The 50,633-nt window shown below is 63.5% G+C and carries 45 protein-coding genes (1 of these 45 only partly in view); 24 read left to right on the plus strand and 21 right to left on the minus strand.

Annotated elements, in window-relative coordinates; translation table 11 throughout:
• The 6 genes in view from L2A60_RS07675 to L2A60_RS07700 are tightly spaced (at most 39 nt apart) and all read right to left on the minus strand, a layout consistent with a single transcriptional unit that may run on beyond the window.
• Nucleotides 1-729, minus strand: partial view of an L-iditol 2-dehydrogenase gene (locus L2A60_RS07675; protein WP_235703789.1) — the 5' portion only. Its footprint begins 45 nt before the window's first position; the window shows 729 of its 774 coding nt (coding positions 1-729); its start codon is at nucleotides 727-729; its stop codon lies off the left edge, out of view.
• 10 nt (nucleotides 730-739) lie between these two features.
• Nucleotides 740-1,513, minus strand: a complete 774-nt coding sequence (locus L2A60_RS07680; protein WP_235703790.1) for an SDR family NAD(P)-dependent oxidoreductase — start codon at nucleotides 1,511-1,513, stop codon at nucleotides 740-742.
• Between the two features lie 39 nt (nucleotides 1,514-1,552).
• Entirely contained in the window at nucleotides 1,553-2,650 is a 1,098-nt protein-coding gene (locus tag L2A60_RS07685; protein WP_235703791.1) for an ABC transporter ATP-binding protein, read from the minus strand.
• Nucleotides 2,651-2,659: 9 nt separating this feature from the next.
• Complete coding sequence (locus L2A60_RS07690) at nucleotides 2,660-3,481, minus strand: carbohydrate ABC transporter permease (RefSeq protein WP_235703792.1); 822 nt, start codon at nucleotides 3,479-3,481, stop codon at nucleotides 2,660-2,662.
• A gap of 9 nt (nucleotides 3,482-3,490) precedes the next feature.
• Nucleotides 3,491-4,405 (minus strand): carbohydrate ABC transporter permease, encoded by a 915-nt coding sequence (locus L2A60_RS07695; RefSeq protein WP_235703793.1) that lies wholly within the window; start codon nucleotides 4,403-4,405, stop codon nucleotides 3,491-3,493.
• Between the two features lie 29 nt (nucleotides 4,406-4,434).
• Nucleotides 4,435-5,742, minus strand: coding sequence for an ABC transporter substrate-binding protein (locus L2A60_RS07700; RefSeq protein WP_235703794.1), 1,308 nt, complete (start codon nucleotides 5,740-5,742; stop codon nucleotides 4,435-4,437).
• Between the two features lie 424 nt (nucleotides 5,743-6,166).
• On the opposite strand from L2A60_RS07700, the gene L2A60_RS07705 reads away from it, so the two are divergent.
• The 4 genes from L2A60_RS07705 to L2A60_RS07720 are packed head-to-tail and all read left to right on the plus strand — an operon-like array spanning nucleotide 6,167 to nucleotide 10,370.
• On the plus strand, nucleotides 6,167-7,018 hold the full coding sequence (locus L2A60_RS07705; RefSeq protein WP_235703795.1) for a DeoR/GlpR family DNA-binding transcription regulator: 852 nt from the start codon (nucleotides 6,167-6,169) through the stop codon (nucleotides 7,016-7,018).
• Nucleotides 7,019-7,045: 27 nt separating this feature from the next.
• Complete coding sequence (locus L2A60_RS07710) at nucleotides 7,046-7,984, plus strand: sugar kinase (RefSeq protein WP_235703796.1); 939 nt, start codon at nucleotides 7,046-7,048, stop codon at nucleotides 7,982-7,984.
• 27 nt (nucleotides 7,985-8,011) lie between these two features.
• Nucleotides 8,012-9,658 carry an FGGY-family carbohydrate kinase gene (locus tag L2A60_RS07715; RefSeq protein WP_235703797.1) on the plus strand — a complete coding sequence of 549 codons (1,647 nt, stop codon included), beginning with the start codon at nucleotides 8,012-8,014 and terminating at the stop codon, nucleotides 9,656-9,658.
• Between the two features lie 55 nt (nucleotides 9,659-9,713).
• On the plus strand, nucleotides 9,714-10,370 hold the full coding sequence (locus tag L2A60_RS07720; protein ID WP_235703798.1) for a DUF1345 domain-containing protein: 657 nt from the start codon (nucleotides 9,714-9,716) through the stop codon (nucleotides 10,368-10,370).
• A gap of 71 nt (nucleotides 10,371-10,441) precedes the next feature.
• Here the strand turns inward: L2A60_RS07720 and L2A60_RS07725 are convergent, their stop codons facing one another.
• Both L2A60_RS07725 and L2A60_RS07730 read right to left on the minus strand, forming a co-directional pair.
• Nucleotides 10,442-11,083, minus strand: coding sequence for a hypothetical protein (locus L2A60_RS07725; RefSeq protein WP_235703799.1), 642 nt, complete (start codon nucleotides 11,081-11,083; stop codon nucleotides 10,442-10,444).
• A 260-nt stretch (nucleotides 11,084-11,343) separates the two neighbouring features.
• Nucleotides 11,344-11,970, minus strand: coding sequence for a helix-turn-helix domain-containing protein (locus tag L2A60_RS07730; RefSeq protein WP_329603560.1), 627 nt, complete (start codon nucleotides 11,968-11,970; stop codon nucleotides 11,344-11,346).
• A gap of 207 nt (nucleotides 11,971-12,177) precedes the next feature.
• Between L2A60_RS07730 and L2A60_RS07735 the strand changes: the two genes are divergently transcribed.
• Nucleotides 12,178-13,269, plus strand: a complete 1,092-nt coding sequence (locus L2A60_RS07735; protein WP_235703800.1) for an ABC transporter substrate-binding protein — start codon at nucleotides 12,178-12,180, stop codon at nucleotides 13,267-13,269.
• Nucleotides 13,270-13,332: 63 nt separating this feature from the next.
• Nucleotides 13,333-14,616 (plus strand): NAD(P)/FAD-dependent oxidoreductase, encoded by a 1,284-nt coding sequence (locus L2A60_RS07740; RefSeq protein ID WP_235703801.1) that lies wholly within the window; start codon nucleotides 13,333-13,335, stop codon nucleotides 14,614-14,616.
• A gap of 215 nt (nucleotides 14,617-14,831) precedes the next feature.
• On the opposite strand, the gene L2A60_RS07745 is transcribed toward L2A60_RS07740, so the two are convergent.
• The gene (locus L2A60_RS07745; RefSeq protein WP_235703802.1) at nucleotides 14,832-15,203 is read right to left on the minus strand and encodes a hypothetical protein; all 372 of its coding nucleotides are present in this window, start codon (nucleotides 15,201-15,203) and stop codon (nucleotides 14,832-14,834) included.
• 435 nt (nucleotides 15,204-15,638) lie between these two features.
• Nucleotides 15,639-16,367, minus strand: coding sequence for an orotate phosphoribosyltransferase (locus tag L2A60_RS07750; protein ID WP_235703803.1), 729 nt, complete (start codon nucleotides 16,365-16,367; stop codon nucleotides 15,639-15,641).
• A gap of 116 nt (nucleotides 16,368-16,483) precedes the next feature.
• Here L2A60_RS07750 and L2A60_RS07755 point away from each other — a divergent pair, with 116 nt between their 5' ends.
• Complete coding sequence (locus L2A60_RS07755) at nucleotides 16,484-17,713, plus strand: NADP-dependent isocitrate dehydrogenase (protein ID WP_235703804.1); 1,230 nt, start codon at nucleotides 16,484-16,486, stop codon at nucleotides 17,711-17,713.
• 54 nt (nucleotides 17,714-17,767) lie between these two features.
• Complete coding sequence (locus tag L2A60_RS07760) at nucleotides 17,768-18,778, plus strand: LLM class flavin-dependent oxidoreductase (protein WP_235703805.1); 1,011 nt, start codon at nucleotides 17,768-17,770, stop codon at nucleotides 18,776-18,778.
• Here L2A60_RS07760 and L2A60_RS07765 read toward each other — a convergent pair.
• Complete coding sequence (locus L2A60_RS07765; protein ID WP_235703806.1) at nucleotides 18,763-20,205, minus strand: mannose-1-phosphate guanylyltransferase/mannose-6-phosphate isomerase; 1,443 nt, start codon at nucleotides 20,203-20,205, stop codon at nucleotides 18,763-18,765. The two genes, L2A60_RS07760 and L2A60_RS07765, sit on opposite strands and share 16 nt — an antisense overlap.
• 78 nt (nucleotides 20,206-20,283) lie before the next feature.
• Between L2A60_RS07765 and L2A60_RS07770 the strand changes: the two genes are divergently transcribed.
• Both L2A60_RS07770 and L2A60_RS07775 read left to right on the plus strand, forming a co-directional pair.
• Complete coding sequence (locus L2A60_RS07770; RefSeq protein WP_235703807.1) at nucleotides 20,284-21,084, plus strand: creatininase family protein; 801 nt, start codon at nucleotides 20,284-20,286, stop codon at nucleotides 21,082-21,084.
• Entirely contained in the window at nucleotides 21,081-22,004 is a 924-nt protein-coding gene (locus L2A60_RS07775) for an EamA family transporter (protein WP_235703808.1), read from the plus strand. The genes L2A60_RS07770 and L2A60_RS07775 overlap by 4 nt, the downstream gene beginning before the upstream one ends.
• 102 nt (nucleotides 22,005-22,106) lie before the next feature.
• Here L2A60_RS07775 and L2A60_RS07780 read toward each other — a convergent pair whose 3' ends face one another.
• Entirely contained in the window at nucleotides 22,107-22,379 is a 273-nt protein-coding gene (locus L2A60_RS07780; RefSeq protein WP_235703809.1) for a hypothetical protein, read from the minus strand.
• Between the two features lie 436 nt (nucleotides 22,380-22,815).
• Here L2A60_RS07780 and L2A60_RS20735 point away from each other — a divergent pair, with 436 nt between their 5' ends.
• The 3 genes from L2A60_RS20735 to lpxC all read left to right on the plus strand — a co-directional run bounded on the left by L2A60_RS20735 (nucleotide 22,816) and on the right by lpxC (nucleotide 27,371).
• Nucleotides 22,816-24,126, plus strand: a complete 1,311-nt coding sequence (locus L2A60_RS20735) for an HlyD family secretion protein (RefSeq protein ID WP_235703810.1) — start codon at nucleotides 22,816-22,818, stop codon at nucleotides 24,124-24,126.
• Complete coding sequence (locus L2A60_RS07790) at nucleotides 24,123-26,318, plus strand: peptidase domain-containing ABC transporter (protein WP_235703811.1); 2,196 nt, start codon at nucleotides 24,123-24,125, stop codon at nucleotides 26,316-26,318. The genes L2A60_RS20735 and L2A60_RS07790 overlap by 4 nt, the downstream gene beginning before the upstream one ends.
• A 144-nt stretch (nucleotides 26,319-26,462) precedes the next feature.
• Nucleotides 26,463-27,371: a UDP-3-O-acyl-N-acetylglucosamine deacetylase gene (gene lpxC / locus L2A60_RS07795; protein WP_235703812.1), complete on the plus strand. Its 909-nt coding sequence runs from the start codon at nucleotides 26,463-26,465 to the stop codon at nucleotides 27,369-27,371.
• A 9-nt stretch (nucleotides 27,372-27,380) separates the two neighbouring features.
• Here the strand turns inward: lpxC and cydC are convergent, their stop codons facing one another.
• Nucleotides 27,381-29,018, minus strand: a complete 1,638-nt coding sequence (gene cydC / locus L2A60_RS07800) for a thiol reductant ABC exporter subunit CydC (protein WP_235703813.1) — start codon at nucleotides 29,016-29,018, stop codon at nucleotides 27,381-27,383.
• A complete protein-coding gene (cydD, locus tag L2A60_RS07805; protein WP_235703832.1) occupies nucleotides 29,018-30,700 on the minus strand; it encodes a thiol reductant ABC exporter subunit CydD in 1,683 nt (560 codons plus the stop codon). The genes cydC and cydD overlap by 1 nt, the downstream gene beginning before the upstream one ends.
• Nucleotides 30,701-30,963: 263 nt before the next feature.
• Between cydD and panC the strand changes: the two genes are divergently transcribed.
• From panC to L2A60_RS07840, 7 genes are all read left to right on the plus strand, one after another.
• Entirely contained in the window at nucleotides 30,964-31,788 is an 825-nt protein-coding gene (gene panC / locus L2A60_RS07810; RefSeq protein ID WP_235703814.1) for a pantoate--beta-alanine ligase, read from the plus strand.
• A gap of 112 nt (nucleotides 31,789-31,900) precedes the next feature.
• A complete protein-coding gene (locus L2A60_RS07815) occupies nucleotides 31,901-32,794 on the plus strand; it encodes an EAL domain-containing protein (protein ID WP_235703833.1) in 894 nt (297 codons plus the stop codon).
• 66 nt (nucleotides 32,795-32,860) lie between these two features.
• Nucleotides 32,861-33,175, plus strand: coding sequence for a DUF3253 domain-containing protein (locus L2A60_RS07820; RefSeq protein WP_235703815.1), 315 nt, complete (start codon nucleotides 32,861-32,863; stop codon nucleotides 33,173-33,175).
• Entirely contained in the window at nucleotides 33,172-33,657 is a 486-nt protein-coding gene (locus L2A60_RS07825; protein ID WP_235703816.1) for a DUF1499 domain-containing protein, read from the plus strand. The genes L2A60_RS07820 and L2A60_RS07825 overlap by 4 nt, the downstream gene beginning before the upstream one ends.
• On the plus strand, nucleotides 33,654-35,441 hold the full coding sequence (locus tag L2A60_RS07830) for an ABC transporter ATP-binding protein/permease (RefSeq protein ID WP_235703817.1): 1,788 nt from the start codon (nucleotides 33,654-33,656) through the stop codon (nucleotides 35,439-35,441). The genes L2A60_RS07825 and L2A60_RS07830 overlap by 4 nt, the downstream gene beginning before the upstream one ends.
• Nucleotides 35,438-36,352, plus strand: coding sequence for a glycerophosphodiester phosphodiesterase family protein (locus tag L2A60_RS07835; RefSeq protein ID WP_235703818.1), 915 nt, complete (start codon nucleotides 35,438-35,440; stop codon nucleotides 36,350-36,352). Before L2A60_RS07830 ends, L2A60_RS07835 begins: the two co-directional genes overlap by 4 nt.
• A gap of 175 nt (nucleotides 36,353-36,527) precedes the next feature.
• Complete coding sequence (locus L2A60_RS07840) at nucleotides 36,528-36,680, plus strand: hypothetical protein (RefSeq protein WP_235703819.1); 153 nt, start codon at nucleotides 36,528-36,530, stop codon at nucleotides 36,678-36,680.
• Nucleotides 36,681-37,274: 594 nt separating this feature from the next.
• On the opposite strand, the gene L2A60_RS07845 is transcribed toward L2A60_RS07840, so the two are convergent.
• Nucleotides 37,275-37,928 carry a TetR/AcrR family transcriptional regulator gene (locus L2A60_RS07845; RefSeq protein WP_329603561.1) on the minus strand — a complete coding sequence of 218 codons (654 nt, stop codon included), beginning with the start codon at nucleotides 37,926-37,928 and terminating at the stop codon, nucleotides 37,275-37,277.
• 104 nt (nucleotides 37,929-38,032) lie between these two features.
• On the opposite strand from L2A60_RS07845, the gene L2A60_RS07850 reads away from it, so the two are divergent.
• The 4 genes from L2A60_RS07850 to L2A60_RS07865 all read left to right on the plus strand — a co-directional run bounded on the left by L2A60_RS07850 (nucleotide 38,033) and on the right by L2A60_RS07865 (nucleotide 43,444).
• Nucleotides 38,033-39,124 (plus strand): HlyD family secretion protein, encoded by a 1,092-nt coding sequence (locus tag L2A60_RS07850; RefSeq protein ID WP_235703821.1) that lies wholly within the window; start codon nucleotides 38,033-38,035, stop codon nucleotides 39,122-39,124.
• Complete coding sequence (locus L2A60_RS07855) at nucleotides 39,121-40,668, plus strand: DHA2 family efflux MFS transporter permease subunit (protein WP_235703822.1); 1,548 nt, start codon at nucleotides 39,121-39,123, stop codon at nucleotides 40,666-40,668. The genes L2A60_RS07850 and L2A60_RS07855 overlap by 4 nt, the downstream gene beginning before the upstream one ends.
• Entirely contained in the window at nucleotides 40,658-42,247 is a 1,590-nt protein-coding gene (locus L2A60_RS07860; protein ID WP_235703823.1) for an efflux transporter outer membrane subunit, read from the plus strand. The genes L2A60_RS07855 and L2A60_RS07860 overlap by 11 nt, the downstream gene beginning before the upstream one ends.
• A 105-nt stretch (nucleotides 42,248-42,352) precedes the next feature.
• Complete coding sequence (locus L2A60_RS07865; RefSeq protein WP_235703834.1) at nucleotides 42,353-43,444, plus strand: PA0069 family radical SAM protein; 1,092 nt, start codon at nucleotides 42,353-42,355, stop codon at nucleotides 43,442-43,444.
• 1 nt (nucleotide 43,445) lies between these two features.
• Here L2A60_RS07865 and L2A60_RS07870 read toward each other — a convergent pair whose 3' ends face one another.
• From L2A60_RS07870 to L2A60_RS07895, 6 genes are all read right to left on the minus strand, one after another.
• The gene (locus tag L2A60_RS07870) at nucleotides 43,446-44,825 is read right to left on the minus strand and encodes an APC family permease (protein ID WP_235703824.1); all 1,380 of its coding nucleotides are present in this window, start codon (nucleotides 44,823-44,825) and stop codon (nucleotides 43,446-43,448) included.
• Nucleotides 44,826-44,901: 76 nt separating this feature from the next.
• Nucleotides 44,902-45,993: an agmatine deiminase gene (gene aguA, locus L2A60_RS07875; protein ID WP_235703825.1), complete on the minus strand. Its 1,092-nt coding sequence runs from the start codon at nucleotides 45,991-45,993 to the stop codon at nucleotides 44,902-44,904.
• The gene (aguB, locus tag L2A60_RS07880; protein ID WP_235703826.1) at nucleotides 45,990-46,892 is read right to left on the minus strand and encodes an N-carbamoylputrescine amidase; all 903 of its coding nucleotides are present in this window, start codon (nucleotides 46,890-46,892) and stop codon (nucleotides 45,990-45,992) included. The genes aguA and aguB overlap by 4 nt, the downstream gene beginning before the upstream one ends.
• A gap of 1 nt (nucleotide 46,893) precedes the next feature.
• Nucleotides 46,894-48,255 carry a glutamine synthetase family protein gene (locus L2A60_RS07885; RefSeq protein ID WP_235703827.1) on the minus strand — a complete coding sequence of 454 codons (1,362 nt, stop codon included), beginning with the start codon at nucleotides 48,253-48,255 and terminating at the stop codon, nucleotides 46,894-46,896.
• 10 nt (nucleotides 48,256-48,265) lie between these two features.
• On the minus strand, nucleotides 48,266-49,639 hold the full coding sequence (locus L2A60_RS07890; protein WP_235703828.1) for an aspartate aminotransferase family protein: 1,374 nt from the start codon (nucleotides 49,637-49,639) through the stop codon (nucleotides 48,266-48,268).
• 280 nt (nucleotides 49,640-49,919) lie between these two features.
• A complete protein-coding gene (locus L2A60_RS07895) occupies nucleotides 49,920-50,501 on the minus strand; it encodes a cupin domain-containing protein (protein WP_235703829.1) in 582 nt (193 codons plus the stop codon).
• Between the last annotated feature and the right edge of the window lie 132 nt (nucleotides 50,502-50,633).

Below are 50,633 nucleotides of genomic sequence, written 5' to 3' on the forward strand. Positions count from 1 at the left end.
GACATATTCCGCTTCGTCGGAGGCGAGGAACACCGCCGCCCCCACCAGATCGTCCGGCCTGCCCATCCGCCCATACGGCACCGCGAGCCCGACAAGGCGTTTTTTCTCGCCGACCGGCAAATTCTCGTAGCGTGCGAACAGCGCATCGACCTCGGCCCACATCGGCGTATCGACCACGCCGGGGGCGATACCGTTCACCCGAATGCCGTGACGAATCAGATCGAGTCCCGCCGATTGGGTGATGCTGATCACCGCAGCCTTGCTCGCGCAATAAACACCAACCAGCGCCTCGCCCCGACGCCCCGCCTGCGAGGCCATGTTGATGATGCGCCCGCGCTTGCCGCGCGCCATCATCTGTTTCGCGATCGCCTGGAGCGTGAACAGCAGGCCCTTCACGTTGATCACGAAAATACGGTCATAGCTCGCTTCGGTGATATCGGCGATCGGCGCGAGATCGAATACGGCTGCATTGTTCACCAGAATATCCAGACCGCCGCGATCGGCAGTGAAGGCTGCGAAATCGGCAATCGACCCCATATCCGCGACATCCAGCGCGCAGGCGTGCGCCTTTGGGCCAAGCGCCTGCGCGGCATCTTCCGCCGCTTCAAGGCTGCGGTCGGCGATGCACACCGTCGCACCTTCGGCAATGTAACCCGCCGCCATGGTGCGGCCGATGCCGCCGGCGCCGCCGGTGATCGTGGCGTATTTGCCCGTTAATCTTCCGCTCATCGAATGGGCCTCACCACACACAATAGCCGCCATCGGCGAGCACGATTGAACCTGTCATCAGGCTCGATGCGTCGGAGGCGAGAAACAGAACGACGGAGGCGATTTCATGGGTCTGGCCGACTCGGTGCATCGGCGTCATATCCAGCCAGATACGGTTGAGTTCTTCGTCTTCCATACCGAACCGCGTCAGGGGCGTATCGATATAGGTGGGGGCGACGGCATTGACCCGCACGCCACGATCGGCCCATTCGCCGGCGAGCGAGCGGGTCAGATGATGCACGGCTGCCTTGGAAGCGTTGTAATAGCTCTGCTTCTGCGGCTTGTTGGAAATGAAACCGGACATCGAGCCGATATTCACCACCACACCACGCTTGCGCGCGAGCATCGCCTTGCCGAAGGCGCGGGCGCAGTAGAATACACCGTTGAGATTGACGTTGACGACGTCGAGCCAATGCTCGTCGGTCACATCCTCGGCGGCGGTGCCGGAGCGGGCGATGCCGGCATTGTTCACGAGAATGTCGATCGCACCGAATTTTTCTTCAAGCGATCTAGCCGCCGCATTTACGGCCGCGCTGTCGGTTACGTCGAGCACCACGCTGTCCGCCGAATGGCCGAGCTTTGCCAATGTCACCTTGCCTTCCTCGCAGACATTGGCGTCACGGTCGGCGATGATCACATGCGCGCCAGCTTCGGCCAGAGCTGTCGAACAGGCCAGGCCGATCGCGCGGCCGCCCCCCGTCACCACCGCATTACGGCCCTTGAGATCGTATTTTTCGAGATACATTTTTGCTCCTGTCGTTCGTCAGGTATCGCGGATACGGGTTCAATGCAGATGAAATGTCCGCCTTATCAACGCCCTGCCGTCCGGGCCGAACAAAGATGCCCGATCGGTCCGCGGCGCCATGGTCACCGGATCGCCCATGCGAATGCCAGCCAGTTCATCGGCCTTGACAATCATCATCCCGCCATTCGGTCGCTTCACATAGACGAGGGTTTCGTTGCCGAGATGTTCGACGAAATCCGCGACGCCCCCAATCGGCCCGGATTCCGCGAGCATCGTATGCTCGGGCCGCATTCCAACGGTCACGCGGGTTCCCGGCCCCGCTTCGATGCCATCGGCCGCGATCGTCACCACTCCCGCATCCGCGAGCGCGACTTGCGCCCCATGATCGTCCCGCGCGACGATCTCGCCGTCCAGCAAGTTCATTTTGGGCGAGCCGATGAATCCCGCGACAAACAGATTGGCCGGATTGTTGTAAAGTTCGAGCGGGCTGCCGACTTGTTCGACGATCCCGCCGTTCAGCACCACGATGCGGTCGGCCATGGTCATCGCCTCGATCTGATCGTGGGTGACGTAGATCATCGTCGTCTGCAATTCCTTGTTGAGCTTGACCAGTTCGGTGCGCATCTGAACGCGCAGCGCCGCATCGAGATTGGACAGCGGTTCGTCGAACAGAAATCCTTTCGGATTGCGCACGATCGCCCGGCCGATCGCGACACGCTGGCGCTGCCCGCCGGAGAGCGCCTTCGGCCTTCGGTCGAGCACCTTGTCGAGTTGCAGCATCGCGGCGGCCTGGGACACCTTAGCCACGATCTCGGCCTTGGGGACTTTCGCCATTTTCAAGGCGAATCCCATGTTTTCCGCGACCGTCATGTGCGGGTAGAGCGCATAGGTCTGAAACACCATGGCGAGGCCGCGCTTGTCGGGTGGAATATCGTTCGCGCGCACCCCGTCGATACTGAAATCGCCGCCGGTGATTTCCTCAAGCCCCGCGATCATGCGCAGCAGCGTCGTCTTGCCGCAGCCGGACGGCCCCACGAAAACCACGAACTCGCGATCGTCGATCGCAAGATCGACTCCCTTGATCGCATGGAATCCCTCATACCGCTTCTCGACTTTTTCGAGAACGAGCTTTGCCATCATTCTCTCCTATTTCACCGCGCCGAACGTCAAGCCGCGAACCAGGCGCCGCTGAGTCAGGCTGCCGAAGACCAGAATCGGCGCCACCGCAAGCACCGAGGCCGCGGACAGTTTCGCCCAGAACAAACCTTCCGGCGCCGAGAAACGCGCGATATAGGCGGCGAGCGTGCCGGCGCGCGAAGCGGTCACGTTGATGCTCCAGAACGCCTCGTTCCACGACAGAATGACCGAGAGCAGTGCGGTGGACGCAATGCCGGGCCCCGACAGCGGCAACAGCAGATGGACCATCTGCTTGCGCGGACCGATCCCGTCGACCCGCGCGGCTTCCAGAATTTCCCCTGGAATTTCCTTGAAGAACGAATAGAGCATCCAGACCACGATTGGCAGGTTCATCAGCGTGTCGATGCCGACAAGGCCAATCCGCGTGTCCAGAAGCCCGGCTTCCTTCAGGCCGAGATAGATCGGCATCAGGACGCCCACCGCCGGCAGCATCTTGGTGGACAGCATCCACATCAGGGTAAACTCGGTGCGTTTTCCCGGAAAAAACGCAAGCGCATAGGCAGCGGGGAACGCGATCGCGATGGCGAGAACCGTCGACCCGATACTGACGACAACGCTGTTGATCGCGAACAGAATATAGCCGGCATTGTTCGTCGCCGCGAGGAAGCTCTCGAATGTCGGCGGAAAGATTAGCAGAGGCGGGATCGCGATCGCCTGGCCTTCGGTCTTGAAGGCGGTGATTAGCATCCAGAGAATCGGGAAGAACATCACCAAGGCGGCGATCCAGGCTAGCACGCCGAAAATGACCCTGCTGGAGATGGATGGTTTCATCGCCGCTTCCTAACGCTGCAGGTTTTTCGAAACGGCGCGAATCAGGAAGAAAGCAAGAATATTTGCAAGCACGATCGCGAATACGCCCGCCGCCGACGCGCTGCCAATGGAGAAATCATTCAACGCCTTGATGAAGATCAGATAGGTGAGCGTCGTGGTCGCATCGCCCGGCCCGCCATTCGTCGTCGTGTAGATCACCGCGAATGCCGACAACAGAAAGATCGATTCCAGCATGATGACGATGGCGATCGGCCGTCCGAGATGCGGCAGCACGATGTAGCGCAGCCGCGCGAAACCGTGCGCGCCGTCCATCCGGGCCGCTTCGAGCTGGTCGGTGTCGAGGGATTGCAGCGCGGTCAGCAGGATCAGTGTTGCGAACGGAATCCACCGCCAGGAATAGATGATGATCACGGCAGTCATCGGATCGGTGCTGAACCAGGCGATCGGGCGCAATCCCACCAGCATCATCAGCCAACCGAACAATCCGCTGACCGGATCGAGCAGCAGATTCTTCCAGATCAGGGCCGCGACCGGCGACATCACGAAAAACGGTGCGATCGCCATCAGCCGCGCGACGTTCCGACCAGGAAAATCGTTATTGAGAAGCAAGGCGATCAGCGTGCCGAATACGATGGACGCAAACAGCACGCCGACGACGAGAATAACGCTGTTCTCGATCGCCACCCAGGTCGAGACGTCGGTGAACAGATAGCGGTAGTTCAGGCCGCCGTTGAGCACTGCAGGCGGCGACATCAGGTTATAGTGTTCGAACGAATAGAACAGCGTGCGCAGCAGCGGCAGAACCGACCAGAGCAGCAGCAAAGCCACCGCCGGCAGCAGCAAGGGCAAGGTATTGACCTGCCGCGAGCCGCGGGACCGGCCAGTCACCCGCAGCCCGCCGGTTTTGGTGATCGCTTCGCTCATTCCGCCACCTGAACGTTCCGTGATCCGGCTCAGTGGTAGCCCGCTTCCTTCATCGTCCGCGCAGTTGAAGACTGCGCCTGTTTCAGTGCCGCTTCAACGGATTTCTGCCCGGCCAATACCGCCGCGATCTGCTGGCCAACCTCGGTGCCGATTCCCTCGAATTGCGGGATGGCGACGAACTGAACGCCGACATAGGGCACTTTCTTCAAGGTGGGGTCGTTGGGATCGGCGGTCAGAATCGCGTGCTTCACCATTTTCGCGAAAGGGGCGGCTTTCAGGTAGTTCGGATTGTCATAAGTGGAAATCCTGGTGCCCGGCGGCGTCTGCACCCAGCCGAAGGTTTTGCCGGCAAGCGCCAGATACTGCTTCGATGTCGCCCATTCCAGGAACTTCTTGGCATCCGCTTCCTTGCGGGTCGATTTCGGAATGGCGAGCGACCACGCCCAGAGCCAATGCGCCCCTTTCGGCGTCACCGCGACCGGCGCATCGACCATGCCGACATCGTGGGCCACCTTCGAGGTCTTGGGGTCCCACAGCGTTCCGGCGGCAACGGTGGAATCGATCCACATGCCGCATTTGCCCTGGCTGAACAGCGCCAGATTCTCGGTAAAACCGTTCGATGTCGCGTTCGGCGGCCCGTATTTCTTTTCCAGATTGACGTAGAACGTGACTGCATTCTTCCACGCGGCGCTATCGAGCTTCGGCTGCCATTTCATGTCGAACCAGCGGCCGCCATAGGTATTCACCAGCGTATCGATATAGGCCATGTTCTCGCCCCAGCCGGGCAGGCCGCGCAGGCAGATGCCGTAGACGCCTTTGGCGGGATCGTTGATTTTCGCCGCGTATTCCGCGATTTGCTTATAGGTCGGGTGCTTCGGCATGGTGATGCCGGCTTTCTTGAACAGGTCCGTGCGGTAATAGGTGACCGAACTTTCGGCGTAGAATGGCAGGGCATAGAGCATGCCCTTGTAGGAAAGCCCCTTGCGGACGGATGGAAATATGTCCTTGACGTCGTAGCTCGCCGGCAGGCCGGTCATCGGGTCGAGCCAGTGGCTTTTCGCCCAGATCGGCACTTCGTAGGTTCCCACCGTCACCACGTCGAAATTCCCGGAATTGGTCGCGATATCCGTGGTCACACGCTGGCGCAGCGTATTCTCGGGCAGCACCACCCAGTGCAGCTTGATCCCGGTTTCCTTGGTGAATTGCGGCGACAGTTTCTGCATCTGCAGCATGTCGGGATTGTTCACCGTTGCGATGGTCAATGTGGCGGCATGAGCCGCGCCGGTCGCGCAGAGCACGCCGAGCAAGCCGCCCATGATATTCTGATATCGTTTCATTCCTGTATCCCCCTTTCGATCGTTCTTGATGGCTTCAATGCAAGTCGGCGGCGATGGCGTGCCCAGGAGACAGACCGGCACGCGACACCGCGCGGCGGAAGTGAGAACCGCAAAATTCGTGACGATATCGAATGAGAAAACCCGTACGGGTGCGAATGTCCAACGCACCGCTGTGACGACGCTCCTCTCGCTGCCACGGCGTGCGGTTCGTCCGCATCTTATGAAACGCAGGTAAACTTCTTTCGTTTAGAAAGTCAATGCAAAAATTATTTCGTAGAAAACATCGCAAATCCGGGCAAATTCCTCGATTTTTGCATGAGGCAGCAGCGCTGTCCAGGTTTTCGGCTTTCGATACGAAACTTATGGACTTTCTGTCCGATCGCTGGCAACGATTGGGGATGCGCAACGCCAGGGCAGCAAGGTGATGATCGGCGCGAAAAGCGCCGTGCTCCAGCGCCGGCTGAAAATCGCCGACTGGATCCGCCAGCATGGCCAGATGCGGGTGGACGAACTCAGCACCGCGCTGATGGTCTCGGAAGTCACGATCCGCGGTGATCTGTCCTATCTCGAGGAACAGGGCCTGATCGTGCGCAGCTTCGGCAAGGCGATCGCCACGAAATCCGCGGCGCCGCGCGATCGCCCGGTGAGCGCGCCGCTGACCAAGGCGCTGCTCGTGCCCATGCTGCGACGTGCGCAGAGCCTGATCGAGCCGGATCAGACCGTGCTGATCGGCCCCGGCGATCTGGCGATGCAACTGATTCCCTGGCTCGCCGAAATTCCCGGATTGTCCGTGCTGCTCGCCAATGTGGCAGCAATTCCGCTGGCACGTGCCTGTCTCGATGCGCGGGTGCATCTGCTGGGCGGCGAGATCAACGCCGAGACTGGCGCGCTCGAAGGCGCACAGACGATCCGCGGCCTGGACCACTATCCGCTCGGCTGGACGATCATCGAAGCCGACGCACTCTCGGCCGATGCGATGCTTCTGCTGGCCTCGAAATCCGCCGAGCGCCTCGGCGAAGCGGCGTTGCGACGCGCGGCACGCAGTATCGTGCTGGTCGGCAGCCAGGCACTGTCACTTGAACGCAGGGCCGCGCATCTGCCGCTTGCCGGCATTTCCGATATCATCCTGCCCTCGGCCCCCAGCAATCGCGCGCGCGACATCATGATCGATGCTGGATTCCGGCCGATCGACAGCGATGGCGGAACCCAGGCGCATTTCTGCAGCCACCGTCCGAGTGCCGAACGCGCGGCCCGCACCGCCGGCGAAGCCTCGTGACGGGTGCGGCGTGACAGTGGGGATGGCATGATCCTCACCATGGGGGAGATTCTGGTCGATATCCTTGCCGAGGAACGCGGCCAGGGCTTCCTTGAACCCGGCCGCCTGCTTGGTCCGTTCCCCGGCGGCGCGCCGGCAACCTTCATCGTTCAGGCGGCACGGCTCGGCGCCCGCGCCGGCATTATTTCCTGCGTCGGCGACGACGATTTCGGCTGGCTCAACGTCGAGCGGCTGCGCCGCGAGAACGTGGATGTCGGCGCCGTGCGCATCGACCCCGATCAGGTCACCGCGAGCGCCTTTGTGCGCTATCGCGAGGATGGCGACCGCGACTTCCTGTTCAACCTCAAGCGCAGCGCCGCCGGCCGGATCGCGATCGACGGCGCGGCACGCGCCATGCTCGCCGAGTGTGCGCATTTCCATATCATGGGGTCGTCGCTCTTCTCGTTCCACATCATCGATGAAATGAAAAAAGCACTCGAGCTGGTCCGGGCGAATGGCGCGACGATCTCGTTCGACCCCAATATCCGCAAGGAAATGCTGCGGATTCCAGAAATGCGCGCGGGACTCGAATTCATGCTGGGCTATACCGACATCTTCATGCCGTCGGGCCCTGAGATCCTGCTGCCGACCGACGCGAAATCCGAACGCGCCGCGATCGACGAATTGCTCGACCTCGGCGTGCGCATGATCGTGATCAAGCGCAACCGCAAAGGGGCGAGTTTCTACAGCAACGACGATGCCTTCGACGTGCCGGCATTTCCGATCGAGGAAGCCGACCCGACCGGCGCGGGTGATTGTTTCAGCGCGGCCTTCGTCACCTGTCTGCTCAAGGGTATGGATATGCGGCGCTGCGTCACCTACGCCAATGCCGCCGGTGCGCTCGCGGTCAGCCGCAAAGGCGGGATGGAAGGGATCGGGGGTTTTGCAGCCCTAGATGCGCTCATCGCGCGAAGCGATCTGCCATAACATTTCGTTATTTCGAGAGAGCGCATCATGAGTGATTCAAAAACGGATGTGGCGATCGGCATCGATGTCGGCACCGGCAGCGCGCGCGCCGGCGTGTTCACGCTGGATGGCGCCATGCTTGCCCAGGCGGTGCGCCCGATCCGCCAGTGGTGGCCGCGCGCCGATTTCATCCAGCAATCCAGCACCGATATCTGGGCCGCCGTTGGCGATTCCGTGCACGCGGCACGCGCCGAGGCCGGCAGAAACCTGCGTGTACGCGGCATTGGCTTCGATGCGACCTGTTCGCTTGTCGTGCTCGATCGCGGCGGCGCGCCGCTCAGCGTCGATCCCGCCGGCGCGGCGGAGCAAGATGTCATTCTGTGGGCCGACCATCGCGCGCACGGGCAGGCCGAACGGATCAACGCGGGCGATCACGCGGTGCTGCGTTATGTCGGCGGCCGCATCTCGCTGGAGATGCAGACGCCGAAACTGCTCTGGCTCAAACAGAACTTGCCGGAAATCTGGCGGAAGGCAGCACATTTTTTCGACCTGCCCGACTATCTCACCTGGCGTGCGACGGGAGCGCCATCGCGTTCGCTCTGCTCCACCGTGTGCAAATGGACCTATCTCAGCCACGAGAATCGCTGGGACGAGACCTATTTCCGCGCGATCGGCCTTGGCGATCTCGCCGACGAGAACTTCGCGCGCATCGGCACCGCCATCCTGCCGATGGGCGCGCCCGCGGGACCAGGGCTGTCGGTGGAGGCCGCCGCCGCGTTCGGGCTCGATGCCGGCATCCCAGTCGGCACCTCGGCGATCGACGCCCATGCCGGCGGTCTGGGCGTGATCGGCGCCGCTCTCGACGGCACGCCGCCGGACGATGCGGCATTCGCCCGCCGTCTGGCGCTGATCGGCGGCACCTCCTCGTGCCACATGGCGGTTTCGCGCACCCCGAATTTCGCTCCAGGCGTGTGGGGGCCGTATTTCTCGGCGATGGTTCCCGATTTCTGGCTGAACGAGGGCGGCCAGTCGGCGACCGGCGCGCTGATCGACCACATCGTGACCGGTCATGCCGCCTATCCCGCGCTGGCCGAACGGGCGCAAGTCCAGGGCATCACCATCTATCAGCTTCTGAACGGCATCCTGGACGATATGGCGGTGCGAGCGCCGTTGCCCGCATTACTCACCGAAGGGCTCCATGTTTTCCCCGATTTCCACGGCAACCGCTCGCCGCACGCGGATGCGACCCTGCGTGGCATGGTCTCCGGCCTGTCGCTTTCCGCCACGCCGGAGGATTGCGCGCGCCTCTATCTCGCGACCATCCAGGCGATCGCCTATGGCACGCGCCACATCATCGAAACGATGAACGCAAACGGCTACGCGATCGACACGATTTTCGCGACCGGCGGGGGCACCAAGAACCCGGTATTTCTGCGCGAGCACGCCGACGCCACGGGCTGCCGCGTGGCACTGCCCACCGAACCGGAAGCGGTTCTCCTGGGTGCGGCCATCCTCGGCGCGGTCGCCGGCAAAGCCTATTCCGATATTCGCGCGGCGATGGCGGCAATGAGCCGCGCCGGACAGGTCATCGCCCCAAACCAAGCCGCCGCCGGGTATCACGCCCGGAAATATGCGGTGTTCCAGCGCATGCACGCCGACCAGCTTGCCTATCGCACCCTTATGGCCGGCTATTGATGGATTGAGCCATCGGGATTCTGGCTATTACGGGACGGTCGTTTATTAAGGCTAAATGTCCAATCCGATCCTGCCCATCCGCATCATTCTCGGTCGCCCGCGCCTGTTCACCGGCCTTGTCTGTGGGTTGATCGCGTTTCCGTTCCTGCCGCACACCCTCCCATTGACCACGCGCGGCGTGATCTCATGGGACGTGTTCGTCGCCGCATTCCTGATTCTCGCGGCCATCCATTTCGCGCACGCCGACCATAAGCGCATCGCTGCCGATGCCGCCCGTCAGGAGGAAGGTGAATGGTCGCTGTTCGCCCTGACGCTGATCGGCGCCGTGATGAGTTTCACCGCCATCGTGATTTTTTCCGGCCTCGCGCATCTGAAGGCCGCTCATAGCGAATATATCGCGCTTGTGGCACTTACCCTGACAGCATCGTGGCTGATGACCCAAGTGACCTTCGCGTATCGTTACGCGCATGAATACTATGCCATCACGAGCGCCGGCCCCGAGGGCGGCCTGGAATTCCCCGGCGAGGATTCGCCCGACTACCTCGATTTCATCTATTTTTCCTTCGTGCTCGGCATGACGTTCCAGGTATCGGACGTGAACGTCACCGGACGGAAAATGCGCCGCCTCGCCACGCTGCAAGGCTTGATCGGCTACATGTTCAATACAGTGGTGCTGGCGCTGACCATCAACATCGCCGCCGGGATTTTCTGAGCCGCAACGCCGATCGCCCTGCCCGATCGCTGATCGGGCAAGGTTGGGCGGGCGGATGAGCCGGTGCGCGGTCAGGGCGGCGCGCGCGCGATGGCGCGGCAAAGGACGGGCTGGATGGCGCGGCCGGGCTGGGGCGGCACCTGAACATGGAACGGGATGTGCCGCATCGATGGTGTTTCGGGGGCGGTGTTTGTCCGCGGCTCGGGTGCCGCGGGTTCGGACGGGTTTGGCGATCTTGCGATGCAGAGGCAGGGCGGCGGCCTGATGCCGAGGCTGTGGCACAGGGGACGGAGCAGGCGGCCGAAGCGCGGGTCGTCCGCGATCATGGCGGCGACCCTGGGATCGCCGAGGAAAAAGCGAAGCTGCGAGGCGGCCGTCCTGGATTCCGGCAACGGAGCGAGAAGCCAGCCGAAGCGGCGCGGCAGGCGGAGCGCTTCGGGTTCCGGCGATGCGGGCTCGGACGGTGCGGGTGCAGGTTCGGGTTCGCGCGGCGGTGCCGGAGGGCGTGTCCGCGCGCGGCGCCGGGGCGGGGTCGCGTAGCGGGGCGCGCTGGCGATGGCCTTGAAGCGGGCGGCGATGAAGCGCAGGCGGTTCCAGAGCAGGAGGGTCAGCAGCGGCGATGCGAACGCACCCTTGACGCCGCGGGCGGCGACGGCCTGGCAGAGATACTCGATGATGCCGGCGAAGCGGGCCGAGGGGGTGTTCAGGTTCACGAACGAAACAAGAACATAAATGGCGGGGGGTGGGCAAGGGGATTGTGCGGGGTGGACAGGGCTGGTTCGACAGACCGTTTCGTCCCGCGCTCCATATCGCAGAATCAATCTCGTCCATGATCGGGTGGTGGGGGACAAACCCTTACGTCGACGGCGTCGGAACTCCCGGTTCGCAGCAAGTTCCATCCAGCGCGTCGCCGATCCTTTGACGGTTCATATCTGTTGATAGTGCGCAAGGCATTGTCAGAATTGGCTACACGTCAGTAAAAGGCGGGGGCAACGGCCCAGAGAACGACGCATCGGGTCGAACCTGCATTTTCGAACCGATGTGGTAGAGCGCTCGAAAACTCAAACGAATCACCAGCGCAGAGAACGCCGGCCTGACCATCGACTTCGAGGCGCAGAGACCCTTCCAGGACCGTGCCCGCGTCGTAACCCGCATGGGTGTACGCGGTGTCGCCCGAGGAGCCATTCGGCTCAATGTGAACCAACATAAGCTGGATCTTACCGTCTCCGGCCTCCGCGGATAATAGCTGCTTCGTGACACCATTTGTCGTCAGTTTAAGCACTCGCCGCTGCTCTTGCCGAACGATCCAGCGCGGCTCATGTGCCATGGCGCTGGGTTCACTGAAGAACCAGCTCATAGGCACGCCGAAGACATCTGATAAACGCTGCAACGTTTTAATCGAAGGTGTTGAGACGCCGCACTCGATCTGACTCAGCATGCTTACCGAGACCCCGCTGAGCCTAGCTAACTCCTGCAGAGTCCAATTCCGTCTTCTGCGAGAGATACGCAACCGTGCTCCGACCTTCATCTGAGTAGACTCGGCCTCACCCTTGACCCTCCTTCTGCGCTTTAGTGCGCCAGCTCGGTCATATTCGTCCATCTGGGTTCCTTTTCCGTTATAGCTATAAAAATTGCAAGATTTTTACATTTTTATTGACATTAAAATGCTCCAGATTATAGCTTGCCTTAAGTATGGCCGAAACTGAACCCGTATCGGGCGCCCCGCCCCGTCTAAGCGTTGTGCCGAGGGTCCCATTGGATTTTCTGTTGCGCTGTTTTTCTGATAACAATAGATGAGGAGGCCAAGATGCTGAAGTCTCATGCCATTCCTGTAAAGTTTGGCAGAATTCTGCTTTCATTATTTATCCTCTGGGGATTGTCCACGACACCAACTTGGGCGTCAACCAAAACCCTCTACCTTTTTAACTGGGCGCATTATATCGGTAATGGAGTTATCAAGAAATTTGAAGCAAAATGCGGTTGCAAGGTGATTCAGAGTTATTATAATTCCAACGCACAACTTGTCGCCAAACTCAATGCTGGGGGCGATGCGCAATACGATGTTGTTGTTCCGACCAGCTTTTATATTTCCCAGCTTGCTGACGAAGGATTAATTCAAAAACTAGACCATGCACGCCTATCGAATTTCAAAAATCTTCTGCCAAAATTTCAGAATCCAAGTTATGATCCACATGACGCCTATTCGATTCCATACCAATGGGGTACGACGGGTGTAATCTATAATACAAAAAAATTCAATAGCGCGCCGAATAGCTGGGCGTTACTGTTTGATCCGAAAGAAAATCCGCATTATCCGTTTGCGCTCATAGGTGGCAAGGGGCGTGAGACCATAGGCGCGGCATGTGCATACCTCGGTTTCGGTATTCAGTGTAGCAAGAAGAGTCAATGGTTGAAGGCGGCGCGCTTAATCGAGAAGACAACGAAGCGGCCGAATTTCATCGGCTTCGTTGGCGGCGAAGTCGAGGTTCATGATATAGAAGTTGGTATCATCGACGCCGGAATGAGCTGGAACGGCGACATTGCTACTTGTCACGCGGGGCAAATGGGGCATTGCCCGGATACGAGGTACATCGTGCCCAAGGAAGGCACTCTGATGTGGGTCGATACGATGGCCATTCCCGCACATGCGCCTGACCCGGCACTAGCGTACGAGTTCATAAACTATATTCTTTCCGCTAAAGCCGGAGCCGAGCTGTCGAACTTCAACAACTACTCGAGCCCCAACGCGAAAGCGATGCCATATCTTGATAAGGCCCTGAGTGCGCCATTGGTGTCGCCAGGCAAAGATGAGATGAGAAGATTGTATTTCTTGAATCCTCTTCCAAAGAACAAGGTGCAGGTATTTTACGCTATCTGGTCGGCAGTTCGCGAGCACTGACCGGATATGTCGTAGGTCTTATGACGGCGAGCACGGCCAGGATTCACGCGTGAAGAACTGACGATGGATCGACAGTCGTTTCCGGCCAGCCTTTATGTGGAAACCGCGAAGTCCGGCGTTGTTGCGCCGAGCCTTGCCGGTCACATTCGAACATCCGTCGCGATCATTGGCGGCGGCTATACAGGCCTCTCAGCGGCTCTATGTTTGGCAGAACGTGGCGTGCGGGTTGTCGTTCTTGAGGCCAACGACGTTGGTTGGGGAGCTTCAGGACGAAACGGGGGACAAGTAAATCCCGGCCTCAAAGCGGATCCGGACGAGATCGTGCGACGGTTCGGAAACGAGAGAGGAAACAGGATGATCGACTGGGCTTGGAACGGCCCCAGCCGAGTGTTTGAATTGGTGCGCCAGCACGGGATGGAATGTGAAGCGAGGCAGGATGGAACCATTCGCGCCGCATACACGACGACTGATGAAAGGCGGATCATGCAGAGTATCGCTCAATACGTGCGCCATGGCATGCCTGTAGAGCTTCTATCGTCACATGCGATGCAATCCCGAACTGGCTCGTCGCGCTATTTGGTCGGCATGCTGGATCGCCGCGGTGGATCGCTGAACCCACTGGGGTATGCGCGAGGTCTGGCAGCCGCCGCTCGGAGAGCCGGCGCGGAGATCTACGGCGCGAGCCGGGTGTTACGAGTCCGAAGAGACGGAGCCCATTGGACTCTTACGACGGTTCGGGGGAGCGTAGACGCCGAGCAGGTGGTTCTCGGTACTAACGGATATACGGATGAGGTTGCCGCAGCGGTTAAGAATAGCCTCGTACCTGTCTATAGTGCGATCATCGCGACGGAGCCTTTACCTGACGCGCTCGCAACTACCATCTTGCCGGGTCGACAAGTCGTCTATGAGCTTGGCCCGCTTCCAACCTACTTTCGAGTGGATGAAGGAAATCGTCTACTGATCGGAGGGCGGAGCGTTCTCCGATCGAAACAGGGGCTCAATAGTTTTCTCCATTTGAAGCGCTATGCGTCACGGCTATGGCCCTTTCTCAACGGAATTGAATGGACCCACGGTTGGAATGGCCGTGTCGCGATCACTTTGGATCATTACCCGCATGTGCATGAGCCGGCACCCGGTATGCTGGTGGGAGTTGGATACAATGGCCGCGGCGTCGCGATGGCGACGCTTGTAGGGGAGCTCCTCGCTCGTAGAGCCCTCGGTGCAAAGGACGATGAATTGGAGCTGCCCATCAGTCCCATCGCGCCGGTTCCATTGCGACGGTTTTGGAGAGTGGGCGTGGCGGCCCGGATAGCATATGGTCGGATGAGGACCCGACTATCTGGATAACTTGGTCACCGGCTGGTGCGTTTTTGTGAATTTCGTGTCAAGTGGAGCGAAGCCGTGGGCGGCGCCTTCTCAGTCAGGCGAGGCTCCGGCCCACTTATTGCGGAACCGCGCCGATGCGGCGCGCGCGGCGACAGCCTGGCAGAGATACCCGCCGCCGGTTCATGATACCCGTAAAATCAGAGGCGGGATTTGTCATGATGCCCCTGTCGCAATGATCACTCTGCGCTCAGCGAACTCGGAAGAGCGTCGAAGAGGCGGCGGGCGATCCTCGCTTCTTCGGTATTGATGCCCCTGGGAAGAACAGGCATCAGAAAATCACCTTCCGTCGTTTTGATGAGCCATACCCTGCAAACATTGCGGCCGGCGAGACGTATTTTAAATTCAATCCGATCCACGACAAGAATCTCCGGCGGACGGGGATTGGTGACCGGGTCGTAACCGAAAGTCCGCATAACTCCGATCAAATGGGTGTGGTTATCGCCGACATCCCGATTTCCATAATTATGATCCCGGTACCACTGGCCTCCCGCGCCTTCGTGAAAATTGTCAGCCTCGAGTTCGAGCCGTGAAATTCGTCCTGGCGGCATTGGGATGGTTCCTCGACAGAAAGGCATGATTTTCTTGCCCGCTGGACGTTACCATATCCGTTCCTTTGCTTGAATGGAAATCTATTGCGGTGCAGGAGGATGGCGGCTTGCGGCACGATGGATTGCTTCGCTCCGCTCGCAATGACGGTTCCGATGTTTGTCTCGAACCGGGACACTGACAGGAGGATGGCGGCTTGCGGCGCGATGGATTGCGTCGCTCCGCTCGCGATGACGGTTCCGATGTTTGCCCCAAACCGGGACACTGACAGGAGGATGGCGGCTTGCGGCGCGATGGATTGCGTCGCTCCGCTCGCGATGACGGTTCCGATGTTTGCCCCGAACCGGGACACTGACAGGAGGATGGCGGCTTGCGGCGCGATGGATTGCTTCCGCCTCGCAGGCTCGGCGTCGCAATGACGGGATGGGGCGGTGCCTTTATTTTCCCGCCTTATGCGCCGCCGCTTCCTCGGCGCTGGAAACTCCGCCATGCGCCGCCGACCAAGCGACCGGGTCTTCCAGGAACTTGCGCACCCCGGCAAGTGTCGCTTCAGGGAAATAATTTCCGCCCCGGCAGGCTTCCAGCACATCCCACCAGGTGCAGAGATGGTGCAGGGAAATCCCCATCTCGGCGAGCTTGGACAGGCTGCCCGGAAACACCCCGTAATAGAACACCACGAAGACGTGATCGCAGATCGCCCCGGCGTCGCGCAGTGCGGTGGCAAACTGGATTTTCGAGCCGCCATCGGTGGTCAGATCCTCGACCAGCAGCGTGCGCTTGCCTTCCGGCACGTCGCCCTCGATCAGCGCGTTGCGGCCGAAACCCTTGGGTTTCTTGCGGACATAGGCCATCGGCAGCGACAGCCGGTCGGCGATCCAGGCAGCGTAGGGAATCCCCGCCGTCTCGCCGCCGGCCACCGCCTCGATCGTCTCGAACCCGATATGCCGGGTGAGCTTTTCCACCCCCAGCTCGCAGATTTTCGCCCGCGCGCGCGGAAAATAGATGATCTTGCGGCAATCGATATAGACCGGCGCCTTCCAGCCCGAGGTGAAGGTATAAGGTTCGTCGGGGCGGAAATTGACCGCCTTGATTTCCAGCAGAATCCGCGCCGCCGTCAGCGCCGCATCCCGGTCCCAATCGCTCGCGTGTCCCATGCCCGCCGCCATCTCAGCCCTCCGTGCTCTGCGCGGTCCTAGATCACCCCTGCCCTGCCGTCCACCGTCTTGCCGCGCGGCGCCGAGGTGATAGACATCCCCGGAACCGAGCGCGGAGGAGCAAAATCGTGGCGAAAATCAAGGTCAGGAACCCCATCGTCGAGATGGATGGCGACGAGATGACACGGATCATCTGGGGCTTCATCAAGGACAAGCTGATTCTGCCCTATCTCGACATCGACCTGAAATATTTCGACCTCGGCATCGAGCACCGGGACGCCACCGACGACAAGGTAACTGTGGATTCGGCCCTGGCGACCAGGGAATACGGCGTCGCGGTGAAATGCGCGACGATCACCCCGGACGAAGCGCGAGTGAAGGAATTCAACCTCAAGCAGATGTGGCGCAGCCCGAACGGCACCATCCGCAACATTCTCGACGGCACGATCTTCCGCGAGCCGATCATCTGCCGCAACGTCCCCCGTCTGGTGCCGCACTGGTCCGAGCCGATCGTGATCGGCCGTCACGCCTATGGCGACATCTACCGCGCGGCGGAGACGAAAATCCCCGGCCCCGGCAAGGTGCAGCTTTCCTACATCCCCGCCGATGGCAGCAAGCCGATGATCCTCGACGTGCATGACTTCAAGGGGCCCGGCGTGGCGCTGGGGATGCACAATACCCGCGCCTCGATCGAAGGTTTCGCCCGCGCCAGCTTCAATTACGGCCTGCTGCGCAACTATCCGGTCTATCTTTCGACCAAGAACACCATCCTGAAAGCCTATGACGGCATGTTCAAGGACGTGTTCCAGGAGATTTTCGACGCTGAATTCAAGGCCGAATTCGACAGGCACGGCCTGACCTACGAGCATCGGCTGATCGACGACATGGTGGCCTCGGCGCTCAAATGGAATGGCGGCTATCTCTGGGCGTGCAAGAACTATGACGGCGACGTGGAAAGCGACATCGTCGCCCAGGGTTTCGGCAGCCTCGGGCTGATGACCTCGGTGCTGATGAGCCCGGACGGCAAAACGGTGGAGAGCGAGGCGGCGCACGGCACGGTGACGCGGCATTATCGCGAGCACCAGAAGGGCAAGCCGACCTCGACCAACCCGATCGCCAGCATTTTCGCCTGGACCCGCGGCCTTGCCTATCGCGGCAAGTTCGACGGGACGCCCGAGGTCACGGAATTCGCCGAAACCCTGGAACGCGTCTGCGTCGAAACCGTCGAATCCGGCCACATGACCAAGGATCTCGCCATCCTGATTTCCAAGGATCAGCCCTGGATGACCACGCAGGATTTCCTCGCCAAGCTCGACGAGAACCTGCAATCCGCCATGGGTCGCCGCAAGGCGGCATGACGACCATGCCGATACGGCCCTGACAAACGGGGGGTGCTCTTCTATTTATCGATAATGAGCACCATCCCGTTTTCCGTTCTCGATCTCGCGCCGGTTCCCGAGGGCGCGACGCCCGCCGATGCCTTGCGCAACACCGCCGATCTCGCGCGCCATGCGGAACGTCTCGGGTTCAACCGCTACTGGCTGGCCGAGCACCACAACATGCCGGGCATCGCCAGTGCCGCGACGGCGGTGGTGGTCGGCCATGTCGCCGGCGCTACAAGCAGCATCCGCGTCGGCTCGGGCGGAATCATGCTGCCCAATCACGCGCCGCTGATCGTCGCCGAGCAATTCGGTACCCTCGCCTCGCTCTATCCCGGCCGGATCGATCTTGGGCTGGGTCGCGCGCCGGGCACCGATCAGCGCACTGCCCGCGCACTGCGCCGCGACCTCGCGGGCAGCGAAGCCCGTTTTGCCGAGGATGTCCTTGAACTGCAATCCTATTTTCAGCCCGCGCCGCCCGATCAGCCGGTCCGCGCGGTTCCCGGCGCCGGGCTCGACATGCCGATCTGGCTGCTCGGGTCGAGCACCTACGGCGCGGAACTCGCGGCCGAACTCGGCCTGCCGTTTGCCTTCGCCTCGCATTTCGCACCCGACCTGCTGAGCCGCGCCTTGCAACTCTACCGCACGCGATTCCAGCCCTCGGCGCAGCGTGCCAGGCCCTATGCGATGCTCGGGGTCAATATCTTCGCCGCCGAAACCGACGCGCTCGCCGCGCATCTGTTCACCTCGCTGCAGCAGGCCTTCATCAATCTCCGGCGCGGCCGGCCCGGCAAATTGCCCGCGCCTCATGCCATGGAGGAACTCTGGTCGCCGCTGGAAAAAGCCCAGGTCGAGCACGCGCTCATGCATTCGATCGTCGGATCGCCGGAGACGGTCCACGCCGGGCTCGCTGCCTTCATCGCGGAATACCGCCCGGACGAATTGATGATTACCGCCCAGATCCACGATCATGCCGCACGGGTGCGCAGCTTCGAGATCGTCGCGGCGGCGCGCGACGCATCGGCCGTTCAGCTCCGCCCGTAGGTATCCTCGTAGCGCACGATATCGTCCTCGCCGAGATAGGCGCCGGACTGCACCTCGATCAGCGTGAGCGGAATGCGGCCCGGATTGTCGAGCCGGTGAACGCAGCCGAGCGGCAGGTAGAGGCTCTCGTTCTCGCGCACGAGATGGGTTTCGGCATCGCGAGTGACCAGCGCCGAACCCGCCACCACCACCCAGTGCTCGGCGCGATGGAAATGCTTCTGCAGGCTGAGCTTGGCGCCGGGCATGACCACGATCCGCTTGACCTGGAACCGGTCGCCCTGAATCAGGCTTTCGTAGAATCCCCAGGGGCGATAGACCCGGTTATGCGCCTCGGCTTCGGGGCGCTTGTCGCGTTTGAGCCGGTCGACCACGGATTTGACGTTCTGGGTCTTGTCCCGGTGGGTTACCAGAACGGCGTCCGGCGTGGTGATCACCACCACGTCCTCCAGCCCCAGCACGGCGGTCACCGCACCTTCGCTGCGCACGTAGCAGCGCGCCGAATCCTCGATCAGTGCTTCGCCCATCGCGGCATTGCCCGAAGCGTCTTTCGCCGCGACCTCCCAGATCGCCGACCAGGAGCCGACATCCGACCAGCCGATCGCCGCCGGCACCACGGCGGCGCGATCGGTCCTCTCGGCGATCGCGTAGTCGATGCTGATATCGGGCGAGGAGCGGAAACCCTCGGCGCCGAGCCGGATGAAATCGAGATCGAGCTGGCGCGCATCGAAGGCGACGCGCGACGCGCGGGCGACATCCGGTGCGAGGCGCTCCATTTCGGCGAGCAACGTGCGCGCGGTCGCGACGAACATGCCCGAGTTCCAGAAATGCCGCCCGTCGGCGATCAAGGCGGTGGCGGTCGCGGCCTCGGGTTTTTCGATAAAGCGCGCGATGCGGAAGGCGCCGTCATGACCGTCCAGCGCCGGACCGCGCTCGATATAGCCATAGCCGGTCTCTGCCGCGGTGGGCCGCATTCCGAACGTGACGATGAAGCCCTCGCGCGCGGCGCGCACGGCGATGCCGAGCGCCGATAGCAGCGCGGCCGTATCGGCGATCGACGCATCGGCGGCCATGATCCAGAGCACCGCGTCCGGGTCGGTTTCGGCGATCAGAAGCGCGGCGGCGGTGATCGCCGGCGCGCTGTTGCGGCCCTCCGGTTCCAGCATGATGCGCGCCCCCTCGGCGTCGGCTTCGCGCAACTGCTCGGCGACGATGAAGCGGTGCTCCTCGTTGGCGACCACGATGGGCGGCGCGAACCCGTTGCCCGCGGCCCGCGCCGCGGTTTCCTGCAGCATGGTACGCCCCGAGATCAGCGGCCAGAACTGCTTCGGATAAGCCTTGCGCGAGACCGGCCAGAGCCGGGTGCCGGTGCCTCCCGAAAGAATCACCGGAACGATCGTCTCGTTCCGCGCTCCAGTCCCATCAGCCATGCGGTCCCCCAATTCACGTCGCCGCTTCATTGCCAGCGGATGCGTTATGCGTCCAGCATGATGCGGAAAAGGCAGGACATGACCGATTCGATCGACAAGATACGGCTCGAGGATCTCACCAGTGCCGAACTGCGCGCTCTGCTGCCGCGCCGGCCGGTCATCCTGCTGCCGCTGGGGAGTCAGGAGGATCAGGGCGCGCACGCGCCGATGGGCGATTTCCGGCTGACAGACATCATCGCCGCGCGCATCGCCCACGCCGCCACTGGCGCCGGAACCCTCACCCTCGCCGCCCCAACCCTGCCCTTCGGCGCCGCCGACCATTTCGGCGCCGTTCCCGGCGGTCTTGCGTTGGCGCCGGCAACGTTCCGCGCCGTGCTGTCCGATGTTCTAGCCGAGCTGGCACGCAACGGGCTGGAGCGCGTCGTGATTCTCAACGGTCATGGCGGCAACGCACCGGTCATTCACGAGGCGACGCTCGCGATCCGCCGCGCCGAGGGGCGGCTGATTCCGTCGGTCTATCTCTGGAAGATCGCACGCCGGCTGATGGAGCGCAGGATCGGCCCCGCTCCGGCGCGCTTCGGCCATGGCGGCGAACCGCTTGCCTCGATCACCCTCGCTTTGCGCCCGCGGGCGGCGCGACCCGATCTCGCAACCCCGCCCGCCGCCGCGGGACGCGTCATCGGTCTCGATGTCGCGGGATTCGGCGCACTGAGTTTCGGCGGCGTGGAGATCGACGCTCCGGTCGAATATCCCGAAATCGCCCCCAGTTCCGCCGCCGCCGATGCGACCCAGGCCGACGCGGCGCTGGGCGAAGCGGTGACCGATGAGCTGGTCGCCATCGCGGCGCGGCTCTGCGCGCATGTCGCTTCCCAGTCATGAGCCTCGTCGCCGGCTGGATTCCGGTCACCATCGCTGCCGCAATTTTCCAGGTCTGGCGCACCGCGTTGCAGGCGCGGCTGCGCGGCGCGCTGACACCGGGCGGCGCCGGCTTCGTGCGCTATCTCTATGCGCTGCCGGTCGATCTTGTGCTCCTGTGCGGCGCCCTTGCAATACTGGATCGCGGCTTGCCCGTCTTCGGGAGCACATTCGTCCTGTTCTGCCTGATCGGCGGGATCGCGCAGATTTTCGGCACCAACCTGCTCATCATGGCGTTCGGTCATCGCAATTTCGTGGTCGGCACCGCCTATGCGAAGACCGAGGCGGCGCAGCTCGTGCTGTTCTCGGTGGTCGTGCTGGGCGCGCACCTTCCGACGATCGCGATCCTCGGCATCATGCTCGCCGTGGCGGGCGTACTCGGGCTATCCCTCGCCGGTCAACGCATGACTCCTTCCGAGGTGCTGCGCGCCTCGACGCAACCGGCGGCGCTGTGTGGACTCGGCGCCGGCACCGCCTTCGCGATCACCGCGATTTTGCTCCGCAACGCCTCACTCGCCCTGCCCGCGGCAACCCCCGTGCTGCTCAGGGCCCTGCTGGTGCTGATGCTGACCAATACGTTGCAGACGGTCGCGCAAGGCGCCTTCATGGCCCTGCGCACCCCCCGCGAACTCGTTCAGTGCATCGTGCTCTGGCGCAGAGCGGCGCCGGTCGGCGTGCTGTCGGCGCTGGGGTCGGGCTGCTGGTTCGCCGGCTTCGCGATGACCGACGTGGCGCTGGTGCGCGGCTTCGGCCAGATCGAGATTCTGTTCACCCTCGCCGTCGGGCATTTCTACCTGAAGGAGCGCACCAGGCCCGGCGAAACCATAGGGCTGGTTCTAGTGGCGCTCGGGGTCGTCCTGATCGCTGCGGCGGGGTTTGGTTAAGGCGTCAAGAACCGCCCCGGACATCCTTCACGGGACGCCCGTCGAGAACGCTGAAAAGACGCGGTGGCGGAACCGGTGATTCCGCCACCCTATCGAATCAAATCAGAGACCGAGACCGCCGAGAATACCGGTCAGACCGCTGAGGCCACCGAGGCCGCCGGTCAGTTGGCCGACCAGACCGCCAAGGATAGCCGCGCCACCCGCCGACAATGCGGCAAAGTCACCGGTCAGAGAGGTGAATACGCCCTCGAGATCCGCAGCTCCCCCCGAAAGCAGGCCGCCAAGACCGCTCAGGCTGCCGCCAAGGCTGAAGGACAGGCCGGCGCCCGAGACGGCGTCGATTTCAGCGGCGGTGAGTTCACGAATGGTTGTCATTGCGGATAGTTTCCTTTTTGTGAAGCGATTGAAAGGCGCAGAACTCCGCCGACGAGGACGCCGTTCTGCCGATAATGTCGGGCGAAAGGCTCTATCTGACCCCCGGACCTGCGGCCCGCGCCGTCATCGAATCCTCCCGAGGCTTGATCGCTTTTGGCGTTGTCTCAAAAACCATCAAAACCTAAGAAAACGTATACAACCTCGCCTAACCTCGTCAATTTGATTCTAGAATTATTTTTCAATTTAAATCATTAAAATTGCATTACGGCCGGCTCCGTTGCAATTGGAGGTTGCTGTTTTCTCAGGATTTCAAGAATTTACCCGGCACATCGATCATAAAATGAGAATCTGATCAAAACGCCAAAAATCATCTTGATTTTAGCGACCTTGCATGGCGTGTTACCGCAATCGGCGGTTTCATGGCGAAGGAGTGAGCGTGTCGGACGGTTTGTTTCGCGAAGCCACGCTCGACGCGCAGCGCGAGGAGTGGCTCGGCCCGATCCGTCTGGCCTCGCCGCCCGGACACTGGGTTCTGTCGGGCCTGGCCGGACTGATCGGCGCTGCCGTCATTCTGTTCCTGGTCTTCGGCCACTATACACGGCGCCAGACCGTATCCGGCGCGCTGGTGCCCTCATCAGGCCTGCTGAACATCAGCGCGACCATCGCCGGAACGGTCAAGCGGGTCGATGTGCATGACGGCGAAACGGTTCGCGCCGGGCAGCGCCTGCTCGAACTTTCCGGCGATGTCGACAGCCGGAGCATGGGCCTGATCGACGTGCTGATCGGTCAATCGCTGCGCGACCAGCAGGCGCTGCTCGAACAGGATCTCGCCACCCAGAAACAGGAAGTCGCGACCGAAACCGCAGGCCTGAACGCGAAACTCGTCATGCTGAACACCGAGCGCGGCGCGATCGCCGGGCAGATCGCGATCCAGAGGCAGGATATCGCCAGCACCGAAGCGGTTCTCAACAAGTTCAAAAGCATCGGCGGCGGCCGTTTCATCTCCGATCTGCAGATGCAGCAGCAGAAATCCACCGTGTTCGCGGCCCGCGCCCAGCTCAAGGCGCTCGAGCGCGAAACCGCCGCGATCGATCAGCAGATCGCCAAGACGACCCAGGATATCCACCAATTGCCGCTGAACGCGGCCACCCAATCGAACGCGACCCGCTCGAAACTGGCCAGTATCCGTCAGCAGCTTGCGCGGACTGCCGCTTCCGCCTCGATCGTGCAGCGCGCGCCGAATGCCGGCATCGTCTCGTCGATCGTGGTCGATCCGGGCCAGGCGGTCGCCACCGGCCAGTCGCTGATCTCGATCACCCCGGCAGGTTCGATCCTGCGCGCGCAGTTGCTGGTTCCCAGCCGGGCGATCGGCTTCATTCATCGGGGCAGCCGGCTCAACCTGCGCTACGCCGCCTTTCCCTACCAGGAATTCGGCCAGTATCGCGGCACCGTCGTCTCGATTTCGAAAAGCGCGCTGACACCAAGCGAAGTCGCGGCTCTGACCCAGACGCAGGCGAAGGAACCGCTGTACCGGGTGATGGTCGCGCTTGACCGCACCCATGTCGATGTCTACGGCCAGCGGGAGGCGCTACGCGCCGGACTGGCGCTCGATGCGACCATCGTGCTCGACCGGCGACGGCTGATCCAATGGGTGTTCGAACCGCTCTATGGTCTTGGGCGGGACGTATTCGTCGGCACACCGCACCACCCGGCGGTGCGGCGGACCGGCTCGAAGGTCGCGTCATGAAAATCCCGGATTTCGCATCGTTCGGCCTCGACGGCCTTACCTTCGGATTCGGCCGGCATTTGCCGATCGTTTTGCAGACCGAGGCGGCGGAATGCGGTCTCGCCTGCCTCACCATGGTCGGGCGCTATCACGGCCACGATATCGACCTGCCCAATCTGCGCCGGCAATTTCCCGCCTCGCTCAAGGGGGCAAATCTGACCCGGCTGATTGAGATCGCCGGCCGGCTCGGTCTCGATTCGCGACCGCTCCGGCTCGAACTGGAGGATCTGAAAAACCTCGGAACGCCGTGCCTGCTGCACTGGGATCTCAATCATTTCGTCGTGCTCAAATCGGCCGACGCGAACGGCGTGACCATCCACGACCCGTCGCGCGGCGTGCGCCGGCTGACCCTTGCCGAAGCGTCGCGCTCGTTCACCGGCATCGCGCTCGAATTGTCGCCGCGCGCCGATTTCCGGCCCGCCGAGGCGCGGCGCTCGATCTCGCTGCGCGCCCTCGCCGGCCGGATCGTGGGACTGCGCGCGGCCGCCGTGCAGATCCTGATCCTCGCTCTGGCGCTCGAGATATTCGGCATTCTGGGGCCGTTCTATCTGCAATGGGTGATCGATCAGGTGCTGGTCACCGCCGATCATTCGCTGCTCACCCTGCTCGGCATCGGTTTCGTACTGGTCACGATTTTTTCGGTGGCGATCTCGGCTTTGCGCGGCTGGGTCGTGGTCTATGTCAGCACCCTGCTCGACGTGCAGTGGGCCTCCAACGTGTTCGCCCATCTGATGCGCCTGCCGCTCGACTATTTCGAGAAACGCCATATCGGCGACGTGGTGTCGCGCTACGGTGCGGTGCAGAACATCCAGCGCACGCTGACCACCAAGTTCGTCGAAGCCGTGCTCGATGGGGTGATGGCGATCCTCACCCTGGTCATTCTGTTCATCTACAGCCCGGCCCTGAGCGTCATCGTGCTCGGCGTGTTCGCCGCCTATGGCGCGCTGCGCTGGCTGTTCTTCATGCCGCTGCGCCAGGCGACCGAGGATCAGATCGTCTTCGCCGCCCGTCAGCAGAGCCAGTTGCTGGAGGCGATCCGAGGCGTGCAGCCGATCAAGCTGTATAACAAGCAGAACGAACGCACCGCGCGCTACGGCAACGCCCTGGTCGAGACCGCGAACCGCTCGGTCATGGTGCGCCGGCTGCATATCGTGTTCACCGCGCTGCAATCCGGCCTGTTCGGGCTGGAGAACGTGGCGCTGATCTGGCTCGCGGCCCTTCTGGTGCTGCGCGGACAGTTCACCGTCGGCATGCTGATCGCCTTCACCATGTATGCGAAGCAATTCACCGCGCGCGCCGGCAATCTGGTCGATTCGGCGATCGAGTTGCGGATGCTCCGGCTCTATGGCGAACGCCTCGCGGATATTGTGCTGACGCCGCCGGAACGGCATGTCGGCTCGGCCTATGAAGGGCCGCTGCCGACACCGTCGATCGAACTGCGCAATGTCGGTTTCCGCTACGGCGACGGCGAGCCCTGGATTTTGCGGAACTGCTCGATGCTGATCGAAGCCGGGCAATCGGCCGCGCTGGTCGGGCCGTCCGGTGCCGGCAAGACCACTTTGGCCAAATTGATCCTCGGGCTGCTGGAACCCACCGAAGGCGAAATCCTGGTCGGCGGCCTCGACATCCGCACGCTCGGCCTCGCCACCTATCGCTCGATGATCGGCGCGGTGATGCAGGACGACCAGTTGTTCGCCGGATCGATCGCGGAAAATATCAGCTTCTTCGATCCGGCGTCAACGAACGAGCAGGTGACCGAAGCCGCGACCATGGCCGGAATTCACGACGAAATCGTGGCGCAACCGATGGGCTATCGGACGCTGGTGGGAGACATGGGCTCGACGCTTTCAGGCGGCCAGCGCCAGCGGCTGATCCTGGCGCGTGCGCTGTATCACCGGCCGCGCATCCTGTTGCTCGATGAAGCGACCAGCCATCTCGACACCGCGCGCGAGGCCCGCATCGTCGAGGCGATCGCAGGGCTGAACGCGACCCGCATCGTGATCGCCCACCGCCGCGAGACCATCGTGCTGTGCGACCAGATCATTCTGCTGAACGCCGGCCAGGCGAACCGGATCACCCTGGCGCCGCCGACGCCGGAAGCACAGGAAACCCAAGCCGGCGTCCGTAACAAACGGAAACATGAAAAAGCCTGAAAATCAATAACTTATAGAGAAATAATCAGAAATATTCATTGATTTTCCAGACCGTTCGCCCGCGTCTAGTGTGCATCGCAGCGATTTGATGAGGCTTCGATCACGATGACGCGCATGGCCATGCGGCCGGATGGATGGACGAGGATGCCGCGGGCGGATGACACCCGGCGCGGCCTGAAATCGATCATTTCATGCGAAGGCTTCGGTCTGCACGGCGGCGCGGCGGTTCATCTGCGCTTCGTGCCGGCCGCGCCAGGGAGCGGCATCGTATTCCGGCGCACCGATCTCGATGCGACCATTCCGGCACGGCACGATTTCGTCGCCGATACCCGTCTCTGCACCGTTCTCGCCGATCCCCGGCACCCGGAGGCGCGGATCGGTACGGTCGAGCATGTCATGGCATCCCTCGCCGGGCTTGGGATCGACGATGTGCTGATCGAGGTGGATGGCCCGGAAGTCCCGATCCTCGATGGTTCGGCCGCTGAATTCGTGTTCCTGCTCACCTGTGCTGGCATCGCCGAAAGCGAGGCGCCGCGCGAGGTAATCGAAATCCTGCGCCCGGTGCGCATCGCCGACGGCGCTGCCTTCGCCGAACTGCGCCCCGCCGGGCCGGATGCCGAAGGATTTGCCCTGGCGCTCGACATCGATTTTCCGGCCCGCGCGATTGGCCGCCAGGCTTTCTCGCTCGACCTCTCGCCCGCGCGCTTCACCGAGGATCTGTCCCGCGCACGCACCTTCACCATGAAGGACGAGATCGACGCGCTGCATGAAGCCGGTCTGGCGCGCGGCGGCAGCCTCGCCAATGCGGTGGTGGTGGATGGCGGCCGCGTGCTCAACCCCGAGGGCCTGCGCTACCCTGACGAATTCGTGCGCCACAAGCTGCTCGACGTGGTGGGCGATCTCGCTTTGGCCGGCGCGCCGATCATCGGCCGCTTCGTCGGCGCGCGCACCGGCCACCGGCTGAACAATCTTTTGCTGCGCGCCTTGTTCGCGGATCCGGCGAATTATCGCCGGTTCGAGACCACCGTCCCGGAATTCGCCGCCGTCGCCTGACGGCCCCCCCTACCGGGTCGCCGCGATCACCCGTCCGTTCTGCATGCGCCAGATCCGGTCGAATTTTTCCACGCCGGTCAGCCGATGGGCAATCAGCAGGACGGTCCGTCCGGCCAGGGTCTCGTTCAGCGTGCTCATGAACTCGCGTTCGGTCTCGATATCGAGACCCGAGCAGGGTTCGTCCAGAATCAGGACCGGCGCCGGACTCAGCAGCGTGCGCGCCAGCGCGAGACGCCGCCCCTGCCCGCCGGAAAACAATACCCCTTGTTCGCCGACCCAGGCATCGAGCCGATCCGGCAGGGCGCGAACGACATCGCCGATCCGCGCGGCATCCAGTGCCGCCCAGAGTTCCGCCTCGCTGGCATCGGGCCGGGCAAGGAGCAGATTATTGCGCACCGTATCGGCGAAAAGATGCGTCGCCTGCGACAGCCAGGCGACGCGCGTGCGCACGTCCGCCGCGTTGAGCCGTGCGATATCCACCCCGCCGAGCCTGATCTCCCCGGCCTCGGGTTCGGCAAGCTTGAGCGCCAGCGCGGCAAGGGTCGATTTTCCGGCACCCGATGGCCCGAGCACGGCGATGCGCGAACCGGCCGGTACCTGAAGCGACAGCCCGTCGAACACCGGCGGCAAGGTGGCGGACCAGCGGAATGTCACCTCGTCGAAACTCAAGCCATGCGCAACCGGCATGGCGGCGGGCGAGGCGGGATCGGCGACGCGCGGCGGCGCTTCCGCCGCCTCCAGCACGCGAGTTGCCGCGGCGCTCGCGCGGCCCGCGATCACCCCGGCGCGCGGCATCGCGCCCACCGCCTCGAAAGCAGCGATCGCCACGAACACCGCGATAACGATGGCGACAGGACGCGCGCCATGGATCAGCAGAACGGCGAGAAGTGCTGCCTGCGCGGCCAGGAACGAGACCGCCTGCATCGCCCCCGCGCGCGCGGCGAGCATTCTTTCTGCACCGAACAGCCGCGATTCCTGCGCCTGGATCGCGGCCAGCATCCGCCCCTCGGCGCCGTAAACCTTGACCTCCCGCAAGCCGCTCAGCGCATCGAGCGCTGCGACGCGCAAGGCGCCGCCGGCCTGCGCTTCCGCCTCGGCGGACCGGCGCGCCGCTCCCATCGCCCGCCAGGGGAATAAAAAAGCGATCAGCGCGAACAGCGCCAGCACGATCGCTGCCGCCGCGGCATCCTCGCGTCCGACCACGAACAGCAGAACGGGAATCAGCATCAGGGCGCCGAAGCCGGGAACCAGGATGCGAAGAAAAATCCCGTCCAGCGCCTCGATGTCGTTGACCAGCCGGGCCAGAACGTCGCCCGCGCGACGATAGCCGAGCCCGCCGGCAGCGCTGCGCGCGAGGCCCCGGAAGAACCAGATGCGCAATGCCGTGAGCGCGCGGAACGTGGCATCGTGGGTGACCAGCCGTTCGAAATAGCGCAGCGCCACGCGCGCGACGCCAAGCGCCTCCAGCGCGGCCGGTACCGCGAGGCCGATGCCGAGCGTCGCCGCGGCGATGTAGCGGCCGGCACCGGCCATCAGCGCGACCCCGGCGGCGAGCGCGGCGAGAGCGACGATCACGCCTGCGGCAAGGGCGGCGCGCTGCGCCCGCCATAATCCGATGATCCGCAGGATCGGCCGCGCCCGGTTCATCAAGCGACCCCTTCCAGCCCCGCGGTGCGCACGGCACCGAGATCGAGCTTGCGGCCGGTGAACTCGTGGGCGAAAGCGGCATGGCTCGCCAGGATCACGGTCCGCCCGATCGCGAGCCGCTTCAGGCTGTCCAGCACGTCGCGTTCGGTCGCCGGATCGAGCTGCGCGGTCGGTTCGTCGAGAAGCAGAAGCTTGGCGTCCTTCAGAAACGCGCGTGCGATCGCGATCCGCTGCGCCTGGCCGCCGGAAAGCCCATAGCCGCCGTCGCCGATCGGCGTCGCAAGCCCAAGCGGCAGCGCATCGGCGAAATCGGCGACGCGGGCGAGCCGGACCGCCTCGCGCAATTCGGCCTCGCTCGCCTCCGGCCGGCCCAGCCGGATATTCTCCTCGATCGATCCCGCGAACAGAAAGGGCCGCTGGCCGATCATCGCGGTCATGCGCGCGAGCGCGGCCGGAACGATGGTCTCGATCGGCGCGCCGTTGACGGTGATCCGTCCGGCCTGCGGATGCGCGAAACCGAGCAGCAATTCGAGAATCGTCGATTTGCCCGAGCCTGACGGTCCCACCAGCATCATCGTCTCGCCGGCCGGCAGGCGGAAACTGAGCCGATCGAGGACCGTGCCGCGCAGCGTATCCCAGGCGAACGACACGCCCTCGAAAACGATGGTCACCCCTTGGGCCGGCACGGTGCGGATCGCGGGCGGCGGTGCGGCGTGCACCTCCGCGCGCGGCAGTTCGATCAGATCCTCCGCCGCCGTCTCGGCGGTCATCCGGTCCTGATAGACCGCCGAAAATGCCCGCAGCGGCGCGAAGAACTCGGGCACCAGAAGCAGGGAAAACAGGGCAGCGGGAGCGGACGCCCAATGGCCGGCGAGCAGCGGTCCGGCGAACCGGATCGCGATCGCGACCAGCGCCGCGGCGGCGAGCAGATCCATCACCGTCGCGTTCAGAAAGGCGACGCGCAGGATACGCAGGGTGCGGCGGCGCAGCTCGTCGGCGGTGCCGCCCAGCGCCTCGGCCTCGGCCTCGGCCCGACCGGCGAGCACGATGGTCCCGATACCGCGCACCCGGTCGAGGAATCGCGTCTGCAGCCGCCGCATCGCGGTGAATTGCCGGCGTGCCGCCATGCCGGTGCCGATTCCGGTAACCGCCATCGAAACGGGCACCAGCAATCCGGCGATCAGCAGAATGAGCCCGCTGCGCCAGTCGGCGATCGCCGCGGCGGCGGCGACCATCAGGGGACCCACCAACGCAATGCCGGACGCCGGAATCCAGCGCCCGTGCAGCCCGCCCAGCGCCTCGATCCGATCGACCACCACCGCCGCGAGCTCGGCGGAATGGCGCCCGCGCAGCAAGCCGGGGCCGAGCGTCATCAGCCCGCCGAGCGTGGCACTGCGCAGCCGGCGACGCGCGGCGATGCCGAGCCTTGCTGCCTCGCGTTCCTGCACGACGATCAGCCCGGCGCGCAGCACGGCGGCGATCGCGAAGCCGATCGCGAGCAATTCGACCGGCGCCGAACCGGGGCGCAGAGCGGCGGCGAGCAGGCGGGACGCGCAATAGATTTGGCCGATCGCGAGCAGAACGCCGAGCAGCCCGAGACCGGTCGCGGGCGCGGCGCGGCGCCGTCCGCCGCGAATTTCCTGCCTGATCCATGATTTTGTCGGGGAGACGCTGCGTGCCATGGCCGGAGACATATAAAGCTTTCCCATGAAACCCAACAGCACGGGACGCCGGGGACCGCGAGAGCGCGATTTCTTCATCACGGTGCCTCAATGAAGCGGGATCAAGTCATGAATCTAACAAGAACATGACGAGAAGATGACTAATTTATTCATGTTTTCAAAGAACAAACCAGGACTCAGACCGGCGGGAGTGGACGAAAGCGCCGGTTTCGCCCATGAGGCGCCGCATAACGTAGTCAAAAGACATGTGAGCCGAGGAACCCATGCACATCGCCCGTACCCTTGCGGAACTGCGCGCGGCCCGTGCTGGCCACGCTGGTCCTCTGGCCCTCGTTCCGACCATGGGTGCGCTGCATGACGGGCATCTCGCGCTGGTGCGCGCCGCGCGCGCCGCCGGGGGTGCGGTCGCCGCCTCGATTTTCGTCAACCCGACACAGTTCGGTCCCAATGAGGATTTCGGCCGCTATCCGCGCGATCCCGATGCCGATTGCGCGATGCTGGAAGCGGCAGGCTGCGACCTCGTCTGGCTGCCGACGGTCGACATCATGTATCCGCCGGATGGGGCGACCATGATCGACGTCGCCGGTCCCGCCTTATTGTGGGAAGGCGCCGCGCGGCCCGGCCATTTTCGCGGAGTCGCAACCGTGGTCGCCAAGCTGTTCGGCCAAATGCGGCCCGATTCTGCCTATTTCGGTGAAAAAGACTGGCAACAAATCCAGGTGATCCACCGGATGGCGGAAGATCTTCTGCTGCCGGTCGCGATCGTCGCGGTGCCGACACGGCGCGAGGCGGACGGCCTCGCCATGTCGTCGCGCAACCGCTACCTCACCCCGGAAGACCGTGCGCGGGCGCCGGATCTGTTCGCGACCTTGTGCCGCGCGCGCGATGAGCTGCGCGCCGGCGCTGCTATCGAAGCGACACTCGCCGCCGGGCGCGAAACCCTCGCGCGCGCCGGCTTCGCGGTGGATTATCTTGCCTTGGTCGCGCCCGAGTCGCTGGCACCGCTCAATGCCCGCGCGGGAGCGGCCCGGCTGATCGCGGCGGCGCGGCTCGGCTCGACGCGTCTGCTCGACAATATCGCGGTCTGAATCGGAAGCCTGCCCGCCGGATTCCCGATCGGACGCTAACGGAAATTTTACTCTGAACCTTCATAATCGCCGCTGAACCTCTCAAGGTCCGAATGGAGCGATGCGTGTGAGCATGACGGAATACCCAAAAATGGCGCCGCCCGATACGTTGCCGCCCGAGGCGGCGAGCCGCCTCGGGGAGCGGCGGAGCCGTGCCGCCCTGCGCCGGATCGCCGCGGGCGAACAGCGCAAGCGGGCCACGCGCATCGCCGAAGCCCTGCACGACGGATCGTTTTGCCTGCGCTATTTGCCACGACTCAGGCTTGGCGCGGCCGGTCAAACGCCTGCTGGCCTCCTGGAGGGCGCGGAACTCTGGATCGGCCTGCCGAACCGAAAGCGGGGTCTGGTCGCCGTGGCGCCTTTCCTGCGCGGCCTGGAGCGCCAGGGGCCGCGTGCCGATATGCTGCGCTTCAGCCTCGCCGCCGCCACCGCCGAGGTTGCGACATGGCCGGGGACATGGCGGGTCGCCGTGCCCGTGACGGGACGAACCCTGACCGACGGTGCGGTGCTCGATGCCGTGCTGGAAGCTCTCGATACCGCATCCATCGCTCCCTGGCGCATCGAGTTGCAGATCGACGAGACCGAACTCATCGACGGCGGCACGCCGCTCAATCACACGATCGGCGATCTGCGCGCGGCCGGACTTGGCGTCACGCTCGATGGATTCGGCGCGACCTTCGGCGGCCTCGCCTTATTGTCCCGCCTGCCGCTCTCCGGTCTCAAGCTCGATCGCCGGCTCGCCCGCGTCGGCGAGCCGGACGACGATGCCGCCGATGAAGCCACCTTGATTCGGGCTTCGGCCGAAATCGCCCACCGGCACGGTTTGACCGTGACGATCGACGGGATCGAAACCGAAGCCGAACTGCAACGGGCGCGCCGGCTTGGCGTCGATTTCGTTCAGGGACCATGGATCGGAGCGGCGATGCCTGCCGAAACACTCCGCGTGCGGGCACGATCCCAAGGCTGATCCACAACCCGCTTCCCGGCGCCGGACGATCTTGCCCGGCGCACCGATCCGGGCCAGACCACCCGGATGACTGAAGACGAGATTGCAACCGGTTCTCGTGCAAATGCCGCGGACGCCGCGATCCTGGATCTGGCGCGGGAGCGCGGCTGCGGCAAATCGATCTCTCCCGCCGAAGCGGCACGCCGCCTCGCGGAACATGACGGCAATGCCGGCGCCACCGATGCCTGGCGGCGCCATATGCCCGCTATCCGCCGCGCCGCGCTGCGCCTTGCGCAATCCGGGACAATCGACATTTTGCGCAAAGGCAAGGTGATCCCGCCCGAGGCCGCGCGCGGGGTCATCCGGTTGCGGTTGCGCGAAATCATGGAGGAACGCCGATGAGCGTGGGGATGCTGCCTCTGTTGCTGAGCCTGATCTTTCCCGCATGCGGCAAGGCTGGAGCGCAAGGGGTCAAACCGCCCGGCATCGTCGATTTCAACCATCTCGTCCTGCCGAAATCGCCGAACAAGGCGCTGGCAGCACCCGTCGGTTTCACGCCGAACCCCGATCTGACCACCCCGCGCTACAAGGTGCCGCCGGATGTGCTGTTCGCCGAAATCGCTTCCGTGGCCGCCGCCGAACCCCGCACCTACGAACTCGATTCCTACCCGGCACAGTTCCAGGCCGCCTGGGTGGTTCGCACGCCGGTCGCGAATTTCCCGGATGTGGTCGAGGCCGCGGTGCGGCCGGACGGCGCCGATGGCAGCGCGCTCATTCTCTATTCGCACTCGATCTACGGCTATTCCGATTTCGGGGTGAACCAGGCGCGGGTAAAATCCTGGCTCGCCGCGATCGAAGCGAAACTGATCAGGATCACGCCATGAAGTTTCTGAATAACGCCCGCCTCGCCCTTGCCGATGCCTGGCGGCTCGCGAAACCGTATTTCAGCTCCGAGGAAAAATGGATCGCCTGGGGGCTGCTCGCGGCGATCATCGGGCTCAATCTCTTCGCGGTCTATCTGAACGTCCTTTACACCTACTGGTATCGCGTCGCTTACGACGCGCTGCAGGTCAAGGACGCGCCGAAGTTCTGGGAAGCGATGTTCACCTATCGGTTCGTCAAGGGCTATCCCTGGTTCGTGCCGGGATTTTCCGAATGGGCCGCCATCAACATCACCGTTCTGGTCTATGCGTTCTACCTCAATCAGATGCTGGAAATCCGCTGGCGCCGCTGGATCACCAATCGCTTCGTGCAGGATTGGCTCGACCGGCGCGCCTATTACGAAATCAGCCTGAAGGCCGAGGCCGGCAGCCCGCTCGACAACCCGGATCAGCGGATCGCCGACGATCTGCGCAGTTTCGTCTCGAACAACCTGTCGCTCGGCATCAACTTCATCGCCAATATCGTCAATCTGTTCAGCTTCATTTTCGTGCTCTGGTTCCTGGTGCCGCCGCTGCACACGTTCGGCGTGACCATCCCCGGCTATCTCGTCTGGGCCGCGATCATCTATTCGATCGTCGGCACCTATTTCACCCATGTCATCGGCTGGCGCCTGATTCCGCTGAACTTCCAGCAGCAGCAGGTCGATGCCGATTTCCGCTTCAACCTGATGCGGGTGCGCGAGAATACCGAACAGATCGCGCTCTATGGCGGCGAGGCCGAAGAGGCACTGGGGCTTGGACAGCGCTTCCACGCGATCTATCTCAATTGGTGGAAGATCATGAAGCGCACCAAGGCGCTGAATTTCTTCACCGTCGGCTTTACCCAGATCGCGATCATCTTCCCGTTCATGGTCGCCGCTCCCGGCTATTTCACCGGCGTCTTCACGCTTGGCGTGATGATGCAGGTCAGCAATATTTTCGGCAACGTGCAAAGCGCCTTTTCCTGGTTCGTCGGGGCCTATCCGCAGCTCGTGACCTGGCGTGCGACGGTTCAACGTCTCGACGGCTTCGAACGGGCGGTGATGTCCGCCCAGGCGCGCGATGCGGCTATGCCGGTTGGAACCGCACCGGCACCGGGCGGCGGCCTGCTTGCCGAGGATCTGGCGATCGACCTGCCGGATGGGCGGCGCCTGTTCAGCCAGCCGCATCTGCACATCGCGCCGGGCGAACCGGTCGCGATCACCGGTCCGTCAGGCGCCGGCAAATCCACCCTGTTCCGTGCGCTTGCCGGGATCTGGCCGTTCGGTCACGGCCGCGTCACCCGACCGGCCGGCCAATTGATGTTCCTGCCGCAGAAACCCTATTTTCCGCTGGGCTCGCTGAAACGCGCCGTCGCCTATCCGCGCCAGGAACATGAAATCGCCGACGACGCCGTGCGCGCCGCCCTGGCCGATGTCGGCCTCGCGCAGCTCGCCGCACGGCTCGAACAGGTCGACAACTGGACTCTGCGGCTCTCCGGCGGCGAACAGCAACGTCTTGCCCTGGCCCGCGTGCTGATCGTCCAGCCGGATTGGCTGTTCCTCGACGAGGCTTTATCGGCGCTCGACGAACCGGCGGCACGCTCTTTGTTCGCCATGCTCCGCACGCGCCTGCCCGGCACCCAGTTCGTCTCGATCGCCCACCATGAAAGCGTGATCGATCTGCATCCGCGCCGGACGCGCCTCGCCCAAGGGGACGGCGGCGTCATGCGTCTCGTCCCCGAGGCCGAGCCGGTGCCCGGCGAATGAACCCGATCGCCATTTTCGGGCATCGCGGGGCGCGCGGACTGCTGCCCGAGAACACGCTCGAAGGCTTCGCCTGTGCCCACGCAATCGGCCTGACCGGCGTGGAATTCGATGTCGGGCTAAGCGAAGACGGAATTGCCGCGGTGCATCACGATCCACGCCCAAACCCGGATATCGCCCGCGCCGCCGACGGCATTTACGTCGGCAAGGATGCACCTCTGCTGCGCGACCTGCCCTATGCCCGGATCGCGCAATACGATGTCGGACGATTGCGCCCAGGATCGGACTATGAGGCGCGCTACCCCGATCAACGACCGATTGACGGCGCGCACATCCCCAGCCTCGATGCCGCTCTCGGCGCTCTCGCCGGGCTCGATCTCCTGATCGAGGTGAAAACCTTCCCCGACCGCCCGGACGACACGGCAGCGCCGGAAGCGATGGCCGCTTCGGTCATCGCCTCTCTCCGCCGGAACGGCGCACTGGAAGATGCCGTGCTGTTCGCCTTCGACTGGCGGGTACTGCGGGTGGCGGCGGCGCTGGAACCACGCTTGCGCCGCTGTTGCCTGAGCGCGCCGGATACCGTCGCCGAAGGCCGTTTATGGCTCGACGGCGCCGATCTAGGCCAGTTCGACGGCAGGCTGCCGCGTGCCGTTGCCGCCACGGGGGCCGCGTGCTGGGCGCCGTTTCATGCCAGCCTCGATCAGGCCGATCTGGCCGAGGCGCAGTCGCTCGGCCTCCGCGTTCTGCCCTGGACGGTCAATACGCCCGAGGCGTTTGAGCGGATGATCGCGCTTGGCGTGGACGGGATGATTTCCGATCGGCCGGATCTGGCCCGAAGCGCCGTCGAAGCCGTGGGGGGGATTGTTGCCTGCCCAGGCTTCGTCCGATCCTTCGGGGCAAGCATAGGCATCTGAATCCCAGAAATTCGCTCGGCGCGCGGCATGAAACAGGAATTGCCGCAAGGCCGGCGCCCGCCAGCCGGCTTCACCCACCAGAATATCGATCGGCGCGAACAACTCATGAGCGTGCGCGATGTTATGCACGGCGAACTCGTGGAATTGCTTGGGTTTGAGCGCATAGAGCACCCGCATGTCGCGCACCGGCAAGGCGATCGCCGTCTCCGGCGCGCGATCGAACGACCCGATGGTCCGCCAGCGCGGCGTGTCGTCGTGCTCCGCGACCGCGCGGCGCAGCCACACCGACGGACAGGTCACCAGCAGAGAGTGCAGGCTCGGCGTATAGCGCGAGCGCTTGTCGAGCAGGTTTTGCAGGCTGCCGCACACCTCGATGGCAAACAGATCGACGAACATGTCGCCCGGCGTGCCGCCGAACCAGAGCCAGAGTCCGTCCGGGAAAGTGCGCATGCGTGCGGCGCCCGGTATTTTGAGCGACGGCGCATCGTTTTCCTGCGATGGTCCAGGCCGGGCCTTGAGCCAGACCCCCTGCCCCCGCGCATCCGCCTGTTCCAGGCCCGGCGGCGTTTGCGGCCAGGCCCGGATTCTTTCGCGCACGAAACCGTCCAACGTCTGAAAATTCATCATTTTTGATCCATTTTTGCGCGAGCGTGGAAGAAAAGACTACCTTAGGTAGTATTCTGCAATCGGTTTTGCTTGGCAAGGCGAATCCGCACATCATCTCTCGATTTCATGAACAAATGGTCAGAAAAGTGATCGCCGGATTATGCGGCCATGTATCGCCAGCTCGATCGGGTCGAATGGCGGAATTGCGGAATGCGCGGTGAAATGTGCAGAGAGGCTATGCGTGGGGATGCGGCCATGAGTGCGAAATGGGCATGCGGCTCAAGTTCCGGCGAACCGGAAAGCCCCCGCCAGTCGATCAGGTCTCATTCGTGGATGAGGATCGCTTCGCGTTCTGACCACCAATGCCGTAGGTATTGAGGAAAATCCTGACCGAACCATCCACGATCCGATCGATTTCCTCAGTTGACGGCGTCATTTTGATGCGGAGTCTACAGAGAAAGGCCAGCCGGGTCTGGCACAGCGCAAAGAACTGCTCGGCGGCGAATTCGGGGTCGGGGACATTCATCCGGTCACGCCTGACCTGTTCCCGCAGCCCATCGGCAAGATAATGGATCGCCCGCGCCGGGCCAGCCTCGAAAAAGGAAAGGGCAATGTCGGGAAATTTCTCCGCCTCGGCAATCACCACCCGATAGATCGTGATGCCGATGTCGGACAGCAGCAGGTGCAGCATCCGGCGGGCGATGCGTGCCAGCATTTCGGCAGGTTCTTCTTCGGCATCCGGTGCCTGAAAGATCAAATGGAGGTTTTTCGCGCATTCCTCCTCGACATAGGCGCTGAACAACTCCGCCTTGCCGGGAAAGTAGTTGTAAAGCGTCCCTTTCGAGACCCCTGCCTCCAGCGCGATACGCGACATACTCGCCCCCCCGTATCCGTCTCGCGCGAAAACCACGCTGGCGCCCCGCAGGATCTGGGCCGCTTTTTGGGGAGAGAGACGTTCAGACATCGGCATGAGCGCCTTGAGGCAGAGATTTGTGCATTGACAGTCAGCCTACGCTGGGTATGTATAACCCGTCAATGACCGAACGGTTCGGTCATACCAGTAAGGCGCCCATGATGGACGATGACGGCCGGCGAAACCGTGACCTTGCGATGGGCGAGGATGATCGGAACGAATCCGGTGCCCGGCAGAGTCGAGTCCCCAATGATGCGGTCGCCGCCATCACGCCGCCCCGGTCAAAACGGCCCTTCGTCGTTCTGGCGATCGTTCTGCTCGCCCTGGTCGTGGCTGGTATCGTCTATTGGCTGCATGCGCGCCAATTCGCGACGACCACCGATGCCGAGATCGACGGCGCGATCCATCGCATCGCGCCGCGTATTTCGGGGCAGGTCGAGGCGGTTCTGGTGCACCAGAATCAGCACGTGGCGAAAGGCCAGCTTCTGGTCCGGCTCAATGCCGGTACCGAAATCGTCGCGCTGGACCGCGCCCGTGCCCAGCGCGCGCAGGCAGTGGCGGATGTGGGCACACGGAACGCGGATGTCGCGCAGGCAGAGGCGAATGTCGCGGTCGCCAGGGCCAATCTGTTCAAGGCCCAGCGCGACGCGGCGCGCTATGCGCGGGTCAATCCCCAGGCGGTCACCCGCACCGCGCTGGACGCGGCGACCGCCGACCTGCGCGCGACCGAGGCGCGCCTCGATGCCGCGAAACAGCAGGTCACCGGCGCCGAAGCCGGGCTGGTCGCGGCCAAGGCGGCCCTTAAAGCAACGGATGTCGCGGTCGAGAACGCCAAGCTCCAGCTTTCCTACACGTCGATCCGCGCCCCTGCTTCGGGCTATATCGCGGAACGCTCGGTGCGTACCGGCAATGTCGTCGCCGCGGGCTCTGGATTGATGGCGCTGGTCGGCGACCGGCTCTGGGTGACCGCGAACTACAAGGAGACGGAGCTTGGCCACATCCATCCCGGTCAGCACGTGCGAGTCTATATCGATGCGGTCCCCGGTGTTGCGTTCCACGCCAGGGTCGCCAGCATTCAGCGCGGCACCGGCAGCGTGTTTTCGCTGCTGCCGGCCCAGAACGCGACCGGCAATTACGTGAAAATCGTGCAGCGTGTGCCGGTGCGGATCATTTTCGACGACCACCGCATCGGCAAATACCTGCTGGCGCCGGGCATGTCGGCCGAGCCCTTTATCCGCATTGCGTCAAAATGAGCCTGCTCTATGCGTCCCGGCCCAACCCGCCGCGCTCCGCGGCGGGACCGTACAACCCATGGCTGATCGTCGCGATGATCGCGCTCGCCCCGTTCATGGAGGTGCTCGATACCACCATCGCCAATGTAGCACTCACCCACATCGCTGGTTCGCTTGCAGTCAGCCCTGAGGAAAGCACCTGGGTTCTGACCTCCTATCTGGTCTCCAACAGCATCATCCTGCCGATCACCGGCTGGCTGCAGGGCGTGGTCGGCCGCAAGCGACTGTTCCTGATCTGCATCGCGCTGTTCACCGCGAGTTCGGTGCTGTGCGCCTTCTCGGCCTCGCTGACCATGCTGATCGTCGCGCGCGTGCTCCAGGGCCTGGGCGGCGGCGGGCTGCAGCCGGTCACCCAATCGATGTATGCCGACAGTTTCCCGCAGGAAAAACGCGCCCAAGTCTTCGCGGTGTTCGGCCTGGTGATCATCGTCGCCCCGGCGGTCGGGCCGATCCTGGGTGGCTGGATCACCGATCATCTCTCCTGGCACTGGGTGTTCCTGATCAACCTTCCAATCGGACTGATCGCCTTCACCCTGATCGCGATTTTCGTCGATGAACCAATGCTGCTGGTGCGCGAGCGGGCGGCGAAGCTCAAGGCAGGGTTGAAATTCGACTATTTCGGTCTTTTCCTGGTCGCGACCGGCTTCGGCGCGCTGCAGATCTTCCTCGACAAATTCTCGCTGGATGATGGGTTCGGCAGTTTCTTCATCCGAACCCTGTTCGTGGTCTGGAGCGTGTCGCTCGTAACCTTGGCGGTTTGGGAGTGGGACCATCCCGAGCCGGTGATGAACGTCAGGTTGTTCCGATATCGGAATTTTTCCATCTCGTGCATGATCATGTTCCTGATCGGCGTCATCCTGCTCAGCACCACCCAGTTGCTGCCGCAGCTGACCCAGACCCTGCTGGGCTATTCGTCCGAAACCTCGGGCTTCGCGCTCGCGCTCGGCGGGATCGCCACGATCGGTCTGATGCCGGTGGCCGGCATCGTGACCGGGCGGTTCATTTCGCCCCGTGTTCTGTTGATCGGCGGCCTGATCGAGACCGGCCTCGCGCTCATCTTCCAGTCGCATCTCGCGCCGGATGCGTCCTTCGCGACGATTTCGTTCGACCGGGTGCTCCAGGTGATCGCCCTGCCCTTCCTGTTCATCCCGATTTCCGCCCTGTCCTATGTCGGTCTGCCGCCGGCGCGCAACGCCGACGCCTCGGCGCTGATCAATCAGGTGCGCAACATCGGTGGCAGTATCGGCATTTCCTTCGTCACCACCATGCTCGCCTGGCGCACCCAGTTCCATCATTCAAGGCTTGCCGAAGCGATCACACCGTATGTCAGCCTTCACGGCCAGACCCTTTCCGAGGTGGCCGCGGATGTGCAACATCAGGCAGCATTCATGAGCTATCTCGATCTGTTCCATATTCTTGGCATGACCGCGTTGCTGGTCTGGCCGGTGGTTCTTTTTCTTGGCGCGCCTGCCAAGGCAGCCAAAGGAGTATCCTATGAGGTTTGACCGATTCCGCCCGGACCGGCGACACCGCTTGCGTCAGGCGACAGCCCTTGGCGCGAGCCTCACTTTGGCTTTGGGGCTCGGCGGCTGCGAACTCGGCCCGAATTTCCACAACCCCCACCCGCGCACGGCAGCCTCGTTCCTTGCCAACCGCCCGGCGCTCACCGCGCCGGACACGGTCAGCCAGGGCAAAGTCGATCTCGCCTGGTGGAACAGTTTCGGCGACCCCAGCCTGACCAGTCTTGAGCACGATGCGATCGCCCAAAACCTCGACGTGCGGATCGCGACCCAGCGCCTCGCCGAAGCGCAGGCGCAAGCCGAGATCGAAGGTGCCGCGCTTTATCCGAACCTGGATTTCGCCGGCTCGTTCACCCGCGAGGGACCGAGCAAGAAAGGCGTGTTCACCGCTCTCGGCGGCAGCGGCTCGAACACCAGCACGAGCACCAATGCCGGCCAGACCGCGAACGGCGCCGGCGGCACCTCGGGCGGCGGCGGCATCCCCGGCTCGGCGATCCGGCCGTTCAACCTGTTCCAGTATGGTTTCTCCTCGGTGTTCGACTTCGATCTCTGGGGCAAAAACCGCCGCGCGCTGGAAGCCGCCCTCGCCGCCGCCCAGGCATCGGGCGATGCCCGCCGCGCGGTGCTGCTGAATACCGAGGCCGAAGTCGCGCAGGACTACATCGATCTGCGCGCCGAGCAGACGGTTCTGGCCATCACCAGGGACAATCTCGCCAGCGCCAATCATATCGCCGGCCTGACGGCGGAACGCGAACAGGCCGGTCTCGCCAATGCGCTCGATGTCGCGGATGCGCGTGCCCAGGCCGCCTCGGTCAAGTCGCAGATCCCCGCCCTGCGCACCCGCATCGATTATCTGATCAACCAGCTCAGCCTGCTGCTCGGCCGCGGACCGGAGGCGCTCCGTGCCGAGCTGATCGCCCCCGGCGCGGTGCCACCGGTGCCGCCGGTGGTGCCGATCGGCTTGCCGTCACAACTGCTTCAGCGCCGGCCCGACATCCGCGAGGCGAGCGCGAAGCTGCACGAAGCGACCGCCGAAATCGGCGTGGCGAAGGCGGATTTCTTCCCCGATCTTTCGCTGTCGGGCTCGGTCTCGTTGCAGGCGCTGCAATTCTCCAACCTGAACCAGCTCGCCGCCGTCACCTACGCGATCGGGCCGCAGATCACCATGCCGATCTTCGAAGGCGGCAAGCTCAACGGCCAGCTCCATCTGCGCAAGGCGGAACAGAAACAGGCCGCGATCACCTATGCGAAAACGGTTCTGACCGCGTTCCATCAGGTCGATAATGCCCTCACCGCCTACGATCAGGAGCAGAACACGCTGGCCGCGCTGAAGACCGACGTGGCGGAGAGCAAGCGCGCGCTCGGCCTCGCCCAGCAACGCTACCGGGAGGGCCTGGCCGATTATCTCCAGGTGCTGACCGCCCAGCAATCGGAACTGCGTGCCACCCAATCCGAGGCGCAGAGCCTCGCGAAAATCTCGACCGACCTGGTCACGCTCTATCAGGCGCTCGGCGGCGGTTGGGAGCAGACCTATCCCGCCAAAACCACGGTCGCCGCGCGGTAATCGCGCGGCCGTCGGGTCGCACACCGCCTGGAAGTCGCTCGTTCTTTTTTTGTTCTTGACACTCGCGCGGTTTGCCGCTTGAGTGTTCACGAACATAACATGAACATTCGAACGCTCATCCCCCGCAATACCCGCCCGGACCAGCGCGGCACCAGACTCGAACCGGCCAATCGGTTCGAACGCGAAAGCCGCGACGCCTTCGATGACGGCTGGGAAACCCTGGCCGAGGATGCGCCGCCACCCGAGACCGTGCTGATCCGGGATTCGAGCCGCAGCATCATCAGCCGGAACGACAGCCCCGATCTCGGGTTCGATCGCGGGCTCAACCCGTATCGCGGTTGCGAGCACGGCTGCATCTATTGCTACGCGCGGCCGACCCACGCCTATCTCGGCTTCTCGCCCGGCCTCGATTTCGAGACCAAGCTGGTTTTCAAGCCGGAAGCCGCGGTACTTCTGGAACGCGAATTGTCGCGCAAATCCTATACGCCGGCGCCGATCGTGCTCGGCTCCAACACCGATCCGTACCAGCCGGTCGAGCGGCAACTGAAGCTCACCCGCGCGGTGCTGGAGGTGCTGGACCGATTCAACCACCCGGTATCGATCATCACCAAATCGGCCGGCGTCCTGCGCGATGCCGACATTCTCGCGCGAATGGCGTCGCGCAACCTCGCCCGCGTCCATCTGTCGATCACCACGCTCGACCCGCGTCTCGCCCGCACCATGGAGCCGCGTGCGGCGAGCCCGGCGCGGCGCCTCGCCGCGGTCGCGGGGCTCGCTTCCGCCGGAATTCCGGCCGGGGTTCTGGCCGCGCCGATGATCCCTGGCCTGAACGATGCGGAACTCGAACGGATACTCGAAGCCGCCTCCCGCGCCGGTGCACGCAGCGCGGGTGCGGTCCTGCTGCGCCTGCCTTACGAACTCGGCGACCTGTTCACCGACTGGCTGCACCGCACCGTGCCGGATCGCGCGGCGCACGTGCTCAGCCTTATCCGTCAGACCCGCGCGGGCGCCTTGAACGATCCCAATTTCGGCTCGCGGTTCAGGGGCACCGGACCCTATGCCGCATTGCTCGCATCGCGTTTCCGCCGCGCGGCGCGGCAATACGGGCTGGATGCCGCGCAGCCCGCGCTCGATTGCACCGCTTTCGCGCGTCCGGGCCAAACCATCCGCCCGGACGCGCAATTGTCTCTCTTCTAGCCTATTCCGCCGCCGCCGGAGCCGGTGCGGACGGCACGATGGTGCGCCAGGGCCGGAAGAACACGATGCCCGCGACAAGGCCGCCAATTCCGACCAGATTGGTGATCGTATTGAAGGTGGTGATCGCGTAGAGCGCCATGGCGAACAGGAAAATCGCACTCGCCGCAGGGAACAGGCAGAACGCGATCCAGCGCCATACCGATTCCTTGTAGATGTCGCGCAGCATCCAGGCCGCGACCAGCCCGGCCAGCCCGTAATAATAGGCAACCTGAATGCCAATCGCATTCACCGAATCGGTGATGATCGTGTTGATCGTCGGCATCAGCGACGACACCCAGAGCACCACGAGTCCCACGCCGATCAGCAGGTACATCGCCCGCACCGGGGTTTCGGTGCGCTGATCGACGGCGCCGAACGCGGTCGGCATCGCGCCATCCCGCCCCATCGCGAACAAGGTGCGGGAGAATTGCAGCATCGTGGTCTCGAGTGTCGCGATCGACGACAAAATCACCGCGACGGAGGCGATCAGCCCCCCGGTACGGCCAAGCCCGGACGCGACCGCGATGTTATAGACGATGTTGTCACTGTATCCCTGCGCCGCCTTGGTCGTAAACAGCAGAAGGGCGGCGAGCGTGAAGGCAACATAATAAACGATGGTCACGAACACGCTGCCAAATCCGCCATTGCCGGCGTTGGTCTCGGCATCCTTGGTTTCTTCCGACAGGTTCGCCGTGACATCCCAGCCCCAATAGAAGAAAATCACCACCAGCGCGGTCGCGGCGAATCCTCCGGCCGTGTAATGAAAGCCGAACCAGGACCACGAGAAATGGTTCACCGAGCCATGCAGCCCGACATGGACGAAGGCGGCGATCGCCACGACCGCGAGGATCACCAGCTCGATCGTGCTCATCACCATCTGGATTTTGCTGGTCAGCTTGATGCCGGCGATCAGCACGAAAGCGATCAGCAGGAACCAGAATGTCGCCACACCTGTGGTAATGACCACGCTCTTGGTCAAGGCCGGGGCGATGAAATTCAGGGTCGATGTGGCGATCGGCAGGCTGCCGGTGACCATGAACACCATCGAGGCGACAAGCAGCGCCCAACCCGAGAAATAGCCGAAAAATTTGCCGAATACCCGACTCGTCCAATCGTAGGCCGCACCCGCATTGACCATTCGCTTGGTCAGCGCCTTGTAGGCCACCGCGATGCCCAGCATCGGTATGGCGAAAATGATCAGGCTGCCCGGTGAGAGCAGCCCGGCCGCGCCGATCAGCGCCGCCGTGGTGACCGCGATGGTGTAGCCCGGCGCGCTGCCGGCAATGCCCATCACGATCGATTCGATGAAAGAGAGCGAATTCGCCCTCAGCTCCGTTCGCATTGTTTGCTCCTATACGGTTGAACGTTCCTGGCGCCGCACGGTTCTTGTTATTGCCCCCATGCACAGGTCATCGCGATCATCCTGGATTCCCCTCGGGAATCTGGCAGGTGATGCAATGGATATTGCCACCGCCGAGCAGGATCTCGCGCGCCGGCAGCATGACGATGTCGCGGCCCGGAAAATTGCGCGCCAGCACGGCGCGGGCCGCGTCATCGGTCTCGGTGCCAAAACCGGGTGCGATAACCGCCCCGTTGGCGATGTAGAAATTGACATACGATGCGGCGAGCCTGGCGCCCTCGGCGCGGTTCATCCCCTTGCCCGTCGAGACGACACCGGCCGATTCTTCTTGAGTGATGACCATTTTTGACGGCATCGGCAGTTTTTCGATCGTCAACCGCCGCCCGCGCGCATCCGTCGCGGCATCGAGCCGGGCCGCCGCCGCGCGCGAAACCGTGTAATGCGGGTCGTCCGGGTCGTCGCACCAGGCGAGCAATACCCGGCCAGGAGCCGCGAAACAGGCGAGATTGTCGATATGTCCGCCGGTTTCATCCTCGGGAATGCCGGGGCCGAGCCAGATGACCGCCTGAACGCCGAGATAATCGCCGAGCCAGCGCTCCATCGCCGCTTTGGTTACTGCTGGATTGCGCGCCGGATCGAGCAGGCAAGGTTCGGTGACCAGCGCGGTGCCTTCACCATCGGCATGGATCGCACCGCCCTCCAGCACGCAGGGCGCGCGATAACGCCGGACATCAAGCGCTTCGCACAATTGCCGGGCCAGCGCGTCGTCCTTGTCCCACGGCGCATAGAGCCCGTGCTCGTGTCCACCCCAGGCGTTGAACGGAAAATCCACCGCCCGCACGCGGCGATTGGCATCGGCCACGAACACGGGGCCAACATCGCGTGCCCAGGAATCGTCGGTCTCGATCGCGAGCAGACGAACCTCGTGCGGCAACGCCGCGCGCGCCGCATCCATCAGCCGCTCCGACACGATCATCGTCACCGTCTCGTAACGCGCGATCGCAGCGGCCACCGCGGCGAAAGCCGCCTGCGCCGGGCGCGCACCGTCCCGCCAGTTATCCGGCCGTTCCGGCCAGATCATTGCGCAGCCCGCGTGACGCTCCCATTCCGCCGGCATCCGAAACCCGTCGATGCGCGGCGTGGTCGTCATCGCGGCTCAGCCTTCGCCGCGTGTCGATGCACGCCGTCATAACTCCCAAGCACATCGTAGAGTTCCGGTCTGCGATCGCGGAACACCCCCCAGGACGCCCGCGCCGCCGCGATTCCGCCGAGATCGACTCGCGCGGTCAGCACGGCATCGCCGTCGCGGCCGGCCTCAGCCAATTTACCGCCGAACTGATCGGCAATGAAGGAACTGCCGTAGAAACTGATCGACGTGCCGTGCGCCCCCGGCTCGATGCCGGTGCGATTCGCCGCGATCAGCGGCATCAGGTTCGCCCCGGCATGGCCTTGCATCACGCGCTGCCAGTGATCGCGCGAATCGAGCGCCGCATCCTGCGGTTCGGAGCCGATCGCGGTCGGATAGAGCAGAATTTCCGCTCCCATCAGCGCCATCGCTCGCGCGGCTTCGGGAAACCACTGATCCCAGCAAATACCGACGCCGATGCGCGCATATGCCGTGTTCCAGACCTTGAATCCGGTATCGCCCGGCGAAAAATAGAATTTCTCGGTATAGCCGGGGCCGTCGGGAATATGCGATTTGCGATAGACGCCCAGAACCGCGCCATCCGCGTCGACGATCGCGATCGAGTTGAAAAAACTCTGGCCCGCGCGCTCGAAAAACGACACAGGCACCACGATTCCGCACTCGGCCGCGATTTTGCGGAACCGCGCGACCGCCGGATTGGCGTCGGCCGTCGTCGCGAGCCGGAAATGATCGGCGATCTGATCCTGACAGAAATACCGCGTCTCGAATAATTCCGGCAGCAGGATAATCCTGGCTCCCGCGGCGGCGGCCTGCCGCACCAACGTCTCGGCATGATCGAGGTTCGCCGCGCGATCCGGCCCGCAGCTCATCTGGATCGCGGCAAGAACAATATCGCTCGCCATATCAGGCATTTTTCAGATAGGCGTCGTATTCGACATCGGAAATCCGGCGCCGGAACTCTGCGATCTCCTGGCGCTTGCAGGACGCGAAGATCGACTGGAATTTTTCGCCGAAAATCGTGCTCGCCCGCGCGGAATTGGCGAACCGATCCGCTGCCGTGCTCCAGGCGATCGGCAGTTTCGGCGCCGCCGCGCCGGTCTTGTCGCCAAGCGTCTCGGGTCCCGGATCGGCCTCGGTCTCAATCCCGTCGAGGATCGCGCCGAGCAAGGCGGCAAAAGCCAGATACGGGTTGCAATCGGCTCCGGCGACGCGATGCTCCAGCCGCGCCGCGCGCGGCTCCGCGTTGATCACGCGGATCGCCGACATCCGGTTATCGTGCCCCCAATCGCCGAATACCGGCGCATGAGTTCCGGGTGCGAAACGGCGAAACGAATTGGCGTGCGGCGCAAAGATCAGCATCGTCTCCGGCATCGCGGCGACCAGCCCGCCGAGCGCGTGGTACAGCGCGGCACTCGGGCGTGCCGCATCGCCGGTGAATATGTTGGCCCCGTCGCGGCCGAGCACCGACATATGGACATGCATCCCGCTGCCGGCCCAGTTGCCGAACGGCTTGGCCATGAATGTCGCGCACAGGCCATGTTTGCGCGCGATCTGCTTGACCGCGCGCTTGAACAGCACGGCATCGTCGGCAATGCGCAGAGCATCCGGCGCATAACGCAAAGTTACTTCGAACTGGCCGGGACCGTTCTCGCTGATCAGGGTATCCAGCGCGATGGACTGCGCCTCCGCCGCGCGCAGCAGATCGCGCAGGATCGCCTCGTAATCGTGGATTTCCCACAACCCCATCGTGTCGGTCTGCCAGCCGCGCCAGAAGCTTTCATCCGCCCCGCGCGGCGCGATGCGCTGCCCGCCGGCCCGGTTCGGATCGACCAGATAGAATTCCAGTTCGACTCCCAGCGCCGGGGTCAGTCCGCGCGCCGCGAACCGTTCGAGCACGCGCGCGAGCACGCCGCGCGGATCGGCATAGAACAGCGAGCCATCGGCCTCACGCATGGTCAGCAGCGCCTGAACCGCCTCGCCCTCGGCCCAGTGCATCTTGGCGATGCTGTGCGGCACCGCGATGCACAGCCCGTCGGGGTCGCCGGTATCGAAGGCGATGCCGCCCTCGACGATATCACGCCCCCAGATATCGAGCAGATAGGCCGAGCGCGGAATCGCGATTCCCGTGCCGAGCAGCGCATCGGCCTTGTCGCGCTGCAGCCATTTGCCGCGCGGCACGCCGTTCACGTCGATGATGAAGGCTTCGATCAGTTCGCTTTCGGCGAGCAGCGCGCGCCGGGCTTCGGTGGTCGCGATCGCATCCATGGCGTTCACCTCACGCCATTTCGGCACGCACGGCATCGTAGGTCGCCTCGATGGCGCGCGTCGCACGGGCGACCATCTCGTCGATCTCGGCTTCGGAGATAGTCAGCGGCGGCGAGAACACCATGGTGTCGCGCACCGCGCGCATCACCAGGTTATTGGCGAAGCAATGGTCGCGGCAGATCGTGCCGACCCGGCCGCGCTTCTCGAAAAACCGCCGCGTGCGCTTATCGGATGTCAGTTCGATCGCGCCGATCAGCCCGATATGCCGGATTTCACCCACCATCGGGTGATCGCCAAGTGCGGCATCGAGTTTTGCCCGCAGCACGTCGCCCATTCGCGCCGCGCGTTCCGGCAGTTTCTCGTTCTCCAGAATATCGAGATTGGCGAGCGCCACCGCACAGGCGACCGGATGCCCCGAATAGGTGAAACCGTGATAGAATTCGCCGGTCTCGTTGATCAGCACGTCGGCCACGCGATCGCCCACCAGCACGGCGGAGAGCGGAATATAACCCGATGTTATTCCCTTCGCGAGCGTCATCAGATCGGGCGTGATGCCGAAGGTCTCGGCGCCGAACATCCGCCCGGTGCGGCCGAAACCGCAGATCACCTCGTCGGCAATCAGCAGAATATCGTTCTCGCGGCAGATGCGGTTGATCTCGGGCCAGTAGGTTTCGGGTGGGATGAGCACGCCGCCGGCGCCCTGGATCGGCTCGCCGATGAAGGCGGCAATGTTGTCCGCGCCGATCTCCTTGATCTTCGTCTCAAGCTGCTTCGCCGCGTAAAGCCCGAACTCCTCCGGGCTCATCTGTCCGCCATAGCCATACCAGTAGGGCGGCATGACATGGTCGAAATCGGGAAGCCTCGCGCCCTGACGATGCATGTCCACCATGCCGCCGGCCGCGGCGCCCAGCGTGGTCGAGCCGTGATAGCCGTATTCGCGGCCGACGATCACCCGCTTCTCCGGCTTTCCCTTGGTGATCCAGTAGGTCCGCGCCATCCGCAGCGCGGTGTCCACCGCCTCGGAACCGGAACAGGCGAAGAATGCGTGGTTGAGATCGCCCGGCGCCATCGCGGTCAGGCGCTCGGCGAGCGCGATCACCGGGCGCGTCGCGGTTTTGAAAAACGTATTGTAGAACGGCAAGCTTTGCATCTGCCGCGTCGCCGCGTCGATCAGTTCGCGCCGGCCATACCCTACAGCGACGCACCACAGCCCCGCCATGCCGTCGAGGATGCGATTTCCCCGGTCGTCGGTCAGGAACACCCCGTCGGCACCGGTGATGATGCGGATCTTTTCCTGATGCAGTGTCTTGTGGTCGGAAAACGGGTGCAGATGGTACGCGGCATCAGCCGCCTGCCAGTCAAAAGTCGCGATATCGTCAAGCATGAAAAAAACTCCGATGTCAGAGCGAAACTGCGGCACGACATGCCGCAAGGCTGCAACGATCAGGAGCGATGCGGCGGGCTGTAGCCGATCCGCGCGCAGAGCAGAAGCAACTCGGCATGCAGGTCATGGATCGCGCAAATGGCGCGAACATGCGCCTTCCGGGACTGAAAATCCCCGCGCCGGCCCAGCTCAAACCTGTTGCTTATCCCCAACATCACCGATCAGTCTATCGAAATCCAGCGACCGGTTCAACAAAAATCGAAGCCTTCACCGATCGGTCTCAGAAACTCGGCGGGGTATTCGCACTGATCACCTCGCAAATCTCGTCGAACGGGTTGCGAAATCTGTGCGGAATCTGGCTTTTGAAGTAATAGGCATCGCCGGTGTCGAGGGCGCGCTCCTGATCGCCCACGGTCACCAGAAGCCGCCCGCGCACCACGACGCCCGCCTCCTCGCCAGCATGGCGCAGCATCGCTTCGCCGGTATCGGCACCCGGCCGATAGGTTTCGTGCAGCATCTGCAATGCGCGGTCCTTCAGCCGCTTGCCGACCATGCGGAACGATATCCGCTCCTCGAAGGCGATTTCGGTCAGGCCGGTCGCCTCGAAAAACACATCCTCGGGAGCCGCGAGATCGAGGGTGAAGAATTCGGCGAGTGACATCGGAATGCCGTCGAGAATCTTCTTGAGCGACGAAATCGACGGGCTCACCCGATTCTGCTCGATCAGCGAGATCGCGCCATTGGTCACCCCGGCCCGCCGGGCCAATTCCCGCTGCGTCAGGCCGAAGACCTGGCGCATCTGCTTCAGCCTCGCCCCGACCCCGGCACCATCCTCGCGCGCGATCGGGATTTCCGCGTCCATCGCTTCCCTAAGCTGCGTTGAGGAGTTGATCTGTGGGGAGGAGGGTTTCGCCGATTGCCTCGGCGACGGCGGGATGGGCGATGCGGCCCTCGGCGACGTTCAGCCCGGCGCGCAGATGGGCATCCTCGCGCA

Origin of the sequence: Acidiphilium iwatense, assembly GCF_021556475.1 — a bacterium.
Classification (GTDB): Bacteria; Pseudomonadota; Alphaproteobacteria; order Acetobacterales; family Acetobacteraceae; genus Acidiphilium; species Acidiphilium iwatense.

Bases quoted from the DNA above. Each gene is read 5' to 3' on its own strand.
- L2A60_RS07780 (WP_235703809.1), bottom strand. From the start codon at position 22,379: ATGACAACCATTCGTGAACTCACCGCCGCTGAAATCGACGCCGTCTCG.
- cydC (WP_235703813.1), bottom strand. From the start codon at position 29,018: ATGAACCGGGCGCGGCCGATCCTGCGGATCATCGGATTATGGCGGGCG.
- L2A60_RS07720 (WP_235703798.1), top strand. From the start codon at position 9,714: ATGTCCAATCCGATCCTGCCCATCCGCATCATTCTCGGTCGCCCGCGC.
- L2A60_RS07845 (WP_329603561.1), bottom strand. From the start codon at position 37,928: ATGCCGATGTCTGAACGTCTCTCTCCCCAAAAAGCGGCCCAGATCCTG.
- lpxC (WP_235703812.1), top strand. From the start codon at position 26,463: ATGCCGCGGGCGGATGACACCCGGCGCGGCCTGAAATCGATCATTTCA.
- L2A60_RS07890 (WP_235703828.1), bottom strand. From the start codon at position 49,639: ATGCTTGACGATATCGCGACTTTTGACTGGCAGGCGGCTGATGCCGCG.
- L2A60_RS07715 (WP_235703797.1), top strand. From the start codon at position 8,012: ATGAGTGATTCAAAAACGGATGTGGCGATCGGCATCGATGTCGGCACC.
- L2A60_RS07765 (WP_235703806.1), bottom strand. From the start codon at position 20,205: ATGGCTGATGGGACTGGAGCGCGGAACGAGACGATCGTTCCGGTGATT.
- L2A60_RS07870 (WP_235703824.1), bottom strand. From the start codon at position 44,825: ATGCGAACGGAGCTGAGGGCGAATTCGCTCTCTTTCATCGAATCGATC.
- L2A60_RS07830 (WP_235703817.1), top strand. From the start codon at position 33,654: ATGAAGTTTCTGAATAACGCCCGCCTCGCCCTTGCCGATGCCTGGCGG.
- L2A60_RS07740 (WP_235703801.1), top strand. From the start codon at position 13,333: ATGGATCGACAGTCGTTTCCGGCCAGCCTTTATGTGGAAACCGCGAAG.
- L2A60_RS07760 (WP_235703805.1), top strand. From the start codon at position 17,768: ATGAGCACCATCCCGTTTTCCGTTCTCGATCTCGCGCCGGTTCCCGAG.
- L2A60_RS07885 (WP_235703827.1), bottom strand. From the start codon at position 48,255: ATGGATGCGATCGCGACCACCGAAGCCCGGCGCGCGCTGCTCGCCGAA.
- L2A60_RS07685 (WP_235703791.1), bottom strand. From the start codon at position 2,650: ATGGCAAAGCTCGTTCTCGAAAAAGTCGAGAAGCGGTATGAGGGATTC.
- L2A60_RS07775 (WP_235703808.1), top strand. From the start codon at position 21,081: ATGAGCCTCGTCGCCGGCTGGATTCCGGTCACCATCGCTGCCGCAATT.
- L2A60_RS07895 (WP_235703829.1), bottom strand. From the start codon at position 50,501: ATGGACGCGGAAATCCCGATCGCGCGCGAGGATGGTGCCGGGGTCGGG.
- L2A60_RS07850 (WP_235703821.1), top strand. From the start codon at position 38,033: ATGGACGATGACGGCCGGCGAAACCGTGACCTTGCGATGGGCGAGGAT.
- L2A60_RS07695 (WP_235703793.1), bottom strand. From the start codon at position 4,405: ATGAGCGAAGCGATCACCAAAACCGGCGGGCTGCGGGTGACTGGCCGG.
- L2A60_RS07705 (WP_235703795.1), top strand. From the start codon at position 6,167: ATGATCGGCGCGAAAAGCGCCGTGCTCCAGCGCCGGCTGAAAATCGCC.
- cydD (WP_235703832.1), bottom strand. From the start codon at position 30,700: ATGGCACGCAGCGTCTCCCCGACAAAATCATGGATCAGGCAGGAAATT.
- aguA (WP_235703825.1), bottom strand. From the start codon at position 45,993: ATGACGACCACGCCGCGCATCGACGGGTTTCGGATGCCGGCGGAATGG.
- L2A60_RS07730 (WP_329603560.1), bottom strand. From the start codon at position 11,970: ATGGACGAATATGACCGAGCTGGCGCACTAAAGCGCAGAAGGAGGGTC.
- L2A60_RS07855 (WP_235703822.1), top strand. From the start codon at position 39,121: ATGAGCCTGCTCTATGCGTCCCGGCCCAACCCGCCGCGCTCCGCGGCG.
- aguB (WP_235703826.1), bottom strand. From the start codon at position 46,892: ATGGCGAGCGATATTGTTCTTGCCGCGATCCAGATGAGCTGCGGGCCG.
- L2A60_RS07790 (WP_235703811.1), top strand. From the start codon at position 24,123: ATGAAAATCCCGGATTTCGCATCGTTCGGCCTCGACGGCCTTACCTTC.
- L2A60_RS07770 (WP_235703807.1), top strand. From the start codon at position 20,284: ATGACCGATTCGATCGACAAGATACGGCTCGAGGATCTCACCAGTGCC.
- L2A60_RS07735 (WP_235703800.1), top strand. From the start codon at position 12,178: ATGCTGAAGTCTCATGCCATTCCTGTAAAGTTTGGCAGAATTCTGCTT.
- L2A60_RS07815 (WP_235703833.1), top strand. From the start codon at position 31,901: ATGACGGAATACCCAAAAATGGCGCCGCCCGATACGTTGCCGCCCGAG.
- L2A60_RS07700 (WP_235703794.1), bottom strand. From the start codon at position 5,742: ATGAAACGATATCAGAATATCATGGGCGGCTTGCTCGGCGTGCTCTGC.
- L2A60_RS07860 (WP_235703823.1), top strand. From the start codon at position 40,658: ATGAGGTTTGACCGATTCCGCCCGGACCGGCGACACCGCTTGCGTCAG.
- L2A60_RS07825 (WP_235703816.1), top strand. From the start codon at position 33,172: ATGAGCGTGGGGATGCTGCCTCTGTTGCTGAGCCTGATCTTTCCCGCA.
- panC (WP_235703814.1), top strand. From the start codon at position 30,964: ATGCACATCGCCCGTACCCTTGCGGAACTGCGCGCGGCCCGTGCTGGC.
- L2A60_RS07835 (WP_235703818.1), top strand. From the start codon at position 35,438: ATGAACCCGATCGCCATTTTCGGGCATCGCGGGGCGCGCGGACTGCTG.
- L2A60_RS07820 (WP_235703815.1), top strand. From the start codon at position 32,861: ATGACTGAAGACGAGATTGCAACCGGTTCTCGTGCAAATGCCGCGGAC.
- L2A60_RS07745 (WP_235703802.1), bottom strand. From the start codon at position 15,203: ATGCCGCCAGGACGAATTTCACGGCTCGAACTCGAGGCTGACAATTTT.
- L2A60_RS07750 (WP_235703803.1), bottom strand. From the start codon at position 16,367: ATGGCGGCGGGCATGGGACACGCGAGCGATTGGGACCGGGATGCGGCG.
- L2A60_RS07840 (WP_235703819.1), top strand. From the start codon at position 36,528: ATGTCGCGCACCGGCAAGGCGATCGCCGTCTCCGGCGCGCGATCGAAC.
- L2A60_RS07690 (WP_235703792.1), bottom strand. From the start codon at position 3,481: ATGAAACCATCCATCTCCAGCAGGGTCATTTTCGGCGTGCTAGCCTGG.
- L2A60_RS07680 (WP_235703790.1), bottom strand. From the start codon at position 1,513: ATGTATCTCGAAAAATACGATCTCAAGGGCCGTAATGCGGTGGTGACG.
- L2A60_RS07710 (WP_235703796.1), top strand. From the start codon at position 7,046: ATGATCCTCACCATGGGGGAGATTCTGGTCGATATCCTTGCCGAGGAA.